Origin of the sequence: Mesorhizobium sp. M0136, from assembly GCF_040322515.1 — a bacterium.
GTDB lineage: Bacteria > Pseudomonadota > Alphaproteobacteria > Rhizobiales > Rhizobiaceae > Mesorhizobium.
Map to the genome: position 1 here is coordinate 1 of NZ_JAMYTP010000022.1, position 57,671 is coordinate 57,671.

Genomic DNA, 57,671 nt, shown 5'->3' on the forward strand with positions numbered 1-57,671 from the left:
CTCATCATCCTCGCAAACGCTCTCCTCAAGGCGCAGCGAAAATGGGCCCCTCAAACCCCTTGATCAAAACGGATACTTTAAGTTCCTGTTTTGATGCATGTCGTTGTCGCAAAACCGCTGCACACTTTTGCGCGACATGCATTAGTCCAGCCGATTTCCGGCACTGGTCTTACCGAATTCTCAATTTTCGCCTCGTCACGGCAGCTGCTTGCGACTACGACGCGGGTCACCGTACCCCACGGCGAGGAACCGGTAACGGAATGGCGCAGCCCGCAACCCAGTACTCAACGATCAGGAACGTGCTGCTGGCCGGCATCCTGCTGATGCTCGCCGGCGATTTCCTGTTTGCGCTGAACGATGCGATGGGCAAGTGGCTGGTTGCCAGTTTTTCCGTCGGCCAGGTCGTGCTGATCCGCTCGATCGGCGCGTTTTTCATACTTGGGCCGATGATTGCCCATCAGGGTGCGGCCAAGCTGTTTCTCATGGAGCGGCCGGAGTTGCAGCTGCTGCGCGTGGTGATGACAACGCTTGACACGGCGCTGTTCTACGCGGCGGTCGTCTATCTGCCGCTCGCCGATGTGATGAGCTTCTACATGGCCGGGCCGATCTACGTCGCGGCGCTGTCGCACTTTTTGCTCGGCGAAAGGGTCGGCTGGCGCCGCTGGGCGGCTATCCTGCTCGGTTTCTGCGGCGTGCTGATCATGCTGAAGCCGTCGTCGGCCGCGTTCTCGCTGTCCTCGATGTTCGCGCTCGCCGGCAGCATTTCCTTTGCCTTCGCCATCATCCTCAATCGGCGGCTGCGCGGCACCAGCGACACTTCGCTGGTCACCTGGCAAACCATCGGCACGCTGCTGGTCGGCGCTGCGCTGACCCTCGGCAGCTGGAGGACGCCGTCCTCGCTCGATTTCGGCGCCATGCTGCTTCTCGGCATCGTCTCCTGCGGCGCGCATCTGATGATCACCAGGGCGTTGAAGCTGGCGCCGGCCTCGACCTTGGCGCCGCTGCATTACAGCCTGCTGTTGTGGGCAGTGGTCTTCGGCCTCGCCTTCTTCGGCGATGTGCCTGGGCCGCGCATCCTGATCGGCTCGGCCATCGTCGTGCTGGCCGGCCTGTTCATCTTCCACCGCCAGAAGGTGGTCGACACGGTACCGCCCGAAAACGTACCGAAGGGTGTGAATTAACCCCGGCGCACCGCCGCGAGATGCCGCGAAAATTCCGGCATCTCCATCAGTGCCTTGCAGCGCGCAAACCGGCCGTCTGCATAGGCGCGAAAGTCGTCGGCCGGATTTTTGCTGGCAAGCTGGATCAGTCCCCACAGCGTCCACAAAAGGTCGCACATCGCCTTGTAGATGACGATGCGGGCGCGCTCCGCCGGTCTCGGCTCGCCGCCGAAATAGGCCAGCATCATTTCCTCGTCCTGCGCGGCGTCGAATTGCCCTTCGACGCTGAGGTCGCCGAGATCCCAGAGCGGATCGTTCATGCCGGAATATTCCCAGTCGACGATCCACATCCTGTCGCCCGTATCGAGAAAGTTTTCGCAGAGCGGGTCGCAGTGGCAGGCGACGATCGGCAGAGGTTGAGCTGCAAGTGCTGAGCGCACTGCCTCCGCCTCGCGGACCACATCGTGGTAGCCGGCAGGCAGGGCGACGTCCTTGGTTGACAGCACTTTCAGATAATCGTCGATCATCGCAAACAGCTCGAAGCGGAAGGGGAACACCGCGCCGGATGTGTGCAGTTTGCGAAAGGCCTTGCCGGCGCGTGCCGGGCTGCCCGGTCGGGTCTTGAATTTTTCCGGCGACATCGTCTCGGCGCCGGCGATGAAGCGGGTCACCAGCACGCCGGTCTCGGCATCGACATGCAGCACTTCCGGGCTGACGCCGGCCTTTGCCGCTTCCCGGGCCGCCACTGCCTCGTTGGCGCGGTTGATGTATTCCTCGGTACCCTTGCCGGGGATACGCAGGCAGAAATCCTTACCCCTGAAGACGAGGTTGGTCAGGCCGCCGAGCCGCTCCAGCGGGCCGTCATAGCCGGCCAGCATCGGAATGGCCGCAAGCGCGGTGCGTGCCTGCTCATCCGCCATGGCTTTCGCTCCTTTTCCCATCTTTATTGTCGCGACGACGGTTCCACAGTTTTCGCCGTTTGGCTATCATCGCGTAGCGGATCAATACCAGGCGACGGAACAGCAATGACGGACAGCAAACAGCAGAGCGCACTCGCCGCAGCCTATGCGGCGAAGCGGCCGGAAGACGTAGCCGCGCTCTACGACAGCTGGGCCGGCACTTACGACGCCGACATGTCGGCGGCCGGCTATCGCCATCCCACCATCTGCCTTGCCTTGCTGGCCCGCCATCTGCCGCGCGGCGCCGCACCTCTGCTCGATGCCGGCGCCGGGACCGGGCTCATCGGCGAGTGGCTCGCCATTACCGGTTATCCGCAGGTCGAGGCGCTCGACATCTCGGAAGGAATGCTGGCGCAAGCGGCGCGCAAGGGCGTCTATTCGGCGCTTCACTGCCTGGCGCTTGGCGAGCCGCTGCCCTTCGTGGATGATGCCTATGCCGGGATCATCTCAGCCGGCGTCTTCACGTCGGGCCATGTCGGAGCCGAGGGTCTGGATGAGCTGATCCGCATCTGCCGGCCGGGCGGAGTGATCGTCCTGACGGTGAAGAACACGCTGTGGGACACGGGTTTTGCCGCGCGGATCGCCGAGCTCGAGGCGCAAGGCATCGTCACCCGCGCCGAGGAGACGCCGCCCTATGTCTCGATGCCAGGCGAGGCCGATACGGTGCCGAGCCGGGGGCTGGTGCTCATCGTGAACTGAGGCGGGAGGCTCTACGCCTTCACCTTTGCTCCTGCCGGGTCGTAAAGCGGCTCGAGGTGAATCTTCGCCGGCGTCCGTTCCATTGCCACAACCAGCTCGTAGTCGCCGGAGGTGAGGAAATCATCGCTGACGCCATAGGCATTGCGCACATAGCCGTAGCCGATGTTCTTGCCGATGGTGTAGCCATAGCCGCCGCTGGTGAGATAACCGACCGCCTCGCCGTTGCGCAGGATGGTCTCGCGCCCGAGCAGCACGACGTCCGGATCATCGACAGTGAAGCCGGCAAAGCGTTTCCTGAGCGTCGAGCCACCGAGCTTTTCAAGCGCCCGCCGGCCGAGGAAATCGGTGTTCTTCCTGAGCTTCACCGCCCAGCCGAGGCCGGCCTCCTGCGGCGTGTCGTTGGGCGTGATGTCGGCGCCCCAGGCGCGGTAGCCTTTTTCCAGCCGCAGCGATTCCATCGCCCGGTAGCCGACCGGGCGGATGTCGTGGGTAGCGCCCGCCGCCATCAGCGCGTCGAAAACCTCGCCTGTCGCCGCGATCGGCGCATGCAATTCCCAGCCTAGTTCGCCAACATAGGTGACGCGCAGTGCCCGCACGGCGTGGCCGGCAATGGCGATCTCGCGAGCATGGCCGAACGGAAAGGCGGCATTCGAGACGTCAGCATCGGTCGCCGCCGACAGCACATCACGTGCGCGCGGCCCCATCAGCGACAATGTGCCGAAATCCTCGGTGACGTCGGTCAGCGTCACGTCGAACTCCCTGCCGATATGATCGGCAATCCAGGAGAAATCGTGCGTGCGGAACCCGGTGCCGGTGACGATGTAGAACTTTTCCTCGCCGAGCCTCGCCACGGTCAAATCGGCCTCGATGCCGCCGCGCGTATTGAGGAGCTGTGTGTAGGTCAGCCGGCCGACCGGCTTGGCGACGTCATTGGCGCAGATCCAGTCCAGCGCCTTCAGCGCGTCGGCTCCGGTCATTTCGTATTTGGCAAACGACGATTGGTCGAAAATACCGATCTTTTCGCGCACATGGCGATGCTCGTCGCCGACGGGTGAAAACCAGTTCTGCCGGCCCATCGAATAGACGTCCTTCGGCTCGATGCCCGCCGGCGCGAACCAGTTCGGCCGCTCCCAGCCAAGTTTCGAGCCGAACACGGCGCGATGTCTTTGCAGCCGCTCGTACAAAGGTGAGACGATGCGCGGCCGTCCGCTGACATATTCCTCATGCGGGAAGCCGATCGTGTAGTGCTTGCCGTAGGCTTCCAGCGTGCGGTCGCCGACCCATTTCCGGTCGCGGTGCAGGTCGGAGAAGCGGCGGATATCGGCCACCCACAAATCGAGCGGCGCCTCGCCGTCGACGACCCATTGCGCCAGCGCCCAGCCGGCGCCGCCGCCGGACGCGATGCCGAAGGCATTGAAGCCGGCGCCGACGAACATATTGGGGCATTCCGGCGCCACGCCGAGGATGAAATTGCCGTCCGGCGTAAAGCTCTCCGGCCCGTTGATCATCTGCTTGACGCCGACATTGGCAAGCGCCGGGACGCGCTCGATCGCCTGGCTCATATGCTGCTCGAAATGATCGTAATCATCGTCGAACAGCCGGAACTCCCAATCGTCCGGCACATCGCCGCCGGGTAGGCCGGTCGTCCACGCCTGCGGGTTCGGCTCGTAGCCGCCCATCACCAACCCGCCGACCTCCTCCTTGAAATAGGTGCGGCGATCGGGGTCGCGAATTGTCGGCGCGTCGGTCGCCAGGCCGACGATCCTCTCGGTGATGATGTACTGGTGCTTCAGCGGCTGCAGCGGCACGTTGATGCCGGCCAGCGCACCCACCTGCCGCGCCCATTGCCCGGCGCAGTTCACCACCTTGTCGCAGGCGATATCGCCCCTGTTCGTCCTAACCTTAACGATCCGGCCGTTGGTCATTTCAAAGCCGGTGACCCGCACTTCCTCGAACAATTTTGCGCCATGCATGCGCGCGCCCTTGGCCAGTGACTGGGTGATGTCGGAAGGGCTTGCCTGACCGTCGGTCGGCAGCCAGGACGCGCCGACGAGGTCGCCGGTTTCCAGCAGCGGCCACATTTCCTTGACCTCGGCCGGCGACAGCAGATGCATGTCCATGCCGAAGCTCTTGGCCGTCGTTGCCAGCCGCTTATACTCGGTCCAGCGGTCGGCATTGGTGGCGAGGCGCAGGCAGCCAGTCATCTTCCAGCCGGTGGCGAGGCCGGTTTCGGCTTCTAGCCCCTTGTAGAGATCGACTGAATATTTGAGCACGCGCGTGATCGACGCCGACGAGCGTAGCTGGCCGACCAGCCCGGCAGCATGCCAGGTCGAACCCGAGGTCAGTTTGCCCTGTTCGAGCAGCACGATTTCGGCCTTGTGGTCGCGCGCCAGATGATAGGCCGTCGAACAGCCGATGATACCACCGCCGATGACCACGATCCCGGCCTGGGCGGGCAAGGTCATGTCCGCGTCCCGTATTTTGTCCTGTAGTTTTCCAGGGCGGCTTCGAGCCGCGCCAGGTTTTCGTCGGCGTAGGCGGCGTAGTCGACGCCGGGCGCATCGAGGTAGAGCTCGGAAACCATGCCCCACATCGCCTCACGCAGCAGCGACGCGCATTGCATGGCGGCGTGCGAGCGCCGTATCGCCGGGTCCGGCTCCTTCATGAAATAGGCGGTCAGGAAGGCGAAGGATTCCTCGTCGCTCATGCCGGCGTTCGAAGCCGCACCGGCAAGGTCGAACATCGCGGTGTTGAAGCCGGCATATTCGAAGTCGATGAGCCACAGCCTGTGACCGTCGTCGATTATGTTGGCCGGCAGAAGATCGTTGTGACCGAAGACGATCGGCAGCAGTTTTTGCGCGCGCTCGAGCTCGTCCGCCAGGGTCAAAAGGCGTGGCAATTCGTCCAGCTTGCGGCTGCGGCCTTCCTCCAGCGTGCGCGCATAGTCGCGAATGACGTGGAACACCCAGAACATGAAGCCGGCGCCGGAGATGTGACTGGGCATCTCCCGGTGGAAGCCGCGCAGCAACGCGGCAACGCGGCCGAGATCAGCGCGCACGTCCTGCGCGACATAGGCCTTGGCGCCGAGATACTCCGTCACCATGACGCCGGGTCCGGTGTAGTGGACGGCCGGAGCGAAGCCTGCCGCGTGCGCTGCCCGCGCGGTCATCATCTCGCGCTCGCGAAAGACATGGTGGAACGGATAATCCTGGCCGATCCGCACGACGTGCCGCCCGGCCGCGTCCTTGACCAGATAATTGGCATTGCTCAACCCGCCCGGCAGCGGCGCGATATCGATGCCGCCGGTCCAGCAAGGCAGCGCACGGATGCGGTCTTCGACAGTCACGATCTCGTCCATCGGGTCAATTTTCCACGCATGTCACGGCTGGCCAGCGATGACAATCGGACGGAGGAATGGCGGCAACGCGAAGATCTCGTCGGTGCAGATCTCGGGATCGGTATCCCGCACCGCACCGACGAGCCCCTTTGTGCCGGGTTCTTCGACGCCGGCATCCGCCCCCGCGGATCCTGAATTTCGGTCCCTTGCACCCGACGATCTCCCGGGCATTCGGGCAGGCGATTTTTCGTGCGGCTCAGCCGTCGTCCTCCGTTCCGAGCCTGTCACGGCGATAATGTCGCGCCACGCTGGAGGCGTTGTCAACGCGAAATTGTGGTGTTTTCTGGTTTTTTGCCCGAATTTTGCTAAATTTCCTGGAGTTAGTGGCATTTATGCCGTAGAACCGGTCAATGGTGCAACAATCCGACCGGATGGAACTGATGCTCCACTCGAAGCGGCATGGCGAAATCCTGCGCCTCCTCAAGGAGGAAGGCACCGTTACCATTGCCAGCCTGGCTGATCGGCTGGGCGTCTCGCTGGAGACAGTACGCCGCGACGTCAAGCCACTGACCAGCGACGGTTCCATCCTCAAGATGCACGGCGCCGTCGGCCTGCCGTCGATTGCCGGCGAAGCGCCGTTCGAGCGGCGCATGCGCGAGAACGCCGATGCCAAGCGAGCTATTGCCCGCATGGTCGCCGCCACCATCCGCGACGGCGAATCGATCATGCTCGACACCGGCACCACCACCTCATTCCTGGCCCGGGAACTGCTCGGCCACCGGCGGCTGACGGTCGTCACCAACTCCTCCGACATCGCCCGCACACTGGCCACCGTCAACGGCAACAAGGTCTATATGGCCGGCGGCGAGCTGCGCAGCGATTCCGGTGCTGCCTTCGGCGTCTCGGCCATCGAATTCGTCAGCCGTTTTTCCGTCAGCCATGCAGTGATATCGACCGGTGCGGTCGATGCTGTCACCGGCGTCATGGACTATGATCTGGAAGAGGCCGAATTCGCCCGCATGGTGCTGTCGCGCGGTCAGCGTTCGCTTGTCGTCACCGACCACAGCAAGTTCGGCCGCCAGGGCCTTGTTCAGGTCTGCGGGTTCGGCGGCTTTTCCGAACTCGCGACCGACCGGCCGCCGCCGCACGACATCGCCGCCGCCCTCGTCCAGGCCGGCGCGCGGCTCAGCATTGCGGACGGCGGAAGCGAGGGCTGAGCTCTATCGGCAGATCGGCACCAGCACCCACTTCCCAGCGCCGCCTCTGCCGTGTTTAGTCCGGCCATGGCTTTCACCATCCGCCAATTGCAGTTCTTCATCGCCGTGGCCGAGCAGGGCACAGTGTCGGGCGCCGCCCAGAACCTGTCGATCTCGCAATCCTCGGTCACCGAAGCGATCAAGGAGTTGGAGCACGATCTCGGCGTCGAGCTGTTCGAGCGCCACCCGCGCGGCTTGAACATCACCCACAAAGGCCACCAGTTCCTGCGCCATGCGAGGAAGATCCTGGCGGACGTTTCCGATGCGCGCCGCGCCTTCTTCGGCGAACGGATCGCGGCAAGCGGGCGGCTGCAACTTGGCGTCACCTCGTTGGTCGCTGGCTATGTGCTTTCCGATCTTCTTGCCCGCTACCGCCGCGCCTATCCGGGTGTCGAGGTCTCGGCGATCGAGGACAATGGCGACTATCTCGAGCATCTGTTGATCGGCGGCAAGCTCGACATTGCCGTCATGGTCACCTCGAACCTGCGCGACCGCACCGCGCTGCAGTCCGAAATCCTCGAAGTCTCGGCCTACCGGCTGTGGCTGCCGCTCGGCCACCCCTTGGCCGGTGCCGACATCATCGGCATCGGCGACATCGCCTCGGAACCGCTGATCATGCTGACCGTCGACGAGATCGAGGAGAATACCGGAAAGCTGCTGACGGCAATCGGCGCCAAGCCGCATGTCGCCTTCCGCACCCGCTCGGTCGAAGCGGTGCGCAGCCTCGTCGCTACCGGCGCCGGCGTGGCGCTGCTGCCCGATCTCGTCTACCGGCCATGGTCGCTGGAAGGCGACCGCATCGAATCGCGCGATATTTCGGGGTCGTTGCCGGTCGTCCAGGTCGGCATGGTCTGGCGGCGCGGCTCCGGCCTGCCGCAAGCGGCGCGCGACTTCATCGGACTTGCCCAGTCGCAGCGCATGGTGCGCCAACGGCCCGAGAAGATTGGCCGCTGACGTATCGGAAAAATCGATATCGGCTTTCTGATAAATGAATTTGCGAAACCGGAAATTTCGCAGCACTTTTCGGTCAGGGAACAAAGCTGCCGCCGGAGCACGGCCCTCAGAGCCGCGCATCCAACGTCTTTGAACGGGCGCATGATCTTCTTCCGAAAACCGAAACCGGTTTCGAGGTCATGCAAAAATGGGAGATCGACGATGAATTCATTGCTGAAATCATGCACTGCCTTGATGGTCGCGCTGAGCTTCTCCGGCCAGGCCATCGCCCAGGTCAAGGAGCTCGGCAAAGGCGAAGGCGAGGTCAATATCGTCGCCTGGCCGGGCTATATCGAGCGCGGCGAAACCGACAAGGCCTATGATTGGGTCACTTCGTTCGAGAAGGAAACCGGCTGCAAGGTCAACGTCAAGACCGCCAACACCTCCGACGAGATGGTCTCACTGATGAACGAGGGCGGCTTCGATCTCGTCACCGCCTCGGGCGACGCTTCGCTGCGCCTTGTCGCAGGCAAGCGCGTCCAGCCGATCAACACTGACCTCATACCGAGCTGGAAGACGGTCGACGACCGGCTGAAGGATGCGCCCTGGTTCACCGTCGGCGGAGTCCATTACGGCGTCCCCTATCAGTGGGGGCCGAACGTGCTGATGTACAACACCGAAGTGTTCAAGGAGGCGCCGAAGAGCTGGAACGTGGTCTTCGAGGAAATGAAGCTTTCCGACGGCAAGTCGAACAAGGGCCGCGTCCAGGCCTATGACGGGCCCATCCACATCGCCGATGCCGCCAATTACCTGATGGCCCACAAGCCGGAGCTCGGCATCAAGGATCCGTACGAACTGACCGAAGACCAGTACAAGGCCGCGCTCGACCTTCTGCGGGTCCAGCGTACGCTGGTCGGACGCTATTGGCACGACGCCGCCATCCAGGTCGACGATTTCCAGAACGAAGGCGTCGTCGCCTCCGGCTCCTGGCCCTACCAGGTCAACACGCTGATCGCGGCAAAGAAGCCGGTCGCCTCGACCATCCCCGAGGAGGGCGTTACCGGCTGGGCCGACACCACGATGATGGAGGCCGATGCTGCCCACCCGAACTGCGCCTACATGTGGATGGAGCATTCGCTGTCGCCGAAAGTGCAGGGCGACGTCTCCGCCTGGTTCGGCTCGCTGCCGGTGGTGCCTGCCGCCTGCAAGGGCAACGAACTGCTCGGCGAAGAAGGCTGCAAGACCAACGGCTACGACAATTTCGACAAGATCAAGTTCTGGAAGACGCCGGTCTCGAAATGCGCCACCCAGAACGACCAGTGCGTACCCTACTACCGCTGGGTGTCGGACTATATCGGCGTCATCGGCGGGCGGTGAGTTCGCCTCACCTACGAAGCCCGGCGCTGCCCGTCACCCTTACCCTCTCCCGGTGAAGAACGGGGGGCCGCCAGCGTTGGAGCGTCTCCCTTCTCCCCGTCACCATATGGGGAGGAGGTGCCGGCAGGCGGATGAGGGGCGCAACCGCATGAAAATTTGATGAGCCTGACAGATCAGGACAGCCCCATGACCTCCGCCGTTTCCTTCCAAAAAGTCTCCCGCCATTTCGGCAGCGTGCGTGCGGTCGACGCGGTCGATCTCGACATCGTGCCGGGCGAGTTCTTCGCCATGCTCGGGCCTTCCGGCTCGGGCAAGACGACGTGCCTGCGCCTCATTGCCGGTTTCGAGCAGCCGACGGCGGGGTCGATCTCGATCTTCGGCGAACGTGCCGAGGGCGTGCCGCCCTATCGCCGCAACGTCAACACCGTGTTCCAGGATTATGCGCTGTTCCCGCATCTCAACGTGCTCGACAACGTCGCCTATGGGCTGATGGTCAAGGGCATCGGCAGACCGGAGCGGCAAAAGGCGGCGGAAGACGCGCTGGCGCTGGTGCGGCTTCCCGGCTACGGCGCGCGTCGCCCTGGCCAGCTTTCCGGCGGCCAGCGCCAGCGCGTCGCGCTCGCCCGGGCGCTGGTCAACCAGCCCAAGGTGCTGCTGCTCGACGAGCCGCTCGGCGCGCTCGACCTCAAGCTTCGCGAAAACATGCAGGAGGAGTTGAAATCGCTGCAGAAGGCGCTTGGCATCACCTTCGTGTTCGTCACCCACGACCAGGGCGAAGCGCTGTCGATGGCCGACCGCGTCGCCGTGTTCAACGATGGCAAGATCATGCAGATCGGCACGCCGGAAGACGTCTACCAGCGCCCCAAGACCCGCTTCGTCGCCGATTTCGTCGGCTCGTCCAACGTGTTGCCGCCGGATTTCGTCCAGCGCTATGCCGGCCAGCATCGCTGGGGCAGCCTGCGGCCCGAATCCATTCGCATCGGCCGGGCGGCCAAGGGCGACGGCGTTGCCGCCCGCCTGGTGTCGACCAATTATCTCGGCGCCACGACAAGACTGGCACTCGATGCAGAGGGCTTGCGGCTGCATGCCATCGTGCCGGCGGGTGCTGCCTTGCCCCGGGCAGGCGAGGCGGTGGTGCTCACCTTCAACCGCGAGCAGTTACATCTGATGGACGATCTCGGATGAGCCTGGACGCTGCCATGCCGCGGGCCACAGCGCCCGCCATCCTGCCGGGAAGCGGCGGCCTGCGTGGCGCGCTCTCCGACCTCTTCTGGCGCCGGCCGCAATTCCTGCTTCTGCTCATGCTGCTGCCGCCGGTCCTGTGGCTCGGCATCGTCTATATCGGCTCACTCTTCGCACTGCTTTTGCAGAGCTTCTTTTCGATCGACGAGTTCTCCGGCCTGATCAACCGGCAGTTCACGCTGAAGACTTATGGCGACCTGCTGCAGGCTGCCAATCTCGACATCATCCTGCGCACGGTGACGATGGCGGCGCTGGTGACGCTGGCGGCGGCGGTCATCGCCTTTCCCATCGCCTATTACGCGGCGCGCTATGCGCGCGGCCGCTGGAAGGCGCTGTTTTATCTCGGCGTCATGCTGCCGCTGTGGTCGAGCTACCTGGTCAAGATCTATGCCTGGAAGCTGATCCTCGCCAAGGAAGGCATCCTGACGTGGCTACTGGCCAAATTGCATCTTCTGTGGCTGCTCGACGCCTGGCTGTCGCTGCCGGTCGTCGGCGGCAACTCGCTGTCGGTCTCCTCAACCGGCACTTTCATCGTCTTCGTCTATGTCTGGCTGCCGTTCATGATCCTGCCGGTGCAGGCCGCACTCGAGCGCGTGCCGGGCAATTTGGTCGAGGCTTCGTCCGATCTCGGTGCCTCGCCCGGGCAGACCTTCCGCAACGTGCTGTTCCCGCTGGCGCTGCCCGGCATCGTCGCCGGCTCGATCTTCACCTTCTCGCTGACGCTCGGCGACTACATCATCCCACAGATCATCGGCACCTCGCGGCTGTTCATCGGCCAGGCCGTTTATTCGCAGCAAGGCACCGCCGGCAACATCCCGCTCGCCGCCGCCTTTACCGTGGTGCCTATCGTCATCATGGGCTTCTATCTCTGGGGCGCCAAGCGCATGGGGGCTTTCGATGCGCTCTGACCATGGCCCATCCGCGCCGATCGGCCTGAAGCTCGCTGCCACCGGCGGCCTGCTTTTCCTGCATTTGCCGATTCTGCTGATCTTCGTCTATGCCTTCACCACCGAGGAGAAGAGCTTCGTCTGGCCGCCGCCGGGCCTGACCACGCAATGGTTCGCCGTCACCTGGAATCGCCCCGACGTCTGGCAGGCGCTGTCGCTGTCGGTGCGGGTCGCGGCGATCTCGACCGCCATCGCGCTGGTCCTCGGCACGCTGTGCGCCGCTGCCGTGTCGCGCACAAAATTCTTCGGCCGCGAAACCATCTCGCTGCTGGTCATCCTGCCCATCGCGCTGCCCGGCATCATCACTGGCATCGCGCTGCGCTCAGCCTTCGCGCTGGCCGAAATCCCGTTCTCGTTCTGGACAATCGTGCTCGGCCACGCCACCTTCTGCGTGGTCGTCGTCTACAACAATGCGGTCGCCCGTCTCCGCCGCACGTCCGGCTCGATGATCGAGGCGTCGATGGACCTCGGCGCCGATGGTTTCCAGACGTTTCGGCATGTCGTGCTACCCAACATCGCAACCGCGCTGCTGGCCGGCGGCATGCTTGCCTTTGCGCTGTCCTTCGACGAGGTCATCGTCACCACCTTCACCGCCGGCCAGCAGCAGACGGTGCCGATCTGGATGCTGGAGGAATTGATCCGTCCGCGCCAGCGTCCGGTCACCAATGTCGTGGCCATGGTCGTGGTGCTGGTGACGCTGCTTCCCATCCTCGCTGCCTATTACCTGACCCGCGACGGCGACCAGATCGCCGGTTCGGGCAAATGATCTCGTTCATAAGGGAGAGACTTCCATGGACACGCAGATGCTGATCGGCTCGAAATTCGAAAAAGGCACCGAGACCGAGGAACCGATCCTCAACCCGAAGACCGGGGCGACCATCCTCAATCTGCCCGAGGCCAGCCCCGTGCAGATCGAGGCGGCCGTACTTGCCGCCGAAAAAGCCTTCGTCACCTGGTCCCGCACAACACCGGCGCAGCGCGCCGGCTATCTCCTGAAGATCGCCGATCGCATCGAGGCTGCGGCAAAGGATTTCGCGGCGCTCGAGGCGCTGAACTGCGGCAAGCCGATCAATGCCGTGCTCAATGACGAGATCCCGGCGATCGTCGACTGCTACCGCTTCTTTGCCGGCGCGGTCCGCTCGATGCCTGGCCAGGTCGCCGGCGAATACATTCCCGGCCACACCTCGATGGTCCGCCGCGACGCCATCGGCGTTGTGGCGTCGATCGCGCCGTGGAACTATCCGCTGATGATGATGGCCTGGAAGCTGGCGCCGGCGATTGCCGGCGGCAACACGGTCGTCTTCAAGCCGTCGGAACAGACGCCGCTGACCGCGCTGAAGCTGGCGAAAATCCTTGTCGAGATCCTGCCGGAAGGCGTCGTCAACGTCGTGCTCGGCCGCGGCGACAGCGTCGGCAACACGCTGATCAACCATCCGAAGGTCAACATGATCTCGATCACCGGCGACGTCGCCACCGGCAAGAAGGTGCTGCAGGCCGCCGCTAAATCGGTCAAGCGCACACATCTCGAGCTCGGCGGCAAGGCGCCGGTCATCGTCTTCGACGACGCCGATCTCGGTGCGGTGGTCAACGGCCTGCGCGCCTTCGGCTATTACAATGCCGGCCAGGATTGCACCGCCGCCTGCCGCATCTATGCCGGCAAGAAGATCTATGACAAACTCGTCGCGGACCTCTCTGCTGCGGTCTCGACCATCAAGTATGATCGCCCCGATGATACCGAGAACGAGATCGGCCCGCTGATTTCGCGTCGCCAGCGTGACCGCGTCTCGAGCTTCGTCGAGCGCGCCTCGGAGCTCAAGCACATCGAGATCACTACGGGCGGCAAGCCGGGCGAGGGCTCCGGCTTCTTCTACCAGCCGACCGTCGTCGCCGGCGCGCTGCAGGAGGACGAGATCGTGCGCCGCGAAGTGTTCGGCCCGGTGGTCTCGGTCACCCGCTTTTCCGAAGTCGACGAAGCGGTGAACTGGGCCAATGATTCTGACTACGGCCTGGCGTCGTCGGTGTGGACCAAGGATGTTTCGCGCGCCATGGCGACGGCCGCCCGCTTGCAATATGGCTGCACCTGGATCAACACCCATTTCATGCTGACCAACGAGATGCCGCATGGCGGGTTGAAACAATCCGGCTACGGCAAGGACATGTCGCTATATGCGCTGGAGGACTATACCGCAGTCCGCCACGTCATGATTGCGCACGGATAGCGCCCTCGGGGAGACGGTGGCCTCAGGCCGAAGGCGCCACGCGATTATTCTTCCGCCTCCTCCGCCCCGCTCGCGGCCGGCGCAACCAGCAGCACAGCGGCGCCGAGGATCGCTGCGATGAAAGAGCCGGCGAGGATGCCGACCTTGACCGCGTCCTGCAGAGCGACGTCGCTGGCGAAGGCGAGCAGACCGATGAACAGGCTCATGGTGAAGCCGATGCCGCAGAGCAGTGAAATACCGATCATGTGCAGCCAGCCGGCATTGACCGGCAGATCGGCAAATCCGAGCCGGATGGCAAGCGCGGAAGACCCGAACACGCCGACCAGTTTGCCGGCGACGAGACCCGCGGCGACGCCGAGCGTCAGCGGCTCGACCAGTGCGGCAGCGCTGAGACCGCCGAGCGAAACGCCGGCGTTGGCAAAACCGAAGATCGGGATGACGAAAAAGGGTACGATTTTGTGCAGGCCGTGTTCGAGCCGGTGCAGCGGCGAATGGTCGAGATCGTGGCCGCTGCCCGACGAGATCTTCAGCGGTATGGTGAGAGCCAGCGCGACCCCGGCGAGCGTCGCATGGACGCCCGATTTCAAAACCAAAACCCACAGCACGACACCAAGCACGATATAAGGCAGCAGCGTCAGCACCCGCATGCGGTTGAGCACCACCAGCAGCGCGATAACGGCGAAGGCGGCGCCGAGATAGGCCAGCGACAGGCCGCTGGTATAGAACACCGCGATGATGAGCACGGCGCCGAGATCGTCGATGATGGCGAGCGCGGTAAGGAATATCTTCAACGAGCCCGGCACGCGGCTGCCGAGCAGCGACAGCACGCCGAGCGCAAAGGCGATGTCGGTGGCGGTCGGGATCGCCCAACCGGACAGAGCGGCTGGATTGTTGCGGTTGATGGCGACGTAGACCAGTGCCGGCACCGCCATGCCACCGGCGGCGGCGATGCCGGGCAGCACGCGGCGCGGCCAGGTCGAGAGCTGGCCGTCGAGCATCTCGCGCTTGATCTCGAGGCCAACCAGCAGGAAGAACACCGCCATCAGGCCGTCATTGATCCAGTGCGAGACGCTGAGCGGTCCGAGATAGGCATGGAGGGCGGAGAAATAAGCTTCGGCCAGCGGCGAATTGGCGACGATCAGGGCCAGGGCCGCCGCAGCCATCAGGATGAGGCCGCCGGCCGCCTCGCTGTCGAGGAATTCGCGCAGCATGGAGACCAGCCGCTTTTCGTCCTGCATGTCGCCTCCGTCGTATCAGCGGCAAGGTCCGACACACCGCCAAGCGATGATGCGCAAACGGCGCTGGCCGGGCAAGCCTGGAGTCAGAACCTTTTAGCGCGGCGCGCGCTTGGCGAGGATGCGTTGCAGCGTGCGGCGATGCATGTTCAGGCGGCGTGCGGTTTCCGAGACATTGCGGTCGCACATTTCGTAGACGCGTTGGATGTGTTCCCAGCGCACGCGATCGGCCGACATTGGATTTTCGGGCGGTGCGGCACGTTCGCCCGCCGTGCGGGTCAGGGCTGCAAAGATGTCGTCGGCATCGGCCGGCTTCGATAGATAGTCGATGGCGCCGAGCTTTACGGCCGTCACCGCAGTGGCGATGTTGCCATAGCCTGTAAGGATTATGGCGCGAGCATCGTCGCGCTTCTCGCGAATGGCAGCGACGACGTCGAGGCCGTTGCCGTCGGCCAGCCGCATGTCGACCACCGCATAGGCCGGCGGATTGGCGCGCGCCTTGGCAACCGCCTCCTCGACGCTCTCCGCCGTCTCGACCACGAAACCCCTGGTTTCCATGGCGCGGGCAAGCCGCGTCAGGAACGGCTTGTCGTCGTCCACGATCAGCAGCGAGGTGTCCTCGCCTTCGACCAATGCGCCAATCGTTTCGTCAGTACTCATCGTGCTGAAAATCCTGCTGCCTGATTTTTACGCAAATATAGTTTCGCAACGCTATTGTCCAATTTAGGCCGTGTCGAACATGGTGGCCGAAGCCTGCTCGGGATTAAGGAAGACGCTGCGCGGCCACGATATCTGCACGATAGCGCCCTCCCCGGGCTCGCTCGAATTGCGGAAATCGAGCGTAGCGCCGGAGCGTTCGAGCAAGGTCTTGGCGATGAATAGGCCGAGGCCGAGGCCGCCGCCGGCTTCGGTGCCTTGTCGGGTCGACATGTAGGGTTCGCCGATACGGTCGATGATCTCCGGCGGAAAGCCCGGCCCGTCGTCGATGATCGAGAAGCTGACGGCGGCCTCGTTCCACTTCCAGCGTATGGTGACGTTCTTGCGGGCGAAGTCGACAGCGTTCTCGACCAAATTGCCGAGGCCGTAAATGACGCCGGGATTGCGCCGGCCCACCGGTTCCGGGCCGATGCGCTCGCCCGGCCGAAGCTTGATCGAAATGCCGAAATCGCGGTGCGGTGCCGTCACTTCCTCGACCAGCGAGGTCAGCGGCAGGCGCGAGAGGTGCACTTCGCTCTCGGAGGAAAGGCTGGTCAGGCGCTTCAGGATTTCGCGGCAGCGCTCGCTCTGCGAACGCAGCAACTTCACGTCCTCGCCGTATTTCGGATCTTCGCCAAGCGCCTTCTCCATCTCCTTGGCGACAAGCGTGATGGTGGCGAGCGGCGTGCCGAGTTCGTGCGCGGCGGCCGCGGCGAGGCCGTCGAGGGCCGAGAGATGCTGTTCTCGCTGCAGCACCAATTCCGTGGCGGCAAGCGCGTTGGCAAGCAGGCGCGCCTCCTCTGCCACTCGGAAGGCATAGATCGCGGTAAAGGCAATGGAGCAGAACACCGCCATCCACATGCCGGCGACATAGATGAACGGCATCGCCAATGGCGCCCCCTCATGCCAGGGCAGCGGCAGGTGGTAGAAGACCAGCAGCGTCGCCGCCACGATCACCAGCGCGCCGAGCAGAGCCGTCAACCGCAGCGGCAGCGACGTCGCCGAGACGACGACGGGCACGGTCATCAGCAGCGAAAACGGATTGGTAAGGCCGCCGGTCATGTAGAGCAGGCCGGCAAGCTGCAGGCTGTCGAAGGTCAGGATGGCAAAGGCCGAGAACGGGGTAAGCCGATGCGCCGCCGGATAGCGGAAGGTCAGCAACAGGTTCATCCAGGCCGAACAAGCGATCAGCGCAAAACACATGCTGACCGGCAGCGGAAATTTCAATCCGTAGGCGACGACAAGCACGGTCAGGCTCTGGCCGACAATGGCAAGCCAGCGCAGCCTGATCAGCGTGTTGAGGCGCAGCCGCTGGCTTTGCTGGAAGTCGGGCGCGTGCAGAATGTTTATCATGGCGGGATTATAGAGGGGAAACCGCTGGAGGTCTTTCCGAAAACCGGGACCGCTGACGCGGACCTTCGGGTTGTGATCATGGTCCGGGAAGCATCAGGTACCGCGCGGCTTCGCGCGGCTGGTGGCGGCGGCGAGAAGCGGGTTCTCCGGCCAGACATGCCTGGGATAGCGGCCACGCATCTCTGCTCGCACATCGGCCCAGGAGCCGCGCCAAAAGCCGGGCAGGTCGCGCGTCGTCTGGATCGGCCGGTGCGCCGGCGACAGCAATTCGAGGGTCAGCGGCACAGTGCCGTTGGCGATCGCCGGATGCCGGTCGAGGCCGAACAGCTCCTGCACGCGCGCCGCCAGCACCGGCCAATCGCCGTCGTAGCGGATCGGTAGCCGGCTGCCCGACGGCGCGTCGAAATGGGTCGGCGCCAATGTGTCGATCTTGCGCTGCAATTCGTGCGGCACCAGCGTCATCAGGCCTTGCGAAAGCACGCTAGGATCAATCGCCGTAAAGGCTGTGGCACCGGAAAGGAATGGCAGCAGCCAGTCGTCGAGGCGCTCGACGAGCGCGGCATCGGAGACATCGGGCCATGGCGCGCCGAGGCCGCGATGCAGCCAGCCGAGCCGTTGCCGCAACGTCTCCGCATCCCTGGTCCACGGCAACAGGGACAGGCCGTGTTCGCGCAAGGCGTCGAGGATGGCGCGATCCGCGTCGGCACCGGTCGGCGCCGGCAGCATGCGTTCGGACAACGTGATGGCCCCGAGGCGAACCGTTTCGCGCACCCGCACCGCGCGCCTGTCGCGGTCGAAGCTGACCTCGCGGCGCGTCTCGATCCTTTCCGCCAGCGCGGCACGGATATCGGTCTCATCGATGGCTGCCGCCGCGGTGATGCGGGCGTTCTGCGCCTTGCCCTGCAGGTCGGCGACGACGAGCCAGGTCTTGCCGGCCAGCGGATCGGAGGCGTCGAGCATGGCGCCCGAGCCGTTGGCAAGCACGAAGCGGCCATGCTCGCCGCGCGCTTTGGCGACCCGATCCGGCCAGGCATGGATGAGGAGCGAGCCGGCAGTACTGCCCTCCTCCTTGAGGGGAGGGTTGATCCGCGTAGCGGATCGGGGCGGGGTCGGTTCGGGCACGCCATCGGCGACCCCGCCCCGTCTCCCTCGTCTCGCTGCGCTCGGCTCGTTCGCCGACCCTCCCCTCGAGGGGGAGGGTGAAGCCTGCTTTGCCAACCTCTCGGCCAGTTGCCGGGCAGCGGTGGCGCGCTGCGATCTTTCGGCGTGAAAGCGCATCAGCCGCCGTTCGAGATCGGCACCCTCGCCGCCAAGGCCACGCTCGGTCAATAGCACGGCGAGCATCGCCGCCTCGAGCGTCTGTCCGGTCCTTGCCGCCTCGGCGACCATGTGGGCGAGCCGCACCGGTAACGCCAGCCTGCGCATCGCGGCACCGGCATCCGTCAGGCGTCCTGCTGCATCGACCGCATCGAGCGCACGCAGCAGCGCCCTCGCCTCGGTGAGCGCCGCAGCCGGCGGGGGATCGAGGAAGGACAGGCTGGTTGGATCGGCGACGCCGAACGCGGCGCAATCGAGCAACAGCCCGGAAAGATCGGCCTCGAGGATTTCCGGCGGCGTGAAGGCCGGCAGGGCCGTCGTCTGCTCGGCCCGCCACAACCGGATGGCGACGCCGGGCTGCGTGCGCCCGGCACGGCCGGCGCGCTGGTCGGCGGAAGCGCGCGAAGCACGCACCGTCTCCAGCCGCGTCAGGCCGCTCGCCGGCTCATAGCGCGGCAGCCGCGACAGGCCGGAATCGATGACGACGCGCACGCCGTCGATGGTGATGGAGGTTTCGGCGATCGACGTCGCCAGCACCACCTTGCGGCGGCCGGGCGGCGCAGGCTTGATCGCCGCGTCCTGCGTCTTGTTGTCGAGCATGCCGTAGAGCGGCACGATATCGGTGTCGGCGCCGACCTTGCCGGCCAGCCGCTCCGCGGTGCGCTCGATCTCGCGCTGGCCGGGCAGGAAAGCGAGCACGCTGCCCACCTCCCCGGCAAGCGCCGAGCGGATCGCCCTGGCCATAGCGTCCTCGATGGCGATGCCGGCCGGCCGCTCGTCATAGCGGATGTCGACCGGGAAGGCGCGGCCTGCGCTCTCGATCACCGGCGCGCCGGACAGCAATTTTGCGACACGCGCGCCATCGAGCGTCGCCGACATCACCAGCAATCTGAGGTCGGGCCTCAGCGCACTTTGTACGTCGAGCGCCAGCGCCAGCCCGAAATCGCCGTCGAGCGAGCGTTCGTGGAACTCGTCGAACAACACCGCCGCGACACCGGGCAGCTCGGGATCGTCGAGGATCATGCGGGACAGCACGCCTTCGGTGACGACGAGAATCCTGGTCTTTGCGGACGTGCGGTTTTCCATGCGCATGGCATAACCGACGGTTTCGCCGGGCTCTTGGCCAAGCAATTCGGCCATGCGGCGGGCGGCAGCGCGGGCGGCGAGGCGGCGAGGCTCGAGCAGAATGATTTTTCCGGCGCCGAGCCATTCAGCGTCGAGCAGCGCCAGTGGAACCAAAGTCGTCTTGCCGGCGCCGGGCGGCGCCACCAGCACGGCGCTGTTACCATGGCTCAGCGCTTCATCGAGCGCCGGCAAGACAGCGGAGACCGGCAGGTCCGGCAAGGGTTTTGTGGTCATTGTGCTATGCTGTGCAGCCAGTTGGCGCCGATCGCATATCAGCGGTGACGGTCGCGGCGCAACCTCAGCGCCGATTCAAAGCCTGGTCCGCGAAAACGGGTTCCAGCGCACCGTGCCGAGCCGCACCTCCTCGCGCACCATCGTCAGCAGGCCGGAACCGGCGACCACGGCGAGCCCGACCAGCGACAGAAAATCGGGATATTCCCTGAAGAACAACGCACCTAGAAGCACCGCCCAGACGATCTGCGAGTAATGCGTCGGCGCAATGCGGTTGGCCGGCGCGTATTTGACCGCCAGCAGATGCAGCAGCTGGCCGCCGGCGGTAAAGGCGCCGGCCAGCACCAGCCAGGCCCATTGCTCGCCATCCGGCAGCGAGAACGAGGTGGCCGCCGCACCGACGCCGTTGAAGAGCAGGCCGTAGCCGATCAGCACGCCGAGCATCGTCGTGCGCTTTTCCTGAGCGGCGAGCGAACGCATCAGGATGACATTGGTGGCGGCCAGGAAAGCGATGATGAACGCCGCCAGATGGCCAAGATGCAACTCGCGAAAACCAGGCCTGACAACCAGCATAACCCCGGCAAAGCCAGCGACCACCGCCAGCCACCGCCAGGGGCCGACCTTCTCCTTGAGGACCAGCGTGGCCAGGATGGTGACGAACAGCGGCGCCAGGAAGATCAGCGCATAGACTTCCGCCAGCGGGATGGTGGTGAAGGCATAGACGCTGAGCACGCCCGACGCGATGCCGGCCCAGGCGCGGGCCTGTACCGCCCAGGGCCGGGTCGTGCGCCAGAAATCGCGCCAGCGCTCGCCTGGCGGCCTGGCAAAGAGCAGAAAGCAGCCGGCAAACAATGTCGAGAAGAAGCCGATCTCGAAGACATTGAACTGCCCGCCCAGGCTTTTGACAACGGCGTCGCTGCACGAATAGCTTGCATAGGCGATGAGAGCGAGCAGAATTCCGTTGGGCACGTTTTTCCGTTTCCGGGAGAGATGAGAGTGAAGATACTGGCGCTTGGCGCGCATCCGGACGACATCGAGATCTTCATGTTCGGTACGATGGCGGCCTATGCCGCGCAAGGCGCAGAACTCTTTTTTGCCATAGCCACGGATGGCACCAGGGGCGGCTACGGCGATCCGGCCGCGCTTGCCCGCACGCGCCGCAAGGAGGCGACCGCGGCGGCCGGTCTGCTTGGCGTGACGCCGCGCTTCCTCGACTTTCCCGATGGCGCGCTGGTGGCGGACGCCGCCCTGATCGCTGCCCTGAAAGCAGTGATCGGCGAGATAGGGCCGGATCTGGCGATCACGCATGCGCCGAACGACTATCATGGCGACCACCGCGCGCTATCGGATGGCATGCGCATCGCCGCATCATTCTCGGTGCCGGTGCTGCATGCCGACACGTTCGGCGGCACCGGGTTTTCGCCTACGCACTACGTCGATACCTCCGGGCATTTCGATCTCAAGGCGGAGGCGATCCGGGCGCACCAGTCGCAGGATCCCGAGCGTTTCGTCGACGCGGCGCGCACGCAGAACGCCTTCCGCGCCGGCCAGTGCAACGGCCTAGCCGGATCATTCGCCGAGGCCTTCCGCTTCGAGCCGGTCTTCCCCTTCGCCGATATCCGCGCGCTGCTGCCGCCGGCCCCAGTGATCCGACCGGTGACGGTCAGCAACAAGACGGTGACCTAGGCAGGCCGCCGCAACTTCTCACGTTGGTTCCTATCCAGCATGCTGCGGTGCAGCAACGAATTCGCTTGCGTTGTTTAGTAAAAATTGCATCACTAAACAAATTACTAAACATCCGGGCGTTGCCGCCACTGTGTTTAGGCCCCGGAGGAGAGGGGTTTAGCGGGCTCTTGAAACCGTCATCCGGACGCGTTTCGCAAATGGGAGGAAGGCATGAAATCGACCTTTAAATTGGCGTTGGGTCTGGCCTCGGCACTCGTTGCGTCGACAGCCGTTTCGAACGTCGCGCAGGCAGAAGATCTGACGCTTTGCTGGGCAGCCTGGGACCCGGCCAACGCGCTTGTGGAATTATCCAAGGACTTCACCAAGGAAACCGGCATCGGCATGAAATTCGAATTCGTGCCGTGGACCAACTATGCCGACCGCTTTCTCAATGAGCTGAATTCGCACGGCAAGCTGTGCGACTTGATCATAGGCGACAGCCAGTGGATCGGCGGCGCCGCCGAGAACGGCCATTACGTCAAGCTGAACGACTTCTTCGACAAGGAGAAGATCAGCATGGACGATTTCGTGCCGGCGACCGTCGTCGGCTATTCGGAATGGCCGAAGAACTCGCCAAATTACTGGGCGCTGCCGGCGATGGGCGACGTCGTCGGCTGGACCTACCGCAAGGACTGGTTCTCCAAGCCGGAGCTGCAGAAGGAATTCAAGGAAAAGTATGGCTGGGATCTCGGCCCGCCGACGACCTTCGACCAGCTGAAGCAGATCGCCGAATTCTTCCAGAAGCGCGAGATCGACGGCAAGACCGTCTATGGCGCGTCGATCTATACCGAGCGCGGCTCGGAAGGCATCACCATGGGCGCCATGGACGTACTCTACAGCTTCGGCTTCCAGTACGAAAACCCGAAAAAGCCCTACGAGATGGAAGGCTTCGTCAACTCCGATAAATCGGTGAAGGGCCTGGAGTTCTACAAGGCGCTCTATGACTGCTGCACGCCTCCCGGCGCCTCGAACAGCTACATGGGCGAAGGTGTCGATGCCTTCAAATCCGGCCAGGTGGCGATGCACATGAACTTCGCCTTCACCTGGCCAGGCCTGCAGAAGGACGAGAATGTCGGCGGCGACAAGATAGGTTATTTCGTCAATCCCAAAGGTCCGGACGGCGACCAGTTCGCCCAGCTCGGCGGCCAGGGCATCTCGGTGGTCTCCTATTCCGACAAGCAGGAAGCCGCGCTCAAATACATCAAATGGTTTGCCAACAAGGACGTGCAGTCCAAATGGTGGTCGCTCGGCGGCTATTCCTGCCTCAACGCGGTCGTCAAGGATCCGGGCTTCCCGGCCAGCCAGCCCTACGCGCAGACCTTCCTCGACTCGATGGCCATCGTGAAGGACTTCTGGGCCGAGCCGAGCTATGCCCCGCTGCTGCAGGCATCACAAAAGCGCTTCCACGACTATGTCGTTGCCGGGCAAGGCTCGGCCAAGGATGCGCTCGACGGCCTCGTCAAGGACTGGACCGAGGTCTTCCAGGACGATGGCAAGATGTAACCGGGGCAAGATGTAACCGGCTCCTCCCGAGCCCATGACCGAACCGTCCCGTGCCGCCCTTGGCACGGGACACAGTTCAGATAAATTCCATTGTCGAGACGATCCAAGTGACCGAAGCAGGACTGACCATGCTCAATCGGACTGCGGACAGCGTTGCCCGGGCTACGCCCGAGCCGTTGGCCCGCAAGGTCCGGGGCATCAGCGACAAGGGCCTCGCCTGGCTGTTCATCTCGCCGACGATCCTGTTGCTTTTAGCCATCAACATCTTCCCGCTGTTCTGGGCGATCTATCTGTCCTTCACCAATTTTCGCGCCAATCGTCCCAATGAGGTGGTGAAGAACCTTGGGCTCGCGAACTACAAGCGCATCCTCGCCGACCAGGACATCTGGATCGCCATGCAGACGACAGCGCATTTCGTGTTCTGGACCATCCTGCTGCAGACGCTGATCGGCTTTACGCTGGCCTGGCTGATCGACCGCAAGTTCCGCGGGCACGCCTTCTGGACGACCATCATCCTGGTGCCGATGATGCTGTCGCCGGCGGTGGTCGGCAATTTCTGGCGCTTCCTCTACGAGCCGCAGATCGGGCTGTTCGCCTACGCCGTCTCGTTCGTCACCGGCATTCCGGCAACGCAGATCAGTATGCTCTCCAACGTGTCGCTGGCGCCATGGTCGATCATAATCGTCGACACCTGGATGTGGACGCCTTACGTGATGCTGATCTGCCTCGCCGGCCTGCGCTCGATCCCCGAATACATCTACGAAGCGGCCGAGGTCGATCGCGCCTCCAACTGGCGGCAGTTCTGGTCGATCACGCTGCCGATGGCGCTGCCCTTCATCATGCTGGCGGTGCTGTTCCGCGGCATCGAGAACTTCAAGATGTTCGACATGGTCAATTTGCTCACTGGCGGCGGGCCGGGATCGACTACCGAAGTGGCCTCGATCACGCTGAAGCGGCAGGCCTTCGAAAGCTGGCGGACGGGCTATTCCTCGGCCTTCGCCATCATCCTGTTCGTCGCGGTGTTCGGCCTGGCCAACATCTACGTCAAGGCACTGAACAAGGTGAAGCAGAGATGAGCCTGACGTCAGCCCATTCTGTTGTCGCACCCTCGGCCACGTCGAAGCGCGTCGCCGGCACGATCATCGTTGCCTACGCGCTGATCTCGATCGTGCCGCTGCTGTGGATCTTCGCCACCAGCTTCAAGACGCCGCCGGATTCGATCGCCTATCCGCCGAAGATCCTGTTCCAGCCGAGCCTCGAGGGCTACTGCAACTTGTTCTCGACCCGGACTCGGCAAACCCCGGAATACATCAACTCCCTGGGACCGGCGACGGGGGTCTGCGACGAGACGGTGCGCAAGCGCAACATGGTGATCGCCGGCCCGTCGAACTTCATGCCGCGCTTCGTCAATTCGCTGATCATCGCCTTCGGCTCGACCTTTTGCGCGGTGTTCCTCGGCACGCTGTCGGCCTATGGTTTTTCGCGTTTCAAGGTGCCGCTCGCCGACGACCTTCTGTTCTTCATCCTGTCGACGCGGATGATGCCGCCGATCGCCGTCGCCATCCCGATCTACCTGATGTATCGGGAGCTCGGCTTGTCGGACACCGCGCTCGGCATGATCCTGCTCTACACGGCGGTCAACGTGTCGCTGGCAGTCTGGCTGCTGAAAGGCTTCATCGACGAGATCCCGCGCGAATATGAAGAGGCGGCGATGATCGACGGCTACACCAGGCTGCAGGCGTTCTGGCGCACCGTGCTGCCGCAGGCGACCACCGGTATTGCCGCAACCGCCATCTTCTGCCTGATCTTTGCCTGGAACGAATACGCCTTCGCTGCGCTGCTGACCTCGGGCACGGCGCAGACCGCGCCGCCCTTCATCCCGACCATCATCGGCGAAGGCGGCCAGGACTGGCCGGCGGTCGCGGCCGGCACGACGATCTTCCTGGTGCCGATCCTGGTCTTCACCATCCTGCTTCGCAAGCAATTGCTGCGCGGCATCACCTTCGGCGCGGTGCGCAAATGAACCTGACAGTAAAACGCAAATCGCGCTGGCCTATCTGGGCCAGGCGCGGACTGATGGAAAACGTCGCCACGGCGATCATCGCCATCGGCTTCCTGATGCTGTTCCAGCCCTTCGCGCTGGCGCTCTACACCTATTCGTTCGTCACCATGCTGGCCGGCACGGCGATGTTCATCATCGTCTCGAAATTTCCGGAGTAGACGATGGCTGAGATCAGGGTCGAACATCTGAGAAAGGCATTCGGCGATTTCGTCGCTGTGCAGGATTCCAACTTCGTCGTCGAGGACGGCGAATTCTTCGTCATGCTAGGGCCGTCGGGTTGCGGCAAGACGACGACGCTTCGTATGATTGCCGGGCTCGAACTGCCGACCGGCGGCAAGATCCTGCTTGGCGGCGAGGACGTCACCATGCGGCGTGCCCGCGAGCGCGACATCGCCTTTGTGTTCCAGCTGTTCGCGCTCTATCCGCACATGAATGTGAGAAAGAACATCGGTTTCCCGCTGCTGGCGCAAGGCATGCCAGGCGCTGAAATTCGGGCCAGGGTGGAAGAGACGGCGAAGCTGTTGCGGATCGACCATCTGCTCAACAAATCGGTCTCCGGGCTGGCCGGCGGCGATCGCCAGCGCGTGGCGCTCGGCCGCGCCATCGTGCGGCGGCCAAAATGTTTCCTGATGGACGAGCCGCTCGGCACGCTCGACACCGAATTCCGCGACCTGATGGTCCATGAGCTGCGCGAATTGCACAACCGCATCCACGCCACCACCGTCTATGTCACGCATGACCAGATGGAAGCGATGTCGATGGCCGACAAGATCGCGGTGATGAACCACGGCGTCATCGAACAGTTCGGCACCCCGCGCGAGATCTATGACCGGCCGGCGACGATGTTCGTCGCCGACTTCATCGGCTCGCCGCCGATGAATTTCCTCGGCTTCGGCGGCGGCCTTTCAAAGGGCGCCAGGGAAGTTGTTGTGCAGGGCGCGAGGGTGGCCGTGCCGGAGGTGCGCGAGGATGTCGCGCCGGCCGAGATGGCGCTTGGCATCCGACCGGAGCACATCCGCTTCGACGACGCTTCGAAGCTGCGCGGAGCTATTTACGGCACGGAATATCTCGGCACCACCCAGATCGTGGCGGTGGAGACGGCAGACGGCATCATCAAGGCCAGGGTGCCGGCCGAAATCCGGCTCAATCCGGGCGATCATGTGGGCCTGGCGCTGAACAGCGCGCGGCTGTCACTGTTCGCAAAAGGATCCGGCCGTGCGGTGCGCACCGAAATCCATGACTCGGCCTCCCAGGGGAGAGCGCATCATGGCTGACGTTCACATCAAGGGCGTGACAAAGGCTTTTGGCGAGCATGTCGCCGTCGACAATCTCGATTTGCATATCGCCGACGGGGAATTCGTCGTGCTGCTCGGGCCGACCGGCGCCGGCAAGACGACAACGCTCAGGCTGATCGCCGGGCTGGAGCGTCCGGAAGCGGGCTCGATCCATATTGCCGGCCACGACACGACGACGCTGTCGCCGGCCGAGCGCGACACCGCTTTCGTGTTCCAGCAATATTCGCTCTATCCGCATCTGTCGGTTTACGACAACCTCGCCTTTCCGCTGCGCTCGCCGGCGAGGAAAATGCCGGAGGATCAGATCCGCCGCCGCGTCGAGGACGTGGCCAAGATGGTGCGCATCCACCACAAGCTGAATAATCGCTCGACCAAACTCTCGGGCGGCGAGATGCAGCGCGTTGCCATCGGCCGCGCTTTGGTGCGCAAGCCGTCGATCTACCTGATGGACGAGCCGCTGTCGTCGCTCGACGCCAAGCTGCGGGCCGATCTCAGGCTCGAGCTGAAGCGCATCCAGGCCGAACTCGGCGCCACCATGCTCTACGTCACCCATGACCAGATCGAAGCGATGACCATGGCCGACCGCATCGGCATCCTCGCCGACGGTGTGCTGGTGCAGATCGGTTCGCCGCGCACGATCTATTCTGAGCCGGCAAACCTTCACGTCGCGGCCAGGCTCGGCCAACCGGCAATCAATTTGTTGCCGGTCGGACTGCTGCCGGATGGCGGAGCGCCGGCGGGGACCAGGACAATCGGTGCGCGGACCGAACATCTCTCGATCGCGAAGGCGACGAACGGCCATGCCGACGGCGTCGTCGATTGGATCGAGCATCTCGGCGACCAGAACCATCTGCACGTGACGGTGGGGACCAGGAAGCTGGTGACGCTGACCGACCCCGACACCGACCTGGCGCAGGGCGACAGGATAATGATCCGCTATCGCTCGCCGCTGTATTTCGGCGCCGATGGGCGACGGCTGATGTGAGCGCTGCGCGAGTGTTTTCCCGGCACCTTTCAACCGGCAATTTCGGGCACCGGAGTGGACCAATTCGATGAAGCATTTTTTCAATCACAGGGATACGATCGTAACTGAGGCCCTGGACGGCTTTCTCGGCACGACCGGCACCAGCGATCTCGCCCGCCTCGACGGCTATCCCGAAATCAAGGTCGTCCTCCGTGCAGACTGGGATAAGAGCAAGGTCAGCATCATCTCCGGCGGCGGGGCCGGGCACGAACCCGCGCATGCCGGCTTCGTCGGCATGGGCATGCTCACGGCGGCAGTATCAGGCGAGATCTTTGCTTCGCCGAGCGTGGAAGCAGTATTGGCGGCCATCCGCGCGGTGACCGGTCCCGCCGGGTGCCTGCTGATCGTCAAGAACTATACCGGCGATCGCCTCAACTTCGGCTTGGCCGCCGAGAAGGCGCGCACCGAAGGCTTCCGCGTCGAGATGGTGATCGTCGCCGACGACATCGCCCTGCTTGATATTGCCCAGCCGCGTGGCGTTGCCGGCACCTTGTTCGTGCACAAGATCGCCGGCCACATGTCGGAAGCCGGCAACGATCTGGCGACGGTTGCCGCTGCGGCGCGGGCTGCGGCGGCGGATATCGTTTCCCTCGGCATATCGCTGTCATCCTGCTCGATCCCCGGTCAGAGCCATGACGAAAGATTTGGCGCCGACGACGCTGAACTCGGCCTCGGCATCCATGGCGAACCGGGCGTTGAGCGGATTGCGGTGCAAAGTGCCGGAAGGCTGGTTGCGATCATGGCGGAGCGCCTTGCCGCGCGGCTCGATCCCGCCAGCGACTACGCCTTGCTGATCAACAATCTCGGTTCGGTGCCACCGCTGGAAATGTTGCTTGTCGCCAATGCGGTGTTGGCATCACCGCTGGCACGAAAGGTGACGCTGACGATCGGACCCGGGCAGCTTATGACCGCGCTCAACATGAACGGCTTTTCCTTGTCGCTGATCCGGCTCGATGCGCCGCGCGAAGCGGCGTTGCGGGCGCCGGTAGGTCCTCACGCCTGGCTGCCGGCAAGAGCCGTTCGGCAACCCAGCGTCGTGCCGATGGCCAAAGCCGCCGGCCAGGGCAACGCGTCGAAAGCCAGCCCGGACGCACGCACCGAGCGGCTGGTGGTCGCCATCTGCGAACGGCTGATCTCGCTTGAAGGCGCGTTGAACGGACTGGACGCCAAGGCGGGAGACGGTGACACCGGATCGACTGTGGCGGCCGGTGCGCGCAGCGTGCTTGGCCGCCTTGCGGCGCTGCCGCTCGCCGACCCTGCCGCAACGCTGGCCGCCGTGGGCGACATCCTGAGTGCCAGCATGGGCGGCTCTAGCGGCGTGCTGCTGTCGATCTTCTTCACCGCCGCCGCGCAGGCGCTGGAGTCTGGCGAAACGCTTCCCAAGGCGCTTCTCGCCGGCCTCGATCGGATGTCCTTCTATGGTGGAGCGAGGATAGGCGATCGCACGATGATCGATGCCTTGGAACCCGCCTTGAAGGCGCTGGATAGCGGCAGTCTGGAGGACGCGGCGGTCGCGGCGCGACGCGGCGCCGAGGCCACCGCTGCCATGCGCAACGCCAAGGCCGGGCGGTCCGCCTATATTGGCAGCCAGCTCGACGGCGTGGTCGACCCCGGCGCCTTTGCCGTCGCCGAGGTCTTCACTGCACTCGCTGCGTTGCTCGAACCCGCTTGACTGGGGAAAAGAATGCTTCAATTGCCGGATATGCAATTTTCTCGTACTGCCGGCAGCGCAGGGGCCAGGAGCATGGGTGATATGGCGGCAGCGGATATTTCCAGGCTGATCGAGGCGGCGGCAAACACCATCGCCGCCCATGCCGAAGAGCTGACCAGGCTCGATCAGGCCATCGGCGACGGCGACCATGGGCTCAACATGAAACGCGGCTTCGAGGCAGTGCGGGCCGAGGCCGGCGCGTTTGCGGCAAAGCCGTTGCCCGAGGCGCTGAAGGCGGTCGGCACCAAACTGGTGATGACCGTCGGCGGAGCCTCCGGTCCCTTGTTCGGCACGCTGTTCATGGTGCTCGGCAAGGAGATTCCCGCCGCGCCGGATCGCGCCGATCTGGCGGCGGCCTTCGGCAAGGCGATTGAAGCAGTGGCCGCCCGAGGCAAGTCGCAGGCCGGGCAAAAAACCATGCTCGACGTGCTGCAGCCGGTACATGAAGCGCTCGTGCAGGGAAAGGCGGCGGCGGACATCGCCGAGATCGCCGACAACGCAGCCGACGCGACTGTGCCGATGAAGGCGCTGCGTGGGCGCGCCTCCTTCCTTGGCGACCGTTCGATCGGTCATATGGATGCCGGCGCACGCTCGACCGCACTTCTGGTGCGGGCCGTAGCCGAAGCAATCGAGAGGCGCGCATGAGCAATGTCGGCATCGTCATCGTCTCGCATTCGCCGCTGGTCGCCGAAGGCACCGCCGACATGGTGCGGCAGATGGTTGGCAACGAAGTGCCGCTTGCATGGTGCGGCGGAAACGGCCATGGCGGGCTGGGAACCAATGTCGAGGCGATCATGGGCGCCATCGACAAAGCCTGGTCGGAGGCGGGTGTCGCGATCCTCGTTGATCTCGGAGGTGCCGAGACCAATAGCGAGATGGCGATCGAGATGATCGGCGAACCACGCGCCCAGAAGATCATCGTCTGTAATGCGCCGATCGTCGAAGGCGCGGTGATGGCGGCGACCGAGGCTTCTGGCGGCGCCTCGCTCAGGGAAGTGGTGGCGACGGCGCACGAATTGTCGCCGTCGTGAACGAACGGGAATTTTGACAAATATGTCCGCAGCAGCCGAAGCCAGCGTCCTGATCACCCATGAGGTGGGGCTGCATGCGCGTCCTTCGGTGAAGTTCACCAAGCTTGCCAAGACGTTTTCGGCCGACGTCGAGATTGCGCTCGCCGCCAACGGGCCATGGTTCGACGCCAAGAGCATCGTCAAGGTGATGGCTGCGAAAGCGCCGAAAGGCACTGTCCTGCACATCAGAGCCAAAGGGGACGGCGCCGGCGAGGCGGTCGGAGCACTGGTCGAGCTGGTGCGCCGCGATTTCGACGAAGGCAAGGACCATGCCCGAACCGCTTAGGCTGCAGGGCATTTCGGCATCGGCCGGCTATGCCGAGGGGCCGCTGTTCGATCTGGACCAGGCTGCTGTGCGTTATGTCCGCAAGGCGACTGCCGCGGACGAGAAGGCGGCGCTTGAGGCCGCCATCTCCATTGCCGCGGGCCGGCTCGCGACATTGATCGAAAGCAGCGACAGCGAGGCGGCCGGGATCCTCGAATTCCAGCTCGCCATGCTGGAGGACGACGCGCTGACCGGCCCGGCCTTTGCGCGAATTGCCGAGGGCATGGCTGCTGATGTGGCTTGGCGAAAAGCGCTCGACGCCGAGATAGCCGGCTATGAAACATCCGAGCGGGACTATTTCCGGGCGCGCGCCGCCGACATGCGCGATATACGCGACCAGGTGCTACGCGCGCTGATCGGGGGCGGCGACATTGCGCCGCCGGCGGGTGCGATCTTCTACGGCGAGGATATCGCACCGACGCGCTTCCTCGAAACCGACTGGAGTGCCGGCGGCGGCATAGCACTTACGGCCGGAAGTGCCGCAAGTCATGTCGCAATGCTGGCACGCTCACGCGGCGTGCCCATGGTGGTGGGGCTTGGGCTCATGGAGCGTGGGCTAGCCAGGCCAGGTGCTTCGCCGGCTCACCTTGCCGGAATCGCACTGCTCGATGCTGAACATGGTGGCATCGTGTTGGCGCCTTCGAAAGCGGAGATCGCCATATTCCGGCGATCGTCGTCGTCTTTCGCGGCGCATCGCGGCAAAGCGGCAGCCTATCTGACAAGGCCGGCGGCAACGAAGACCGGCATAGCGGTCCGCGTGCAGGTGAATATCGCCGATCCGTCCGATGTCGACAGCATCGATGCTGCGGCGTGCGACGGTGTCGGGCTGATGCGGACCGAATTCCTATTCGGCAAGACGCTGCCGGGCGAGGAGACGCAATATCGCGCCTACCGCAAAGTGCTGGAATGGGCAGGCGAGAGGCCGGTGACGATCCGTACTGTCGATGCGGGCGGCGATAAGCCCGTGCCGGGCCTGACCGTCGAGGAAGGTAATCCATTCCTTGGCCTGCGCGGCATCAGGCTGTCGCTGATGCGTCCGGAGGTCTTTCGTGTGCAGATCCGCGCCTTGCTACGTGCCGCCATGCACGGCAATCTAAAGGTGATGTTCCCGATGATCGCCGTTCCGGAAGAGTATGAACACGCCACCGCGCTGTTCGCTGAGGAGCAGGCTGACCTTTTGGCGCGCGGCATCGCGCACAAAATGCCGCCGCTTGGCATCATGGTCGAGGTGCCGTCGGTGGCCATAGCACCGGAGGCATTCGCCAAGGCCGCCTTCTTCTCGATCGGTTCGAATGATTTGACCCAATACGTGATGGCCGCCGCGCGGGACAATGCGTCGGTCGCACATCTGAATTCCGTCAGGCACCCGGCCGTGCTCCGGCTGATCGCCTCCGTTGCGGCCTTCGGCCGCGAGCATAATATCCCGGTCAGCCTGTGTGGCGATGCCGGCGGCGACCCCGCCTCGATCCCGGCGCTGCTCGAAACCGGCCTGCGTGACCTCTCGGTCGCTCCCGCCCAACTCGCGATGGCCAAGGCGGCCATCGCGGACGTTTCGATCTAGGCCCCGGCATGGCAGACAAGGCACCGCAATCCGGCCCCGAAGAGGCGATCCGCGCCTACAAGACGATCCTGTCGCAGGTGATCGACCAGCGCCCGTCCGGCATGCGCCAGCGCCTCGCCGACGCGCTTGGAAAACACCGCAGCTTCGTCACGCAGATTTCAAGCCCGGCCTACTCGACGCCGATCCCGGCGAAGCATTTGCCGGCTATCTTCTCCGTCTGCCATTTCAGCCCGGTCGAACGCGATCATTTCCTTGAGGCCTACCATCGGGCTCATCCGGGAAAGATGTCGCTGGCCGCAGGCATGCGCAAGACACGTCATGTCTCGCTGATCGTTCCCGATTTCGGCGACGACAAGCAGAACGCGGCGCTCGACCGGGCGGTCAACGATTTCATCCAGAAGATCACCAGCATCGCCGGCAAGGGCAGCTGACGCTGGGCTATTTCGGGAGAACAGCCATGAAGAAATTTCTGAATTCGGTCGATACGGTGCTGACCGAGAGCCTCGACGGCTTCGTTGCCGCGCATGCCGATATCCTGGCGCTTGGCGAGGAACACAAATTCATCCGCCGCAAGCTGCTCAAGCCGGGCAAGGTGGCGCTGATCTCCGGTGGCGGCTCGGGTCACGAGCCGCTGCATGGCGGATTCGTCGGGCACGGCATGCTGGATGCCGCCTGCCCCGGCCAGGTATTCACCTCGCCGACGCCTGACCAGATGATGGCGGCGGCCGAAGTCGTCAATACGGGCGCCGGCTGCCTGTTCATCGTCAAGAACTACGAGGGCGACGTGATGAATTTCGACATGGCCGCTGAAATGTCGGAAGGCGTGATGCAAATCGTGACCAATGACGACGTCGCGGTCGAAAACTCGTCCTACACCACCGGCCGGCGCGGCGTCGCCGGTACGCTGGTGGTCGAGAAAATCGTCGGCGCGGCGGCCGAAGAAGGCATGCCACTGGAGCCGTTGAAGGCGCTGGGCGAGCGCGTCAACGGCGCGACGCGCTCGATGGGCGTGGCGCTGACCAGTTGCACCGTGCCGGCGGCGGGCAGGCCGACCTTCGATATCGGCGACGGCGAGATGGAGTTCGGGGTCGGCATCCATGGCGAGCCCGGAAGGCGGCGTGACACATTGAAAAGCGCCGATGCCATCACCGACGAGATCTGTACCGCAATCCTGGGTGACCTGGGCGACGGTGCCAGAGGCCAGGCGCTGCTCTTCGTCAACGGCTTTGGCGGCACACCGTTGATGGAGCTTTACCTGATGTATAACAGCGCCCGCAAAATCTTCGAGAAGCACGGCGTCACGGTAACCCGGTCGCTGGTCGGGTCCTATGTTACCTCGCTCGACATGGCCGGCTGTTCGATCACGCTGAGCATGCTCGACGACGAGGCGGCTGTTTGGTGGGATGCACCGGTACATACGGCCGCGCTGCGCTGGGGCATGTAGCGGCGGAGAATGCCCCAGAAATAGTCGGTGATAGGACCGACATCGGCAACGCCGCGTACCGTCAGACAGTTGCCCTCCTCACCCTGCGTAAGATAAAGAATCTGCGGGTTTGGGGAGTTCGAGGATGCGTTACAATTGGGATCGGGCGCCGACGGGTTTCGAGCGCCATGGAAAGATGCTGGCAGCCGCCTTGCTGATCGCCGGCGGGATCGGACTTATGCTCGCTGCCCTCCCGCTTTAGGGACAACAACCTCGGGTAGCGGACTACTTCTCAGCGCGTTGCCTCAGTGCAGTTGGCCTGTCACGGCGAGAAAACGGCGGTCACGCCCTTCAAATCCCTGGCTGAAGCGCTGCACGAGCACGACAACCACGCCCGCTTTGCCGTCTGGGGCGAAGGTGTAGGATTCCGACAGGCTATAGGAGGTCGGGCAATTTCTCGAACTGGGTACGGTCTTGTCCTCGTGCAACACCTTGATCGGATGGCCGTCCTGGCCCTGCAGCGTCAGGCGAAAGCCGAGCGCCTTGCCGGTCGTCTCGCCCTGCTGCGCCCCGTCGAAACTCGCTGAACAATCCGCCGTGCTATCGGCAAGAATCTGCTCGAGCTGAATGGTCGAGATGCCAAGCTCGTCATAGGTCGGCGAAAGCCATTGTTGCGAAACCTGCTCGAGGCGCGCAATGTCGTTGTAGGCGACCATGTCCTCGGGAAAGGTGAACTTGTCGAAGCCAGTCCGTTCGCCACGCGACGCTATGTAATATTTGGCCAGCAAGGGCGCCGCCTGCCCCGCGGCCTGTGCCCTCGCCTGCGCAAGTGTCAGCGTCGAATCCTCCGTCTCGTCGACGATGAGGATCGGCTTGCCGCCGACGAACTGATCGGTGCGGGTGTCGATGATATCGATCTCCGACCAGCCCGAATCCGAAGCACCAGCGTCGAGCGTGCCATACTGCTCGAAGGCGAAATAGTTGCCGTCGGGCGAAAAGCCGATGATACGCCGTGCCGCCGCATCGCCGGCCTGAGCAGCTGAAGCGAGCCCTACCGCCAGCGTCGCAACCGCGGCAAACCCAAGCTCGTATCGCAGTTTCATCGCGCCCTGCCCCCAATGTCGAAAATTCGGCCGATACCAGCCCCGCAGGCCACGACGGCCTTGCATTTGCGGCCAAGTTAGAACGACAGCAAACGAAACGCACAAATACATGGTTACACAAACCAGCATACGCTATTTCAAGGACAGCAAACATTCCTGGGGAGGAAGCTGGATGGCGTCACGCTACCATGAGGTTTATGACGGCTGGAAACGCGACCCGGAAAAGTTCTGGGCCGATGCCGCGGGCGCTATCGACTGGTTCTCGCCCTTCGAGACCGTGTTCGACGCCAATGCAGGTGTCTATGGCCGGTGGTTCAACGGCGCTTCCTGCAACACCTGCTTCAATGCCGTCGACCGCCACGTGGCGGGCGCCCGTGCCGACCAGATCGCGTTGATCCATGACAGCGCGATTTCGGGCACAATCAGGAAATTCACCTATGCCGAGTTGAAGCGCGAGGTGGTCGCGCTGACCTCGGTGCTCAAGAATCGTGGCATCCAAAAAGGCGATCGCGTCATCATCTACATGCCGATGGTACCGGAAGCAGCCTTCGCCATGCTTGCCTGTGCGCGGATCGGCGCCGTGCATTCGGTGGTCTTCGGCGGCTTTGCCTCGCATGAGCTCGCCACCCGCATCGACGACGCCAAGCCGAAGCTGATCATCTCCGCTTCCGGCGGCCTGGAGCCAGGGCGCGTCGTTGCCTATAAGCCGCTGCTCGACAAAGCGATCGAGATGTCGCGGCACAAGCCCGAAGCCTGCCTCATCCTGCAGCGCGACCAATTGCGCTGCGAGCTCAGGGAAAATCACGATATCGACTATGCCGACGCCGTGGCGCGTGAGCGGGCCGCCGGCGCCAATGTCGACTGTGTTGCGGTGCTTGCCACCGATCCGCTCTACATCATCTACACGTCAGGCACGACCGGCCAGCCGAAAGGCATCGTGCGCGACAATGGCGGCCATATGGTCGCGCTGAAATGGTCGATGGAAAACGACTTCGGCGTCAAGCCAGGCGAAGTGTTTTGGGCGGCTTCCGATGTCGGCTGGGTGGTCGGCCATTCCTACATCGTCTACGGCCCGCTGCTGCATGGCTGCACGACCGTGCTGTTCGAGGGCAAGCCGGTCGGCACGCCCGATGCCGGCACCTATTGGCGGGTGATTGACGAGCACGGCGTCGTCGCGCTGTTCACCGCGCCAACCGCATTTCGCGCCATCAAAGGACAGGACCCGAAGGGCGAATTCGTCCCAAAATACGACCTGTCCAAATTCCGAACTTTGTTCCTCGCCGGCGAGCGCGCCGATCCGGAAACCATCAAATGGGCGGAGCAGAAATTGAACGTGCCGGTGATCGACCATTGGTGGCAAACCGAGACCGGCTCGCCGATGACCATCAACCCCGCCGGACTGGGCCTGCTGCCGGTCAAATACGGCTCGCCCGGCGTGCCGATGCCCGGCTATGACATCCGCGTGCTCGACGATGCCGGGCATGAGGTCAAGCGTGGTACGCTTGGCAATGTCGTGGTGAAATTGCCGCTGCCCCCCGGCTGCTTGCCGACGCTGTGGAATGCCGACGAGCGGTTTCGCCAAGCCTATCTCGAGGAATTCCCCGGCTTCTACAAAACCGCGGATGCCGGCATGATGGACGAGGACGGTTACCTCTATGTCATGGCCCGCACTGACGACATCATCAATGTCGCCGGCCACCGGCTCTCGACCGGCGCCATGGAGGAGGTGCTGGCCGCGCATCCCGACGTTGCCGAATGCGCCGTCGTCGGCATTGCCGATGCGATGAAGGGCCAGGTTCCACTCGGCTTCGTCGTGCTGAATGCGGGCGTCGACCGCGATGCAGGGATCATCGAGAGCGAGGTGGTCACGCTGGTGCGCGAACGGATCGGCCCTGTCGCAGCCTTCAAGACGGTAGTGACGATCAAGCGCCTGCCGAAGACGCGCTCCGGCAAGATCCTGCGCGGCACCATGCAGAAGATCGCCGACAAAGAGGAATGGGCCATGCCGGCGACAATCGACGACCCCGCCATCCTCGACGAGATCACCGCCGCGCTGAAGGGCCGTGGCATCGGCCTGTAAGCCGAGTTGCGTCCGAAGCTCCGGTATGGAACGACCGGTGCCAGACATGGTATCCACGCGCTGCGTCGCCTTGTTGTTTCGAGATCGAGGCGCATTCACAGCCATACGGGACGCCATTCGTGACCTTGTTCCAGCGATCGAGAAACACCCGGACCGCGGCGCGCCAGCGGCTCGAGATCGATATCCGGGACTCAGTCGTCTATGCGATCGGCGACGTGCATGGCTGCTATAAGGAGCTTCGCTCCCTGGAGCAGAACATCCTGCTCGATTCTGCGTCTTTCGAGGGGCGCAAGCTCATCATCATGCTTGGCGACTACGTCGATCGTGGCCCGCAGTCGGCGCGCGTGCTCGATCATCTGCTGGCGCCGCCACTCCAAGGCTTCCAGCGCATCTGCCTTGCCGGTAACCACGAAGTCGTGATGCTGAACTATCTCGACGGGATCATTTCGAGAGAGTCGTGGCTGGCGATAGGCGGCCTGCAAACGCTGTTTTCCTACGGCGTCGACCCGGACCGCATGGCCGATCTCTACGGTTCAAACGAGGAGGTCGACGGGCGCATTCGAGAGATCATTCCCGCCGACCACGTCAGTTTCATGCGTGCGCTGCCGGTCATGGTCTGTTCGGCGAAATTCGTATTCGTTCATGCCGGCATCAGGCCGGGCATCGACCTCGCCGCACAAGACGAGGACGACCTGCTCAATATCCGCTCGGAGTTCTTCGAAGCCGCGCATCTTCTCGACCGCTATGTGGTGCACGGGCATACGCCGGTCGAGTTTCCGAAGCTCGAGGGACGCCGGCTTGGCATCGACACGGGCGCCTTCCAAAGCGGCCGGCTGACCGCAGTCAGGATCGCCGACAAACGCGCCAGGCTGATATTTTCCTGAGCGCGATATCCGTCGCTCAGGCGGCCGCCTTTGTGCGCGCTTCCGATTTTTCCAGATAATAGCTCGAATATTTGTCGAAGAATCTTTCGGAGCCGCCGATCGAGCCATACTTGGCCAGTTTCTTCAATTCGACCTTGTTCAGAACCGCGCCGACGATCTTCTTGGCGATATAGGGTTCTGAGCTCAGCACGGACTGCACCATTGCCCGCGGCGTGCGTCCCCACTCCGCGACCAGCACGAAACCGTCGACAAGCGGGGCGAAGGCCTTGGCGTCGACGACTGGCCCGAGCGGCGGCAGATCGACGATGATGTATTCGAAAGTTTCCTTGGCATTGTCAATGAAGCGCCGCATGCCGGCCGAAGACAGAAGCTCGCTGGTGTGCGAAAAATGGCCACGCAGGACGGCCGGGATGATCGCCAGCTTGGTCTGCCGGTCGATCTTGCCGACCGACTGCCAGGTCCGCCCGCTCACCACCGCTTCCATCAGGCCTTGCTCGGCCTCCATGCCAAGGCTGCGGCTGAGGCCGGGGTTGCGCAGGTCACCGTCGATCAGCAGCGTTTTCGATCCGTTGGCCGCAAGCAGCCCGGCAAGATTGGCGGCAACCGTCGACTTGCCTTCGCCGGGCAGCACCGAGATCACACCAATGACCCGGCTGCCCTGGCCTTCCATCACGACATCGAAGGCGATCTTGGCGTTGCGCAGCGTCTCGGAGAACATTGACGCCGGTGCATCGACGGTTACCCGCATGCGCGCACGTTTTTCGGCTGCCGACAATGTTTTGGAGGACTGGGATTTGGAGGACTTGGCAGTCCTGGTTTCGGCGGCCTTGACGTCGGGCTGACCGTCGTCGCGCTGGTCGTCCTTCCCAGCCTTGCCGATGACCGGCAGATAGCCGAGGAATTTGAGGCCGACGCGGTCGCGCACATCCTCGCCGGTCCTGAAGAACCGTTCCCTGAATTCATTCAGGCCGCCAACCCCGGCCCCCATCATTATGCCAAGCGCCAGCGAAAGCCCCAGCACGATGGCCGTCCGCGGGGTTGCGGCCGACTGCGGCATCGTCGCATCGGAGATGACCCGGATCTTGCCGACCGGGAAGGATTGCTGCTGTGCAGCCTCCTCATAGCGGTTCAGGAATGTCTGATAGAGCGTCGAGAGCGCCGTCGCCTTCTGGTCCAGTTCACGCAGCTTGACCTGCGACTGGTTGTCGATGGAGCTCTTGCCTGCCGCCAAGGCGACATTTGCGCGGAGCGCGGTCTCGCGCGCCAGAGCGACCTCGTATTCGTTGCGGTAGCTTTCGGTGAGCTGCTTCAGCTCGCCGAAAATCTGCGCCGATATGTCGGCCTTCTCCTTGGCGAGCGCGACGGCCTGCGGATGTTGCGGGCCGAAATTGGCTTCGACATCCTGCTGCCGCTTGGCGACGGTGAGATAGCGGTTCTTGAGCGTCGTGATGACCGAGCTGCTCGGCTGGTCGTTCGATATCGCAGCGTCCTTGAACGCATTGTCCGAGCCGCTTTCGACGATCGACTTGTATTGCTGATAGCGGGCGCCGGCACGTGCGGTATCGGCCTGGGCGACGATCAGCTGGGTGTTGAGATCGGACAGTTGCTTGTCGCTGATCAGCTGGCCGTCATTGACGGCCAATCCATGTTCGGCCCTGAACTTTTCGACCGCCAGTGCGGCCGCCTGGGAGCTCTCACGAAGCTCGGTCAGCCGGCCTTGCAGCCAGACCGCCGCCCGCTCGGTCGCGTCGAAGCTGGCATCGAGCTGATCGGCGAGATAGGCGTCGGCATAGGCCTTGGTGATGGCGGTCGCAAGCGCCGGATCCGTCGCCTGGAAGGAGATGCTGATGACAAAGCTTCGGCCGATCCGCTCGGCGTCGAGTTGGTTCTGCAGTTTGAAGATTGCGTAGTCACGGGGCGACGACGATGCGGTGATCGCGTCACGCGTCGCAGCATCAAGCTGAGTGACGTCGGTCGTGCTAGCGGCGCGCTTGGGGCGGACAGACTGGATGATACCGCGTACAAAGCCTGCGACCTTCGACAGGGCCGACGTCGGAGGGTTCATGAAAGCGTCGTTCTGATCGAGCTTCAGCTTGTCGACGACCACCCCCGCCAGCCTGGCCGACTGCAGAATTTCGATCTGGCTCAGAACGGCGGAGTCGGTCTGCATGCTGACCGACGCCGCCGAAATGTCGTCGACGACCTTGTTCAATCCTTCGTCGATCAGCACGCTGCTCGTCGCCACATAGGTAGGAGGCGTCGTCTGCAAATAGAGGACGCCGAGAAAGAGACCGATGACGGCACAGGCGGCAACCACTTTCGCCTGCCGCGCGGCCATGCCAAGCAGGCGCTCGATGTCGATGAAGTCTTCGGCGTTTGCCGCACTCGAAGCCGGCAATGGCGTCCTCTTCTCGACAGGAAAATTGGCATAGTTCATCTTCGGTCCAATTCTAGTTTGCAGGCGCTACCGCCTCGAAGGTCGGGACATAGGGTGCAAACCTTGCGCCGGACAGTGCGCGTTACGCGCGGCGCAACGGGCCTGTCCTGCGTCATCAGCCGCACCCACAATGCCTCGAAAAAATGGACATTATGCGGCTTCTTCCCGACGCTGATGCGACCGGACGAATTCCTGCAGCATATCGAAGATCTGGCCCTTCATGTCCTCCCGCGCCAGCGCGAAAGCGATATTGGCCTGGATAAAGCCCTCCTTCGAACCGCAGTCGAACATGCGGCCGTCGAAAGGCTGGGCGAAGAAGGCTTGCGTCTGTGCGAGGCGCACCATTGCGTCGGTCAGCTGGATCTCGTTGCCGGCGCCGCGTTGCTGGCTGCCCAGCAGCGAGAATATCTCGGGCTGCAGGATGTAGCGGCCGTTGATGTAGAAGTTCGACGGGGCGTTGGCCGGAGCCGGCTTTTCGACCATGGCCGTCACTTCGAAGCCGGTGCCGACATCCGCGCCGCGGCCGACAATGCCGTATTTGCTGGTCTCGGTCGGGTCGCAACGCTCGACGGCAATGACGTTTGCGCCGGTCTGTGCATAAAGATCGGCGACTTCGGCGAGACAGCCGCGCCCGCCAAAGGACACCATGTCCGGCAAAAGCAATGCAAAGGGCTCGTCGCCGATGACTTCGCGCGCGCACCACACGGCATGGCCGAGGCCCTGCGGCGACTGCTGGCGGATGAAACTCGTCGCGCCGGCGACGGGAAGCAGGCTTTCGAGCGCTTCAAGCTGCGCCTTCTTGCCGCTCTGCTCCAGGGTTCCGATGAGTTCAGGATGCAGGTCGAAATAGTCCTCGATCACCGCCTTGTTGCGGCCGGTAACGAAGACGATGTGCTCGATGCCTGCCTCGAACGCCTCATCCACCGCATATTGCACGACAGGCCTGTCGACCACCGGCAGCATTTCCTTCGGCATGGATTTGGTCGCCGGCAGGAACCGCGTTCCAAGCCCTGCCACCGGTATGACTGCCTTCCTGACTTTTTTCATTGCATATTCCTTCTGATCGATTTCAACCCGTCGCAGGCGGCGAAAACTGTCTTCATTCGCCCGCAGCCCTTCACCTCCCCGCCACTACGGCAAACTGTGCCGCCACCCTTCGCAGCCGGACGGCGATCGGCATGCCCATATGCCGAACCGCTGCCGGATCGCTGAGCGCCGTCCATATCGCCTTGAGCGGGGACCGCGCCTTGATGTGCTGAACCAGCGACAGGAATGATGCCGCCCGCCGCAGGCTGCGGGCGCGCCTGGCAAACGCCGCCGCGGCCGCAGCATCCATGGAATGGGTTCCGGCGAAGATGGCATCGGCCCTGCGCATCGCCTCGACGTGATGAAGCTCTAGCACCCGGGAAATGGAGCCGGTGCGGATGTGGTAGATATAGCCCGTCGTCGGTTCGACCACGCATTTGCCGCCTTTGGCCAGAGCATTGGCCAGGAGGATATAGTCCTCGCCGATGATCAAGCTTTCATCGTAGCGCAGCCCGTTTTCGTTCAGAAACCGGCGCTGGAAGATCGGCTTGAGATAGCCGAGATTGAATCTCGATTCGAAGACCACATTGCCGGCGATGTAATCCGCCAGCGAGATTTCACCGAGCCCTTCCAGATAGTCGGCCGGGAACATCGTCTCTTCGGCAACGCCATCCTCGCGAACGACCTGCAGATTATCGACCGCGATCTCGGCGCCCGCCTTCTCCGCGCGTTCGATCATGGTGCAAATTCGCCCGGGATAGACCGCGTCGTCCGAATCAAGCACCGCGACCCACCTGCCGCGGGCAAGTTCAAGGCCGGCGTTCCTGGCGCCGCCGGGGCCACGGTTTTGCTCAAGCGCGACCACGCGTACGATGCCTTCGGGGTAGGATCTCGCCAAATCGAGCGTCCGGTCGGCCGACCTGTCGTCGACGACGATAACCTCGACGCTGACATTGCGCTGGGCAATGGCGCTGGCGATCGCCCGATCGATGGTCGCCTCGGCATTGTAGGCGGCAATCACGAAGCTCACGTCAGGCTGCACGCTTGCCCCCTTGCTGCGGCGAAGACAGGCCGTATTGGCGGATTTCACGAACCCCGACGAGGCCGCTGACGACGCCGACATGCATAATGCCGCGAAGCAGGCTGCGGTTCCGGCGCACGGGGTCGATGGCGACCGGAATTGCCGACAGGAAACTGTAGGCGGCCTTTGCCGCGGCAATGCCGACCTGCTTGAGCCGGGCAAGGCCGTGTACATTGCGCCCCAGAAGATGACCGTGCGTCTGCCCGACGCGGAACCGGCGGCGGCCGAGCCAGTCGAATGCCGCCCTGGCAGGTGGCACCGCTTCGTCGACCCAAGCGTCCGGCGAAAAGGCGATGCGGCCGCCGGCCTTGACCATCTGGTCGAAGAATTCCGTATCTTCGCCACCGGTCTGGCCACGTGCCAGGCTGAAGCGCCGGCCGCGCAGGCTCTCAGCCCCAATCCTGAGCAGGACGTTGCAGGTATAGCCGGTGCGGATCTCGCCGCGGACCCAGACCGGTAGGGTCGAGTGGAAATCACCCTTGCGCATCCAGGCGGGCGCATCCGCCCGGTAACGGGCTTGCACCGGCCCGAGAACGGCCGCAGCACCAGTTGCTTCCGCCGTCGCCACCAGTTCGGCAAGCCAGCCGGCGGTGGCCGTCTCGTCGTCGTCGATAAAGGCGACGAAATCCTTCGCACTGGCATCGAGGCAAGCGTTCCGCGCGATCGAAATGTTGCGGGCCGGGGCGTGCCGGTAGGTTACCGGCAGCTTCAACTCCCCCGCCAGCCTGGCGACCAGCGTTTCGGCCGTCGGCGTATCGTCGTTGTCCGCAATGATGACACCGACGTCGAATCCCACGGGCATATCCATGGCCGCTATGGAGCGAAGCGTGTCGGCAAGCTCCGGCCGGCGAAATGTGCAGATGCAGATATCGATGCTTCGATTTTTCCTGACCGGCTCCATCACGCTACCTCGCGCTGCGGTCGCGGTGCGAGCAGTTGCAGCCAGAAACCGACCGACCAGCCGAAATGCATAACCATTGCCGAGACCCCGGCAAGCGCAATGTCGGGTTTGCGCTGGCTGACGGCGGTCCAAAAGCCGTAGCCGAGGCAGATCGACGCCCATAGCAAAAGCGGCACGGCCGCCAGCCAGTGGACGAAGGAAAAGGCGGCGAGAAGAACCACGGGGAACACCAGAAGCGGCACCATTTGCCGGATCTTCGGGATCATGCGGTGCTTGAGAACGTTCTTCGCCCGACCACGGCCATAGCCGAGATACTGAAAATAGAGGCCCTTCAGCGAGGAGCGCGGATAGTAGACCATCTGCGTCTTGCCGGTCATCCAGATGCGGTAGCCGGCCTGGCGGAGCCGATAGTCGAGTTCGGCATCCTCATTGTGGCTGAACGTCTCGTCATAGCCGCCGACCGCGGTGAAGGCCGATATCCGCATCAGCGCATGGTGGCCATGATCGACCCATTCCCCCGCCGAAAGGTGCCGGTGCTTGGAGCCGCCGGTGCCGAGCCTGGAATTCTGCGCCGCTGCCGCTGCTTTCTGAACCATGCCGCTGCCACTGGTCAGCATCGAGACGACCACCGAATCCGCGCCGGTGGCCTGCGCTTCTTCGATCAGCCGGTCGCAATAATCCGCGGGATAGCCGCCGTGCGCATCGATGCGAATGAGATAGTCGACGCCTTCCCCGAATCTGGCGACGGCGAGATTGATCGCCGCGCTCTGCAAGCGCTTTTCATTGTGCAGCAGGGTAACCCGCTGATCTTTTGCGGCGATATCCGCGACGATCGTCCTGGTGCCGTCCGTACTGCCGCCATCGGCAACGATGATCACGGCGCCCAGCCTCTCGGCCGCAGGGCGAAGCTCTCGAAGCAATGCGCCGATATGGGCCGCTTCGTTCAGGCACGGAACCACGATCATGCAGGATGGAATGTCGGTTTGCGTCATCGGCAGTCCTTCTATGCCAATGCTTCGGCAGCATATGGACCGGGAGCCGCAGTCAGCCCGCGGAGCTTTTCGACAAACGCCCGGCAATCGGCGCGGTCGTGGCTCCAGGTGCGCGGATTGCGGGCAAGAACACGCGCCCTCAATGTCTCGAATCGATGCTGCTCCATCGTGCCGACGGCGGCTTCGAGCGCCTCGGGCGTGGCTTCTGACAATAGAACCCCGATGCCTTGCCGGTCGAGGAACCGGCCGGTTTCGGTGGTTCCCATCGAAATCGGCACAGCTCCGAAGCGGCAGCCTTCATAGAGCCGGTTCGGCAGCAGCCATTCGGAGTTCAGGCCCTGCTCAAAAAAGTCTATGGCCCAGGAAAAGTGAACCTCGTGGTAGATCGCCGCCATATCCTCGGGATTGCGGTAGGGCCCGCCAAACGACAGCCAGGGTTCCGATTGAACAAAACCATGGAAATCGGGAAATTCGGACAGCGCCGGCCGGCCTCTGAGGACGATTTCAAAGCGGCCGTCGAGGCGGCGCGAAAATTCGGCCAGAAGCTCCAGGGAGCGACGGCAGCGGAGCGCACCGAACCAGCCGATCCGCCACGGCGGCGCAACGGGATTCTCCGCCGTAATGCGGTCGTCCAGCGAAGCTGCGGCCGGCTCGAAATGCTTGTTTTCGAGCAGTTCGACCGGGGCGGCAACCTGTCCGAACGGCTTGAAATAGTTGGCGATGAAGGCCGGAGAGCTGGTCACCAGAAGCTTAACATCCCTGGCCAGGAAGCGTTCCGCACCGCGCATCGCCCAGCCCAGCGGATCGTCGCGAAGCAGCAGGCGATGGATGTCCAGGCACTCGTAGACGATCGGCACTGTTGCCTGGAAAGCCGACCTGGCGCGGCGGGCAAGCGCCAGCATTTCCAGATTGCGCGCGATAATGAGGTCGGGCCGTGGCATTGAGCCCAGCTTCGAGCCGGTCGAGACCACCGCCTTCATGATCGCGGCCAGACGTTGGGCGAATCGGCCATCACGAGTCGGGCCGAGATCGACCGGCTGCAAGCCCTCGACATCAGCAACTGCGCTTGCCGTACGACGAAAGCCCGCCAGCGTAACCTGGGCGCCGCCTGCCTTGAGCATTATGATCCGCCGGCGCACTGCCGGGTCGGAGACGTCGTGTACCAAGTACAAGACATGCAGCATGAAAACTCGACCGCTGTTGGCCCGCCCGCGACGATGCTAGTACACCTCTTGCTGCATCGCAACATTTTTGGTTGCAGCGTAGCAAAGATCCACGTTTTTTGTTGCACTGCAAAATCGATGGGTTAATCTCGCTCTGCTTGGGCCGCATAGACCGCGCGCTGGCCTGCCATCGGACTGCGCGCCAATAATCACGACGCGAGGACCATCCTTGGCGTGCAGCATTTTCGGCCAACCCGCCTGCAATTCGCCCCTTCGCGCCCGTCGATGGAAGCACGGGACTACTCACGAAATGAGGTCATTCCATGAAGATCGCGGTTGAAAACACCGTCTGCCTGAATACCGGGGATGCAGCGATTCTCCTGGCGATTCGCCATGTTTTCAAGACGATCGTGCAGGACGACATCCAGTTCTACGTCTTCGACAGCCAGCCGGAGGTGGCGGCGAGGCTCTACACGAAGAAGGACTATCCGGACCTCGAATTCCACAAGCTGCTGTCGGAATCGCTGTTCCGCTACAAATACGGCAGCGGGCTGAAGAACCTGTTCAAGCCGATCTACAATCGGCTCGTCCTCAATGCCCTGCGGCGGTTCGGCATCCGCGGCGTTGTCGGGCGTTTGTTCAGCTCAAGCAATCGCCGTGGTCTCGAGATCTACAAAGGCGCCGACCTCGTGGTCACGACAGGCGGAACCTATCTCGTCGAGACCTACAATCTGGAGCGGCGCCTCAATCAATTCAGGATCGACGCGATTCTGGGCAAGGACCCGGTCTTCTTCACACAATCGCTCGGCCCGTTCAACAAAAGTTACAATCGCCAGGAGTTGAGCCCGATCTTCGACCGGAGCCCGCTCATCCTGCTGCGCGACGAACGTTCGCGGGGCCACATTGTGGACATGGTGAAAGACCCCGGCAAATGCCACGTCGTGGCCGACGCCGTCTTTGCCCTGGCCGATACTGACAGGATCGGAACAATTCTGGCCTCCGGCCAGTCGGCGACCGTCACCGGCCGCGTCGCCATTTCCGTCCGTCACTGGAACTATGTCAGCGACGGCGAGGGCGGCATGCGCCGCTACATCGACTCGATCCGCGAGATCGCGACTATCCTGGTCAGGGACCACGCCAAGGAGGTCACCTTCGTCTCCACCTGCCAGGGCGTGCCGGAATACGCCCATGACGATTCCAAGACGGCGAGGGCGATCGTTGCCGAACTCGATCCGGAGATCGCCAAGCATGTCAGCGTGGACGCTTCGTTCCACACGCCGGAGCAATTGATGGCCCTGGTGAAAGGCTTCGACTTTGTCGTCGCAACACGCATGCATATGATGATCATGTCGCTCTGCGTCGGCACGCCGGTGCTGCCGATCGCCTATGAATTCAAGACCAAGGAGCTTGCCAAGCGGATCGGCGTCGCCGACCTGCTGCTCGACATCGATACGGTGACGCCCGAGGAAGCGAGCGAGAAGCTCGGCAGACTTACCGCCAATCTCGACCTCTATCGCAGGACGAGCCTTCAGGCAGTGCTTGAGGAGCATGCGTCGGCGATGTCGGCAGGTGAGCTTTTGAGGCCGGTGATCGCTCGCCTAGCGGGCGTTACGCATGGCGCTGGAAAGCGTGGTGAACAGGGCGCCGCGCGACTGGCGAAGGGCAAGCATAAGGACCAGGCCGATCGAATAGTTGAGGGCAACCGCCAGGACCACCGCGAGCAGGTCTGACTGACCGGTCAGCGATGCCGGCAACTCGCGGTACACGGACCAGGCAAGCAGCGACGATGCGATGAAAAGCCCCTGCATGATCAGGAAGTCGGCTGCGGTCACCGGGCCGACCCGGTGGACCAGGACGGCGAGCACCGGGACGCGCAGCACATAGCCGCTGATTGCATAGGCCGCCGCGACACCGACGGCCCCCCAGTGCAATCCGATGATGAAGGCGGCGACCGTCGTCAGCGACGAGTAGATGCCCCAGTGGAACATGGTCTTGGTCTTGCCCTGGCAGATGAAGATCCATCCCGTGGTGCTCGAGACGGACTGGATCAGGCTGGCGATGCCCAGCCAGGCGAAAATCGGCGCCACCGCCGCCCAGCGCTCGCCGAAGAGAAGCCCCACCACCTGGTCCGACGTCAGCGTCAGCGCCGCGATGCCGGGCATGGTGACGGCCGCCAGCATCCAGTTGGTTCGCACATAGATGTCGCGAAACCGCGCCTTGTCCTCATGGATGCGGCTCAGCAGCGGCACCATCACGCGTGTCAGCGGCTGGTTGATGTTCTGCAGCGGAAACAGCAGGAGCTTGTAGGCGCGGTCATAATAGCCGAGCTCGATCGCGCCCGAATATTTTCCGATCAGGATGTTGTCGAGATTGCGCGAGAAGAAGTTGGCCAGATTGAAGCCGGTCAGATTGGCGCCGAAGGACAATATGTCGGTATCGACCTTCAGGTCCGGCCGAGACGGCGTCCAGCGCGCCACCTGCCATGCCGCGGCCAGCGCGACAACAGCCGATACCGCCGGGCCGATGACCAGCGACCAATAGCCCAGTCCCGCATAGGCGGCGATTGCGGTAGTCGCAAGTCCGGCAGCGGCGGTAATCACGTCGTTCAGCGCGAGCTGGCCAAAGCGCAAGTGACGGTTCATCAGCGCCAGCGGCACCGCGGCGAGGCTGCCAAGCAGCAGCGGCAAGGCAGAGCCGATGGTGATCCCGACCATGCGTTGATCGCCGTAGAAGGCGGCGATGGCGGGCGCCAGGCATGCCACCATCGCGGCACTGCCCAGCCCAACCAACGCACTGATCCAGAATACCTGGTTGAGCTGCTCCGTGCTGATATCCTTGCGCTGGACCACAGCCTGCTGCAGGCCAAGGTTTTGAAGCAGCCCCACAAAGGCCACGATCGGACCGACGGAAGCCACCAGGCCGAAATCCTCGGGCACGAGCAGACGCGCAAGCACGATGACGGAGAGAAACTGGATCGCCATCTTGAAGCCTTGCGCGCCGATCGTCACCACGCCGCCGCGCAGGGCGACACGACCGAACTGGGGGGGCGGGTTGGCGTTCATGCCGGGCGCCTGGCTTCGGCCAGCTGGACAACGATCTGCGCAAAACGTTCGTTGAGCACGTCCGCGTTGAAATCCTGCTCGATCTTACGGCGCGCCGCACGTGCGATGCGCTCGCATTTGTCCGGGTTCTCGGCCACCCAGACAAGCTTGCGGGCCAACGCCGTAACGTCTCGCTCCGGCGCGAGGAAGCCTGTCTCCTGATCTTCGATCAGTTCGGGAATGCCCGAGTGATAGGTACTGACGACGATCAGCCCGGCGGCCATAGCCTCCATCAACGCCACCGGAATACCCTCGAGATCGCCGTCTCGCGCGGCAACGCTCGGCAACAGGAATACGTGGGCGTCGCGCAGGCGCTGCTTGACCTCGGCGTGCGGACGCGGCCCGAGGAAAGTCACCCGGTCGGCAATGCCGAGATTTGCGGCGAGCTTCTTCAACTCTTCCAGCAATTCGCCGCCGCCAATCACCGAATAGACCCAGTCGCGCCGCGGCAGGCTGGCGAGCGCCCGAAGGGCGAATTCGATGCCCTTCTTTTCGGTCAGCCGGCAGACCGAGATGAAGGACAGTGTGTCCCGTTCCCAGGAACGCCAATGGTAGCCGATCTCACCGGGCCGCACGCCCATATGGTGAACCATGACTTGCGCCGGGGGTGCTCCGACGCCGATCAGGGCATCGCGGAAAAACGCGTTCACCGGGAGCTGGAGAACGCCCTTGTCGAAGACAACCTTATAGCGCGTGAGCGTGTTGTCATGCAGCGGTTCCCCCACATCGCGGCCGTGGAATATGGTCACCAAAGGAGCGGAAATCCGGCCTCGTTTCATGGCGCGGGCGACGCGCATGCCGTTATTGCCGAAATGCGCGACGATCACATCGGCGTTCTGCAATTTGCGCGCAAAAGCGATGTCGACAGCGGTCGAGAGCTTATCCCAGAACCTGCCCGACCATTTCCTGAGCGTCGGGCGAAAGCGCCCCAGCCCGCCCCACCAGCAGACGACCTTGCCAGGGAGAGCCTGCCAGCGGCGATCGTCGGTGTTGCTGTCCTTGCCGAAGGACGTCTCGTTGCAGACGACGCCGACTTGCATGCCGCGCTCGAGGCACCCTTCTATCTGGTCAAGGACGAAGGTCTCCGACAAAGAGGGGAACTTATCAACTACGAAGCAAATCTTCATCGAATGGACGATCTTTCGAGGCCGGTCGGCGATCTGCTCGCACGGATGAGGGCTGACGCCCGTCGCCGCCGTGCGAGGCGCTTCAAGCGTCTGGTGTTGTGCATGTTGTGTCCCAAAGCCGCTCACACCCCGGTCAGGCGCAAAAGCGGGCTGTTGGGCGACATAAACGATTTTGGACGAAATGCATCAGGCGGCACGCTCCAGCGCGCCTTGCCTGGCGTTGTCGAGAACGCCGAGGAAGGTCGTGAACTGACTGTCGGGGTTCATTTGCGGCCGCTCCGAAAACAGCTGCGCCGCCGCCGACAGCCGATCGTACTCGGCCTTGTCGCTCCATAGTCGCCTGACCGCGGCAACCCAGTCGTCGAGCGGTGCGTCATAGTCAAGCACAACGCCGCCGGCGCCAATCGCTTCCGGCAGGCCGCCGCGGCGGGATCCGACGACTGGAATGCCGCTGCAATGGGCCTCGGATGCCACCCGCCCCCAAGCTTCTTCCCATTTGCTGGGCGCCAGCAGGATCTTGGTGCGGCCATAGACGGTCTTCATGTCGCTGGTGCGGCTTTCCAGCCTGACGTTGCGTAGCGGCGCGATGATCCGTTCGATCTGCGCCCGGTGGTCGTCGTCGAGCTTCCAGCTTTCGACGAACAGGAACGGGATTTCGGGGCATTGGCTGGCGATGCGCACGGCGAGTTCGAACCCTTTTTCATTGTAAGGATTGATCAGCGTGACGAATTCACCGGTGGTCGGCGTGCTGTAGAGCCCGGGATTGATGGTCGGCGGGATTACGGTCGAGTCGATGCCGAACTTTTCCTTATAGGTGCGCGCGGTGAATTCGGAGTTGGCGATATAAAGCGCCGAATGCAATTCGCGCAGGTCGCCGGCCAATTCGTGGAATTCGACGTTCCGCAGATAGACCACGAGCGGCACGCCGAGCGCCTGCAGCGCCTTTCCGATCGGCACCGATTTGTGGCACTGCACGACTGCGACATCGGGATCGAGCCGTTCGACGGCGAAGCGGGCCGCCTCCCAGGGAAACCACGCCCGCACGACAGGATAGCCGGGATAGCTGTCGATGACTGCGCGCTGGCGAAGGAGCTTCATCTTGGCGCGCGCCTTGAAACCGAACATGCCGTCACCGAATAGCGCCGCCAGCACCGAGGCGTCATGACCGTGCTCGCGCAGCTGCTCGACCAGATGGTGCGTGCTCGACTGAACGCCACCGCTGAACTGCGGTGTGTAGCCGTTGCCGCCTGCAAACAGAACTTTCATGGACCTGGCTCCTTGCTGGACCGCCCTAGCGTCACGCCGCCATTCTGCCGATGCTGTGGTATTCGATGCCGTGGCGGGCGATGACCTTGGGGTCGTAGAGATTGCGTCCGTCGAAGATGACGGGCCTGGTCAGCGCGTTCTTCAATGCATCGAAGGACGGCGCGCTGAAGCTCTTCCACTCGGTCACGATCAAGAGCGCGTCGGCGCCTCGCAGCGCGGCCTCCTTGGTGCCGCACAGTTGCAGGTCGTCGCGCAGCCCGTAGATCGCCTGGCATTCCTGCATAGCCTCCGGATCATAGGCCTGGACGTTGGCACCGGCGGCCCAGAGCGCTTCCATCAGCGTGCGGGCCGGGGCCTCGCGCATGTCGTCGGTATTGGGTTTGAAGGCGAGGCCCCACAGCGCAAAGGTCTTGCCTTTGAGATTGCCCTTGAAATAGCGGTGCACCTTCTCGAACAGGACCGACTTCTGCTGGTTGTTGCGCTCCTCGACGGCACGCAGCAGCTTGGCGTCGAACTTGACAGCCTCGGCGGTCTTGATCAGGGCACGCACATCCTTCGGGAAGCACGAACCGCCATAGCCGAGGCCCGGATAGATGAAGTGGTAGCCGATCCGCGGGTCGCTGCCGATGCCCTTGCGGACCTCCTCGATGTCGGCGCCCAGTTGCTCGGCCAGGTTGGCCATTTCATTCATGAAGCTTATCTTGGTCGCCAGCATGCAATTGGCCGCGTATTTGGTGAACTCGGCACTGCGCACGTCCATCACGATCATCTTTTCGTGGTTGCGGTTGAACGGCGCGTAGAGCTCGCGCATCACCGCCTCGGTGTCCTCGTTGCTGGTGCCGACGATGATGCGGTCGGGCTTCATGCAGTCGCTCACAGCGGACCCTTCCTTGAGGAATTCCGGATTGGAGGCGACGTCGAAAACCAGATCCTCGCGCCCGCGCGCCTTCAGCGTCTCGGCGATCCTGGCCTTTATTCTTTCGCAGGTGCCGACCGGCACGGTCGACTTGCCGACGACGATCTTGGGCGCGTCCATCTCACGACCGATGGCCTCGGCGACGGCCAGCACATATTTGAGGTCTGCCGAACCATCCTCGCCCGGCGGCGTGCCGACGGCGATCATCTGGATCTGTCCATGCTTGATCGCCGCGGCGGCGTCGGTGGTGAACTTGATGCGGCCGGCGGCATGGTTCTCCTTGACCATATTTTCGAGACCGGGCTCGAAGATCGGGACATGGCCCTGGTTGAGCCGTTCGACCTTTTTTGCATCGATGTCGACACAGACCACCTGATGGCCGACTTCGGCAAGCACCGCCGCCTGTACAAGACCGACATAGCCGATTCCAAAGACAGTCAAATTCATTCGGTTTCATTCCTGTTCAAGGCTTCGGGCCTGTTCAAGCTTCGGTTTTCCGACCACCTTCGGCCCGGCCGGTTCAGATGCGCTTCTAGTTTGTGTTGCATGCCAGCGATTCCGGGAATTGGCAGGGCTGGCCGAGTGCGGTGAACGCAACGCGATCCACCTGCATGGTGAGCTTGCGGCCCAGATCCGAGAACGGCCCCATCCAGCCCTTCATCGTATCGCTGCCCCACAGGCTGAAATAGATCCTTTGCGAATGGGTGGGCAGCTTCGCCGGATCGGTGATCTCGTGGACAAGATTGCCGTTGACGTACCAGCGCAGCCGGTCCTTTTCCCAGACGAAGGCGTAGTCGTTGAAGGCCTTGTCGGTGCCGCCGGCGACGTCGACCAGTTTCTCGTTCTTGCCTTTGCCGGCTATGTAGGCGTTGACCTGAACCTTGGACGTGTCCTTGGTCAGCACCTCGAAGTCGATTTCATCATGCGGCTGCTTGTCGGCATCGCCGACGAAGCTGAAGAATGCCGCGTTGACGCCGGAGCCCGTGTCGGTCTTCATCCGCGCCTCGTAGGTGCCGTAGCCGAAGCGCTGCTTGGTCTGGATCTCGGCGCAGGCGAATTCGCGATCCTTCAGCTTGCGCTTCTCGAAACCGAGCGTCAGCATCCCGTCGGAAAGCCCGATCAGGCTTTTGGACCAGGTGCAATTCTGATGCTTGCCGTTCGTCCAGCCGTCGGAAATGTACCAGCGCGCGCGACTGAGGCTGGTGAAATCATCGACAAAAGACGGCGCGGTTGGCAGATCCTGGGCACGGACGGGCACAAGGCCCGCAACCAGACTGACGAGAACGATCAGCAGAAACGCGCCGTCTGAACGGAGCGGCCGCAGCTTGCCTGAGATCGGGCGCGTGAACGGGGTGCCGCGGGGTGCCGGGGCGGACGTGCTTTTAAGATCTGCATTCATATCAAAACTCACCTTGTGCTGTGCGCCCCCAAAGCGATCGTTCGAACCGTGACGAAACAACCTGATCTTGACCTCTGTCGCTCCCAAGCTCGGTGTTGTGCCTAAACCATTGCGCCGACCCGGGGTGTTCGCTCAGCCCGTGCCGGAATCGGCGGGCTTCACAAAATCAGTCCTCATGTCGGGACCGTTCTGCCGCTTCGGCTCGAAGATTTCATCCAGCGAATGACGGAGATCCTTCATCATCTGCATCTGGCGCGACAGCGCTGCGATGCGCCGCTCGCAATTCAGAATCGACCTGGTCAGTTCGCCGACTTCGGAAGACCTGCGCGAGGAGACCGAACCGTTCTCCATCGCCTCGACCAGAAAGGCGGCATTGGTGGCCGTTGTCCTGTAGCGGTTCTCAAGTCCGCTCTTCTCCGCCTCGACTTCGGCCGCGATCTGGTCCAGCAGCTTTGCCAAGCGATCGAGGCGCGAGGTGTCGGTCTGCGTGTCGCGCGCCGGATCTCTCGATCGGAAGCGAAAGATCGAGGCCATGTAGTCAGCGCCCCGTCATCGTCAAGCTGGTGAACGGCCTTAGTGCCCGTCCACATTCAAAAGACATTTCTTGCATCGTCCAGCTCCTCCGACAGGGTATGTCTCGGGCCAGTTCGGTTGGCCGTCCACAATTGCTGCACCGCAACATAGATTGCCATTCCCGGCGCCCATAGGCAACCACCTAGATCGTAAACTCATGAATCTCGTTGAAATGGTGCGAGCCGACCTAACGGTAACGGAGTGGCTACCGCCATCGCACGTTGACGGGCCTAGCTATCGCTGGCCGTGCTGGTTCCGGCCATGAGGAAGCGCAGCGGCGGCACATGCTGACGCTTCGCGGCGAGGCCAGCGCGGCGAAACAGCGCATCCAGCTTGTCGGAGGCAACGCCGCGGACGACGGCTGTGAGGTTGGACGAGCCGGCCAAGGCGTAGGCCGCGGCCGGCACCAACCCGCGCTCAGCCTTCACGTCTAAAAACTTCCGCAACCGGTATTTGTCGCGGATGTGCCGCTCGTGCCTTCTCAGCGCAGCCTTCGATGCCTCCGGCAGACTGTCGATCGCAAGCAGTGCCAGGTCGGCATCGGCCAGATGCTTCAGGTCCTGGGTCTTGTGCCGTCCGCTCAGCGAATCGGCGCGCACGATCGCGCCGTAGCCACAGGATTTGATGACCTTGAAACGCGCGCCATGGGCAACCGCGCGCGCATAGAGTTCATAGTCTTCACCCAGGCGCAGCTTCTCGTCGTAGCGCAGTCCATGCCGATCGAGGAAGGCGCGGCTGATCACTGGCTTGAGGAAGCCCAGTTCCCCGCGTTGCACACGGCGCCTGGAGATATTGCCGTCGACGAAGCCCTCGAAATCGAGGAATTCCGGCTCGGGCGAGAACGGTGGAGCAACGATTTTCGAAACGTCGGTTGCCGCGTCATCCCTGACAAGCATGATGTTGTCTGCGGCGAAATCCCAATCGGTGCTGGCGAACAGTCTGTGAAACCTGCCTTCGAAAAAGAAATCATCAGCGTCAAGGATGCTGATGAACGGCGACCTGGAACCGGCTATCGCGGCGTTGCGTGCAAAGGAGGGGCCGCGATTGACGTCGAAGCGGATGACGGACAGGCGGCCCGTACCGTCGCTGGCTGCGTGGGCGACTTTCGCCGTATCGTCGGTGGACGCGTCATCGACGACGACAACTTCCGCAACCTCAGGTTCGCGTAACGCCGATGCAATGGCAGCCGGGATTGTCCGCGCCGCATTGCGGGCGGCGATAATCACGCAGACCTGGAATGATGTCATGGACATGCCTCTCGATTGCAGAAGTCGTTGCGGATTTCCTCGCCCCGACCGCTCAATGCCCCACCGCCCATTCTGAAATACATCGGCCCAAGCGCCTATGCTGCAAGTGCGAAGCAAGCATCGCCAAAATCATCGGCGCCGTCCAGTTTTTCATTTTGCTGGGTGTCATGGCCCGGCTGGGCAGGCGGCGAGCCTTAATAGGGATGGCTCCAGAAATGCACCGCTTGGCAGAGCCGTTCCTACACGCTCCAGAGCGCTCGACAGGCGGAAAACCAGTTTCTGATCCTCGCCGACCGGACGGCGGCGGCGCCGAGCGAGCGCGTCGAGGCCCGCAGTGTCAAGGAAACGAACGAACAGGAATGCCGACTGCCGGTGTTGTCGAGGCGAGCAATTCGTCAGAGGATCGACGAGCTTAACCACAGGTCACATGGACATCGCAGACCCGGCCAGGCCCGAAATCAGTGAAGGCCTCTCCTTGCGCTGAATTTCTCGCCTTCGGCCGCCTCGTTCGAACTCAGCGTTCGTTCAGCGTCGCGAATTTTGTCGGCCGGGGTCGGGGCATTTCTGGCGACCATGGCAAAGACCAGTAGAAAATAACCCATTTGGATGACTATGGCACAGCCGATGACGCGAAACAGCGTCGTGCCGAGCGAGGCGCCGCCCAAATAGGACCAGACGATCACGATCGCCAGCGCAAAACACATTCCGATAATGAACTTTGGCAGTGACATACCCGATAGCCCATCCACCGGCTCGGGAAAAAATGTCGACAAGCCCACCCCGAGCACCTCCCTTAAACTCTGCGAGCTTATTTAGGTTGCCCGCTTCTGGCCGGTTGCTTCCGGCCTAGCCCAATCTGTCCATAGTCCGACAGAAACAATTTGCAACTCTATTGAGCCGCGCAATAGCCGGCAAGGGCAGCTGCGGAATAAATTTTAAACGAATCGTCGGGATCGACTCTGCCATGGTGCAATGCACACGTCGGCATCACCACTGATTGCCGGATATCGACTCGCTTCAGTAAGATTTATGATATCGACTAGTATTTTATCACAACATCAGTCGTTATTTCGAAATTCTAAATGGCGACAAAGCTCCACAGCAGGGTATAAAGAGCGATTCGCCTAAAATCAGCCTCAAAATTGGACTAGCTTTTCCAAAATTGCCCATAATCCGTCTCTTTTGCGACATAAAGGCGAAATTTTGTGCAGGACGAGTTTATTATTTAGTCAGTTCATGACGCGACTATTACAGCCGTCTGGGAAATTGTGTGTTGCGCTGCAGCATTTTTTTGGTATCGTGCGGTAAACCATCCGTTCAACGTATGGAGTTTACGCATGAGGGACGTAGCCAAGCCGGCCGATGCGGATTTTTCGCAGGCCGGTGTCGATTTTCCGCCACCGATCGGCGGCCTGCTCAAACGCAGCTTCGATATTGCCGGTTCGCTGATCGGCCTGGTCGCTCTCAGCCCGCTGTTCGTGATGATAGCGCTGCTTGTCAAGTTTTCCGATGGCGGGCCGATTTTCTATGGTCATAGCCGGATCGGCCGCGGAGGACGGATTTTTCCGTGCCTCAAGTTCCGCACCATGGTTCCAGACGGCGAGCGGGTGCTTGCTGCCTATCTCGCCGCGAATCCGGAGGCCAGCGCCGAATGGATCGCGACCCGCAAGCTGAAGAACGACCCGCGGATCACGCGCGTCGGAGCGGTGCTGAGGAAGCTCAGCCTCGATGAGTTGCCGCAGATCATCAACATCCTGCAGGGGGATATGAGCCTGGTCGGGCCTCGTCCCGTGGTGCGCGATGAGCTGGAGATTTATGGCAATTCGGCCGTCTATTACCTGAAATCGCGCCCCGGCCTGACCGGGCTATGGCAGGTCAGCGGACGCAACGACGTTTCCTACGACAGCCGCGTCGCGTTCGACAGGCACTATGTCGAGAACTGGTCGATGTTCGAAGACATTCGCATCATCATCAAGACCGTACCTGCGGTCTGGATGTCGCGAGGCTGCTACTGACGGCCGCTTGCTGGCCGTACATCGAGGAGCAGCTGTCCAGAATTCGGGCCCGAAACTCAGGCCCCTAACTCAGGCATCGGCAGTTCATCGGGCGGGGCAAACCAGATCGGAAACGCTCAGTTGAAAGCAGATATAATCGATATTTTTTGCACCGGCATTCTCTCCAGACGCTTGCGGCGAGTACGACTTTTGACGACTTGCCTTACAGTGGCGACCGGCCTGACGCTGTCGCTGGCCCTGCCACAGTTTGCCTTCGCCGACGACTATCGGCTTGGAGCACAGGACAAGCTGACCATCCGCGTGGCGGAATGGCAGACCGTCGAAGGCACGTTCCGCGACTGGTCGGCCATCAATGGAGAATACACGGTCGGGCCCGCTGGAACCTTGTCGGTTCCCTTCGTCGGCGAGATGCCCGCATCCGGCAAGACGACTTCGGAGATCGCCGCATCGCTCGGCGAGGCGCTGCAGCGCAAGCTCGCTCTGGCCGACAGGCCGGAGGCTTCCGTCGAAATGGCGCAGTACCGGCCATTCTACATCTCCGGCGAGGTGCAAGCGCCTGGCCAGTATCCTTGTGT

General features: G+C 63.0%; 50 protein-coding genes and 1 pseudogene (1 of these 51 running past the window's edge). 28 read left to right on the top strand and 23 right to left on the bottom strand.

Going from position 1 to position 57,671, the window contains the following annotated elements; all coding sequences use genetic code 11:
- Positions 1 to 260: 260 nt before the first annotated feature.
- Entirely contained in the window at positions 261 to 1,181 is a 921-nt protein-coding gene (locus NKJ35_RS23675) for a DMT family transporter (protein WP_352649756.1), read from the top strand.
- Here the strand turns inward: NKJ35_RS23675 and NKJ35_RS23680 are convergent.
- Positions 1,178 to 2,080, bottom strand: a complete 903-nt coding sequence (locus tag NKJ35_RS23680) for a phosphotransferase (RefSeq protein ID WP_352649757.1) — start codon at positions 2,078 to 2,080, stop codon at positions 1,178 to 1,180. The two genes, NKJ35_RS23675 and NKJ35_RS23680, sit on opposite strands and share 4 nt — an antisense overlap.
- Positions 2,081 to 2,185: 105 nt before the next feature.
- On the opposite strand from NKJ35_RS23680, the gene NKJ35_RS23685 reads away from it, so the two are divergent.
- Positions 2,186 to 2,818: a class I SAM-dependent DNA methyltransferase gene (locus NKJ35_RS23685; RefSeq protein ID WP_352649758.1), complete on the top strand. Its 633-nt coding sequence runs from the start codon at positions 2,186 to 2,188 to the stop codon at positions 2,816 to 2,818.
- An 11-nt stretch (positions 2,819 to 2,829) separates the two neighbouring features.
- Here the strand turns inward: NKJ35_RS23685 and NKJ35_RS23690 are convergent, their stop codons facing one another.
- Positions 2,830 to 5,283, bottom strand: coding sequence for a GcvT family protein (locus NKJ35_RS23690; protein ID WP_352649759.1), 2,454 nt, complete (start codon positions 5,281 to 5,283; stop codon positions 2,830 to 2,832).
- Positions 5,280 to 6,164 (bottom strand): phosphotransferase, encoded by an 885-nt coding sequence (locus tag NKJ35_RS23695; RefSeq protein ID WP_352479885.1) that lies wholly within the window; start codon positions 6,162 to 6,164, stop codon positions 5,280 to 5,282. Before NKJ35_RS23695 ends, NKJ35_RS23690 begins: the two co-directional genes overlap by 4 nt.
- Positions 6,165 to 6,595: 431 nt before the next feature.
- Here NKJ35_RS23695 and NKJ35_RS23700 point away from each other — a divergent pair, with 431 nt between their 5' ends.
- The 7 genes from NKJ35_RS23700 (at position 6,596) to NKJ35_RS23730 (ending at position 14,129) form a co-directional block, all read left to right on the top strand.
- Positions 6,596 to 7,372 (top strand): DeoR/GlpR family DNA-binding transcription regulator, encoded by a 777-nt coding sequence (locus tag NKJ35_RS23700; RefSeq protein ID WP_352649760.1) that lies wholly within the window; start codon positions 6,596 to 6,598, stop codon positions 7,370 to 7,372.
- 66 nt (positions 7,373 to 7,438) lie between these two features.
- Entirely contained in the window at positions 7,439 to 8,365 is a 927-nt protein-coding gene (locus tag NKJ35_RS23705; protein ID WP_254816127.1) for a LysR family transcriptional regulator, read from the top strand.
- A 201-nt stretch (positions 8,366 to 8,566) separates the two neighbouring features.
- Positions 8,567 to 9,721, top strand: coding sequence for an ABC transporter substrate-binding protein (locus tag NKJ35_RS23710; RefSeq protein WP_352649761.1), 1,155 nt, complete (start codon positions 8,567 to 8,569; stop codon positions 9,719 to 9,721).
- Positions 9,722 to 9,907: 186 nt separating this feature from the next.
- Entirely contained in the window at positions 9,908 to 10,906 is a 999-nt protein-coding gene (locus NKJ35_RS23715) for an ABC transporter ATP-binding protein (RefSeq protein WP_352649762.1), read from the top strand.
- 14 nt (positions 10,907 to 10,920) lie between these two features.
- Entirely contained in the window at positions 10,921 to 11,871 is a 951-nt protein-coding gene (locus NKJ35_RS23720) for an ABC transporter permease (RefSeq protein ID WP_254816389.1), read from the top strand.
- The gene (locus NKJ35_RS23725) at positions 11,861 to 12,676 is read left to right on the top strand and encodes an ABC transporter permease (protein ID WP_352649763.1); all 816 of its coding nucleotides are present in this window, start codon (positions 11,861 to 11,863) and stop codon (positions 12,674 to 12,676) included. Before NKJ35_RS23720 ends, NKJ35_RS23725 begins: the two co-directional genes overlap by 11 nt.
- 25 nt (positions 12,677 to 12,701) lie before the next feature.
- On the top strand, positions 12,702 to 14,129 hold the full coding sequence (locus NKJ35_RS23730; RefSeq protein ID WP_352649764.1) for a gamma-aminobutyraldehyde dehydrogenase: 1,428 nt from the start codon (positions 12,702 to 12,704) through the stop codon (positions 14,127 to 14,129).
- Positions 14,130 to 14,173: 44 nt separating this feature from the next.
- Here NKJ35_RS23730 and nhaA read toward each other — a convergent pair whose 3' ends face one another.
- The 5 genes from nhaA to NKJ35_RS23755 form a co-directional block, all read right to left on the bottom strand.
- Complete coding sequence (gene nhaA, locus NKJ35_RS23735; RefSeq protein ID WP_352649765.1) at positions 14,174 to 15,367, bottom strand: Na+/H+ antiporter NhaA; 1,194 nt, start codon at positions 15,365 to 15,367, stop codon at positions 14,174 to 14,176.
- A 93-nt stretch (positions 15,368 to 15,460) separates the two neighbouring features.
- Entirely contained in the window at positions 15,461 to 16,024 is a 564-nt protein-coding gene (locus NKJ35_RS23740) for an ActR/PrrA/RegA family redox response regulator transcription factor (protein WP_352649766.1), read from the bottom strand.
- A gap of 63 nt (positions 16,025 to 16,087) precedes the next feature.
- The gene (locus NKJ35_RS23745; RefSeq protein ID WP_352479855.1) at positions 16,088 to 17,413 is read right to left on the bottom strand and encodes an ActS/PrrB/RegB family redox-sensitive histidine kinase; all 1,326 of its coding nucleotides are present in this window, start codon (positions 17,411 to 17,413) and stop codon (positions 16,088 to 16,090) included.
- A gap of 93 nt (positions 17,414 to 17,506) precedes the next feature.
- Positions 17,507 to 20,089 carry an ATP-dependent helicase HrpB gene (gene hrpB, locus NKJ35_RS23750; protein WP_352649767.1) on the bottom strand — a complete coding sequence of 861 codons (2,583 nt, stop codon included), beginning with the start codon at positions 20,087 to 20,089 and terminating at the stop codon, positions 17,507 to 17,509.
- Between the two features lie 75 nt (positions 20,090 to 20,164).
- Positions 20,165 to 21,055: a DMT family transporter gene (locus tag NKJ35_RS23755; RefSeq protein WP_352649768.1), complete on the bottom strand. Its 891-nt coding sequence runs from the start codon at positions 21,053 to 21,055 to the stop codon at positions 20,165 to 20,167.
- Between the two features lie 27 nt (positions 21,056 to 21,082).
- Here NKJ35_RS23755 and NKJ35_RS23760 point away from each other — a divergent pair, with 27 nt between their 5' ends.
- The 14 genes from NKJ35_RS23760 to dhaK all read left to right on the top strand — a co-directional run bounded on the left by NKJ35_RS23760 (position 21,083) and on the right by dhaK (position 33,806).
- The gene (locus NKJ35_RS23760; RefSeq protein WP_352479852.1) at positions 21,083 to 21,772 is read left to right on the top strand and encodes a PIG-L deacetylase family protein; all 690 of its coding nucleotides are present in this window, start codon (positions 21,083 to 21,085) and stop codon (positions 21,770 to 21,772) included.
- Between the two features lie 210 nt (positions 21,773 to 21,982).
- Positions 21,983 to 23,314, top strand: a complete 1,332-nt coding sequence (locus tag NKJ35_RS23765) for an ABC transporter substrate-binding protein (RefSeq protein WP_352479851.1) — start codon at positions 21,983 to 21,985, stop codon at positions 23,312 to 23,314.
- 128 nt (positions 23,315 to 23,442) lie between these two features.
- The gene (locus tag NKJ35_RS23770; protein ID WP_302893612.1) at positions 23,443 to 24,390 is read left to right on the top strand and encodes a carbohydrate ABC transporter permease; all 948 of its coding nucleotides are present in this window, start codon (positions 23,443 to 23,445) and stop codon (positions 24,388 to 24,390) included.
- Positions 24,387 to 25,337, top strand: coding sequence for a carbohydrate ABC transporter permease (locus tag NKJ35_RS23775; RefSeq protein ID WP_254816115.1), 951 nt, complete (start codon positions 24,387 to 24,389; stop codon positions 25,335 to 25,337). The genes NKJ35_RS23770 and NKJ35_RS23775 overlap by 4 nt, the downstream gene beginning before the upstream one ends.
- On the top strand, positions 25,334 to 25,534 hold the full coding sequence (locus tag NKJ35_RS23780; RefSeq protein ID WP_352649769.1) for a hypothetical protein: 201 nt from the start codon (positions 25,334 to 25,336) through the stop codon (positions 25,532 to 25,534). Before NKJ35_RS23775 ends, NKJ35_RS23780 begins: the two co-directional genes overlap by 4 nt.
- 3 nt (positions 25,535 to 25,537) lie before the next feature.
- Positions 25,538 to 26,650 (top strand): ABC transporter ATP-binding protein, encoded by a 1,113-nt coding sequence (locus tag NKJ35_RS23785; protein WP_352649770.1) that lies wholly within the window; start codon positions 25,538 to 25,540, stop codon positions 26,648 to 26,650.
- Positions 26,643 to 27,656 (top strand): ABC transporter ATP-binding protein, encoded by a 1,014-nt coding sequence (locus NKJ35_RS23790; RefSeq protein WP_352649771.1) that lies wholly within the window; start codon positions 26,643 to 26,645, stop codon positions 27,654 to 27,656. The genes NKJ35_RS23785 and NKJ35_RS23790 overlap by 8 nt, the downstream gene beginning before the upstream one ends.
- Before the next feature lie 67 nt (positions 27,657 to 27,723).
- Positions 27,724 to 29,367 carry a dihydroxyacetone kinase subunit DhaK gene (locus tag NKJ35_RS23795; RefSeq protein WP_352649772.1) on the top strand — a complete coding sequence of 548 codons (1,644 nt, stop codon included), beginning with the start codon at positions 27,724 to 27,726 and terminating at the stop codon, positions 29,365 to 29,367.
- 81 nt (positions 29,368 to 29,448) lie between these two features.
- Positions 29,449 to 30,051, top strand: a complete 603-nt coding sequence (gene dhaL / locus NKJ35_RS23800; protein WP_352649773.1) for a dihydroxyacetone kinase subunit DhaL — start codon at positions 29,449 to 29,451, stop codon at positions 30,049 to 30,051.
- On the top strand, positions 30,048 to 30,437 hold the full coding sequence (dhaM, locus tag NKJ35_RS23805; protein ID WP_352649774.1) for a dihydroxyacetone kinase phosphoryl donor subunit DhaM: 390 nt from the start codon (positions 30,048 to 30,050) through the stop codon (positions 30,435 to 30,437). Before dhaL ends, dhaM begins: the two co-directional genes overlap by 4 nt.
- Before the next feature lie 22 nt (positions 30,438 to 30,459).
- The gene (locus NKJ35_RS23810) at positions 30,460 to 30,762 is read left to right on the top strand and encodes an HPr family phosphocarrier protein (protein ID WP_023676329.1); all 303 of its coding nucleotides are present in this window, start codon (positions 30,460 to 30,462) and stop codon (positions 30,760 to 30,762) included.
- Complete coding sequence (gene ptsP / locus NKJ35_RS23815; protein ID WP_352649775.1) at positions 30,746 to 32,362, top strand: phosphoenolpyruvate--protein phosphotransferase; 1,617 nt, start codon at positions 30,746 to 30,748, stop codon at positions 32,360 to 32,362. Before NKJ35_RS23810 ends, ptsP begins: the two co-directional genes overlap by 17 nt.
- Positions 32,363 to 32,370: 8 nt before the next feature.
- Positions 32,371 to 32,793, top strand: a complete 423-nt coding sequence (locus tag NKJ35_RS23820; protein ID WP_352649776.1) for a hypothetical protein — start codon at positions 32,371 to 32,373, stop codon at positions 32,791 to 32,793.
- Positions 32,794 to 32,819: 26 nt separating this feature from the next.
- Positions 32,820 to 33,806 (top strand): dihydroxyacetone kinase subunit DhaK, encoded by a 987-nt coding sequence (gene dhaK, locus NKJ35_RS23825; protein ID WP_352479841.1) that lies wholly within the window; start codon positions 32,820 to 32,822, stop codon positions 33,804 to 33,806.
- A gap of 284 nt (positions 33,807 to 34,090) precedes the next feature.
- On the opposite strand, the gene NKJ35_RS23830 is transcribed toward dhaK, so the two are convergent.
- Positions 34,091 to 34,888 (bottom strand): DUF2259 domain-containing protein, encoded by a 798-nt coding sequence (locus NKJ35_RS23830; protein ID WP_352649777.1) that lies wholly within the window; start codon positions 34,886 to 34,888, stop codon positions 34,091 to 34,093.
- Positions 34,889 to 35,060: 172 nt separating this feature from the next.
- Between NKJ35_RS23830 and NKJ35_RS23835 the strand changes: the two genes are divergently transcribed.
- On the top strand, positions 35,061 to 36,968 hold the full coding sequence (locus tag NKJ35_RS23835; RefSeq protein ID WP_352649778.1) for a propionyl-CoA synthetase: 1,908 nt from the start codon (positions 35,061 to 35,063) through the stop codon (positions 36,966 to 36,968).
- A gap of 119 nt (positions 36,969 to 37,087) precedes the next feature.
- On the top strand, positions 37,088 to 37,852 hold the full coding sequence (locus NKJ35_RS23840) for a metallophosphoesterase family protein (protein WP_352649779.1): 765 nt from the start codon (positions 37,088 to 37,090) through the stop codon (positions 37,850 to 37,852).
- 16 nt (positions 37,853 to 37,868) lie between these two features.
- Here the strand turns inward: NKJ35_RS23840 and NKJ35_RS23845 are convergent, their stop codons facing one another.
- The 6 genes from NKJ35_RS23845 to NKJ35_RS23870 all read right to left on the bottom strand — a co-directional run bounded on the left by NKJ35_RS23845 (position 37,869) and on the right by NKJ35_RS23870 (position 45,473).
- Complete coding sequence (locus tag NKJ35_RS23845; RefSeq protein ID WP_352649780.1) at positions 37,869 to 40,289, bottom strand: polysaccharide biosynthesis tyrosine autokinase; 2,421 nt, start codon at positions 40,287 to 40,289, stop codon at positions 37,869 to 37,871.
- Between the two features lie 150 nt (positions 40,290 to 40,439).
- On the bottom strand, positions 40,440 to 41,336 hold the full coding sequence (locus NKJ35_RS23850; protein ID WP_352649782.1) for a UTP--glucose-1-phosphate uridylyltransferase: 897 nt from the start codon (positions 41,334 to 41,336) through the stop codon (positions 40,440 to 40,442).
- 70 nt (positions 41,337 to 41,406) lie between these two features.
- On the bottom strand, positions 41,407 to 42,357 hold the full coding sequence (locus NKJ35_RS23855; RefSeq protein ID WP_352649783.1) for a glycosyltransferase family 2 protein: 951 nt from the start codon (positions 42,355 to 42,357) through the stop codon (positions 41,407 to 41,409).
- Positions 42,347 to 43,297: a glycosyltransferase family 2 protein gene (locus NKJ35_RS23860; RefSeq protein ID WP_352649815.1), complete on the bottom strand. Its 951-nt coding sequence runs from the start codon at positions 43,295 to 43,297 to the stop codon at positions 42,347 to 42,349. Before NKJ35_RS23860 ends, NKJ35_RS23855 begins: the two co-directional genes overlap by 11 nt.
- Positions 43,297 to 44,289, bottom strand: a complete 993-nt coding sequence (locus tag NKJ35_RS23865) for a glycosyltransferase family 2 protein (RefSeq protein ID WP_352649784.1) — start codon at positions 44,287 to 44,289, stop codon at positions 43,297 to 43,299. Before NKJ35_RS23865 ends, NKJ35_RS23860 begins: the two co-directional genes overlap by 1 nt.
- 11 nt (positions 44,290 to 44,300) lie before the next feature.
- Positions 44,301 to 45,473 carry a glycosyltransferase family protein gene (locus NKJ35_RS23870; RefSeq protein ID WP_352479833.1) on the bottom strand — a complete coding sequence of 391 codons (1,173 nt, stop codon included), beginning with the start codon at positions 45,471 to 45,473 and terminating at the stop codon, positions 44,301 to 44,303.
- A gap of 302 nt (positions 45,474 to 45,775) precedes the next feature.
- Between NKJ35_RS23870 and NKJ35_RS23875 the strand changes: the two are divergent.
- Positions 45,776 to 46,828, top strand: a pseudogene (locus NKJ35_RS23875) (polysaccharide pyruvyl transferase family protein); the annotation flags it as partial.
- 222 nt (positions 46,829 to 47,050) lie between these two features.
- Here the strand turns inward: NKJ35_RS23875 and NKJ35_RS23880 are convergent.
- The 8 genes from NKJ35_RS23880 to NKJ35_RS23915 form a co-directional block, all read right to left on the bottom strand.
- Positions 47,051 to 48,514, bottom strand: a complete 1,464-nt coding sequence (locus tag NKJ35_RS23880) for a lipopolysaccharide biosynthesis protein (RefSeq protein ID WP_352649785.1) — start codon at positions 48,512 to 48,514, stop codon at positions 47,051 to 47,053.
- A complete protein-coding gene (locus NKJ35_RS23885; protein ID WP_352649786.1) occupies positions 48,511 to 49,680 on the bottom strand; it encodes a glycosyltransferase in 1,170 nt (389 codons plus the stop codon). Before NKJ35_RS23885 ends, NKJ35_RS23880 begins: the two co-directional genes overlap by 4 nt.
- A 186-nt stretch (positions 49,681 to 49,866) precedes the next feature.
- On the bottom strand, positions 49,867 to 50,946 hold the full coding sequence (locus NKJ35_RS23890) for a glycosyltransferase (RefSeq protein WP_352649787.1): 1,080 nt from the start codon (positions 50,944 to 50,946) through the stop codon (positions 49,867 to 49,869).
- Positions 50,947 to 50,977: 31 nt separating this feature from the next.
- A complete protein-coding gene (locus NKJ35_RS23895) occupies positions 50,978 to 52,309 on the bottom strand; it encodes a UDP-glucose dehydrogenase family protein (protein ID WP_254816094.1) in 1,332 nt (443 codons plus the stop codon).
- An 85-nt stretch (positions 52,310 to 52,394) separates the two neighbouring features.
- The gene (gene exoK, locus NKJ35_RS23900; RefSeq protein WP_352649788.1) at positions 52,395 to 53,261 is read right to left on the bottom strand and encodes an endo-1,3-1,4-beta-glycanase ExoK; all 867 of its coding nucleotides are present in this window, start codon (positions 53,259 to 53,261) and stop codon (positions 52,395 to 52,397) included.
- 132 nt (positions 53,262 to 53,393) lie between these two features.
- Positions 53,394 to 53,795, bottom strand: a complete 402-nt coding sequence (locus NKJ35_RS23905) for a hypothetical protein (RefSeq protein WP_254816092.1) — start codon at positions 53,793 to 53,795, stop codon at positions 53,394 to 53,396.
- A 269-nt stretch (positions 53,796 to 54,064) separates the two neighbouring features.
- Entirely contained in the window at positions 54,065 to 55,087 is a 1,023-nt protein-coding gene (locus NKJ35_RS23910) for a glycosyltransferase family 2 protein (protein WP_352649789.1), read from the bottom strand.
- Between the two features lie 452 nt (positions 55,088 to 55,539).
- Positions 55,540 to 55,860 (bottom strand): exopolysaccharide production repressor protein, encoded by a 321-nt coding sequence (locus NKJ35_RS23915; RefSeq protein WP_352649790.1) that lies wholly within the window; start codon positions 55,858 to 55,860, stop codon positions 55,540 to 55,542.
- A gap of 558 nt (positions 55,861 to 56,418) precedes the next feature.
- On the opposite strand from NKJ35_RS23915, the gene NKJ35_RS23920 reads away from it, so the two are divergent.
- Both NKJ35_RS23920 and NKJ35_RS23925 read left to right on the top strand, forming a co-directional pair.
- Positions 56,419 to 57,096: a sugar transferase gene (locus NKJ35_RS23920; protein WP_352479827.1), complete on the top strand. Its 678-nt coding sequence runs from the start codon at positions 56,419 to 56,421 to the stop codon at positions 57,094 to 57,096.
- A gap of 189 nt (positions 57,097 to 57,285) precedes the next feature.
- On the top strand, positions 57,286 to 57,671 hold the start of the coding sequence (locus NKJ35_RS23925) for a polysaccharide biosynthesis/export family protein (protein WP_352649791.1). It continues 844 nt past the right edge of the window; the window shows 386 of its 1,230 coding nt (coding positions 1-386); the start codon lies at positions 57,286 to 57,288; the stop codon falls past the right edge of the window.

Coding starts and splice junctions, on each gene's coding strand:
- NKJ35_RS23730 (WP_352649764.1), top strand. CDS start 12,702: ATGGACACGCAGATGCTGATCGGCTCGAAATTCGAAAAAGGCACCGAG.
- NKJ35_RS23780 (WP_352649769.1), top strand. CDS start 25,334: ATGAACCTGACAGTAAAACGCAAATCGCGCTGGCCTATCTGGGCCAGG.
- NKJ35_RS23880 (WP_352649785.1), bottom strand. CDS start 48,514: ATGAACGCCAACCCGCCCCCCCAGTTCGGTCGTGTCGCCCTGCGCGGC.
- NKJ35_RS23910 (WP_352649789.1), bottom strand. CDS start 55,087: ATGTCCATGACATCATTCCAGGTCTGCGTGATTATCGCCGCCCGCAAT.
- NKJ35_RS23810 (WP_023676329.1), top strand. CDS start 30,460: ATGTCCGCAGCAGCCGAAGCCAGCGTCCTGATCACCCATGAGGTGGGG.
- NKJ35_RS23680 (WP_352649757.1), bottom strand. CDS start 2,080: ATGGCGGATGAGCAGGCACGCACCGCGCTTGCGGCCATTCCGATGCTG.
- hrpB (WP_352649767.1), bottom strand. CDS start 20,089: ATGACCACAAAACCCTTGCCGGACCTGCCGGTCTCCGCTGTCTTGCCG.
- exoK (WP_352649788.1), bottom strand. CDS start 53,261: ATGAATGCAGATCTTAAAAGCACGTCCGCCCCGGCACCCCGCGGCACC.
- NKJ35_RS23865 (WP_352649784.1), bottom strand. CDS start 44,289: ATGACGCAAACCGACATTCCATCCTGCATGATCGTGGTTCCGTGCCTG.
- NKJ35_RS23890 (WP_352649787.1), bottom strand. CDS start 50,946: ATGAAAGTTCTGTTTGCAGGCGGCAACGGCTACACACCGCAGTTCAGC.
- NKJ35_RS23830 (WP_352649777.1), bottom strand. CDS start 34,888: ATGAAACTGCGATACGAGCTTGGGTTTGCCGCGGTTGCGACGCTGGCG.
- NKJ35_RS23795 (WP_352649772.1), top strand. CDS start 27,724: ATGAAGCATTTTTTCAATCACAGGGATACGATCGTAACTGAGGCCCTG.
- NKJ35_RS23775 (WP_254816115.1), top strand. CDS start 24,387: ATGAGCCTGACGTCAGCCCATTCTGTTGTCGCACCCTCGGCCACGTCG.
- NKJ35_RS23895 (WP_254816094.1), bottom strand. CDS start 52,309: ATGAATTTGACTGTCTTTGGAATCGGCTATGTCGGTCTTGTACAGGCG.
- NKJ35_RS23905 (WP_254816092.1), bottom strand. CDS start 53,795: ATGGCCTCGATCTTTCGCTTCCGATCGAGAGATCCGGCGCGCGACACG.
- NKJ35_RS23690 (WP_352649759.1), bottom strand. CDS start 5,283: ATGACCTTGCCCGCCCAGGCCGGGATCGTGGTCATCGGCGGTGGTATC.
- NKJ35_RS23870 (WP_352479833.1), bottom strand. CDS start 45,473: ATGCTGCATGTCTTGTACTTGGTACACGACGTCTCCGACCCGGCAGTG.
- dhaL (WP_352649773.1), top strand. CDS start 29,449: ATGGCGGCAGCGGATATTTCCAGGCTGATCGAGGCGGCGGCAAACACC.
- NKJ35_RS23790 (WP_352649771.1), top strand. CDS start 26,643: ATGGCTGACGTTCACATCAAGGGCGTGACAAAGGCTTTTGGCGAGCAT.
- NKJ35_RS23725 (WP_352649763.1), top strand. CDS start 11,861: ATGCGCTCTGACCATGGCCCATCCGCGCCGATCGGCCTGAAGCTCGCT.
- NKJ35_RS23770 (WP_302893612.1), top strand. CDS start 23,443: ATGCTCAATCGGACTGCGGACAGCGTTGCCCGGGCTACGCCCGAGCCG.
- NKJ35_RS23920 (WP_352479827.1), top strand. CDS start 56,419: ATGAGGGACGTAGCCAAGCCGGCCGATGCGGATTTTTCGCAGGCCGGT.
- NKJ35_RS23720 (WP_254816389.1), top strand. CDS start 10,921: ATGCCGCGGGCCACAGCGCCCGCCATCCTGCCGGGAAGCGGCGGCCTG.
- NKJ35_RS23740 (WP_352649766.1), bottom strand. CDS start 16,024: ATGAGTACTGACGAAACGATTGGCGCATTGGTCGAAGGCGAGGACACC.
- NKJ35_RS23705 (WP_254816127.1), top strand. CDS start 7,439: ATGGCTTTCACCATCCGCCAATTGCAGTTCTTCATCGCCGTGGCCGAG.
- NKJ35_RS23845 (WP_352649780.1), bottom strand. CDS start 40,289: ATGAACTATGCCAATTTTCCTGTCGAGAAGAGGACGCCATTGCCGGCT.
- NKJ35_RS23745 (WP_352479855.1), bottom strand. CDS start 17,413: ATGATAAACATTCTGCACGCGCCCGACTTCCAGCAAAGCCAGCGGCTG.
- NKJ35_RS23715 (WP_352649762.1), top strand. CDS start 9,908: ATGACCTCCGCCGTTTCCTTCCAAAAAGTCTCCCGCCATTTCGGCAGC.
- NKJ35_RS23675 (WP_352649756.1), top strand. CDS start 261: ATGGCGCAGCCCGCAACCCAGTACTCAACGATCAGGAACGTGCTGCTG.
- NKJ35_RS23835 (WP_352649778.1), top strand. CDS start 35,061: ATGGCGTCACGCTACCATGAGGTTTATGACGGCTGGAAACGCGACCCG.
- NKJ35_RS23685 (WP_352649758.1), top strand. CDS start 2,186: ATGACGGACAGCAAACAGCAGAGCGCACTCGCCGCAGCCTATGCGGCG.
- NKJ35_RS23710 (WP_352649761.1), top strand. CDS start 8,567: ATGAATTCATTGCTGAAATCATGCACTGCCTTGATGGTCGCGCTGAGC.
- dhaK (WP_352479841.1), top strand. CDS start 32,820: ATGAAGAAATTTCTGAATTCGGTCGATACGGTGCTGACCGAGAGCCTC.
- nhaA (WP_352649765.1), bottom strand. CDS start 15,367: ATGCAGGACGAAAAGCGGCTGGTCTCCATGCTGCGCGAATTCCTCGAC.
- NKJ35_RS23850 (WP_352649782.1), bottom strand. CDS start 41,336: ATGAAAAAAGTCAGGAAGGCAGTCATACCGGTGGCAGGGCTTGGAACG.
- NKJ35_RS23820 (WP_352649776.1), top strand. CDS start 32,371: ATGGCAGACAAGGCACCGCAATCCGGCCCCGAAGAGGCGATCCGCGCC.
- NKJ35_RS23700 (WP_352649760.1), top strand. CDS start 6,596: ATGCTCCACTCGAAGCGGCATGGCGAAATCCTGCGCCTCCTCAAGGAG.
- NKJ35_RS23765 (WP_352479851.1), top strand. CDS start 21,983: ATGAAATCGACCTTTAAATTGGCGTTGGGTCTGGCCTCGGCACTCGTT.
- ptsP (WP_352649775.1), top strand. CDS start 30,746: ATGCCCGAACCGCTTAGGCTGCAGGGCATTTCGGCATCGGCCGGCTAT.
- NKJ35_RS23785 (WP_352649770.1), top strand. CDS start 25,538: ATGGCTGAGATCAGGGTCGAACATCTGAGAAAGGCATTCGGCGATTTC.
- dhaM (WP_352649774.1), top strand. CDS start 30,048: ATGAGCAATGTCGGCATCGTCATCGTCTCGCATTCGCCGCTGGTCGCC.
- NKJ35_RS23885 (WP_352649786.1), bottom strand. CDS start 49,680: ATGAAGATTTGCTTCGTAGTTGATAAGTTCCCCTCTTTGTCGGAGACC.
- NKJ35_RS23860 (WP_352649815.1), bottom strand. CDS start 43,297: ATGGAGCCGGTCAGGAAAAATCGAAGCATCGATATCTGCATCTGCACA.